Origin of the sequence: Deinococcus terrestris, from assembly GCF_009377345.1 — a bacterium.
GTDB lineage: Bacteria > Deinococcota > Deinococci > Deinococcales > Deinococcaceae > Deinococcus > Deinococcus terrestris.
Window position 1 is genome coordinate 397813 of the sequence record NZ_WBSL01000002.1, and the last position, 52389, is coordinate 450201.

General features: G+C 69.7%; 62 protein-coding genes (2 of these 62 cut by a window edge). 23 read left to right on the forward strand and 39 right to left on the reverse strand.

Annotated elements, in window-relative coordinates:
- Window positions 1–900, forward strand: partial view of an ABC transporter permease gene (locus F8S09_RS07870; RefSeq protein ID WP_152870833.1) — the 3' portion only. It extends 123 nt beyond the left edge of the window; 900 of the gene's 1023 nt are visible here — the last part of the coding sequence; the start codon falls outside the window, past its left edge; it ends in the stop codon at window positions 898–900.
- A complete protein-coding gene (locus tag F8S09_RS07875) occupies window positions 900–1922 on the forward strand; it encodes an ABC transporter permease (protein ID WP_152870836.1) in 1023 nt (340 codons plus the stop codon). The genes F8S09_RS07870 and F8S09_RS07875 overlap by 1 nt, the downstream gene beginning before the upstream one ends.
- 46 nt (window positions 1923–1968) lie before the next feature.
- Here the strand turns inward: F8S09_RS07875 and F8S09_RS17930 are convergent, their stop codons facing one another.
- From F8S09_RS17930 to F8S09_RS07915, 10 genes are all read right to left on the reverse strand, one after another.
- Window positions 1969–2205: a GNAT family N-acetyltransferase gene (locus tag F8S09_RS17930; RefSeq protein WP_322618641.1), complete on the reverse strand. Its 237-nt coding sequence runs from the start codon at window positions 2203–2205 to the stop codon at window positions 1969–1971.
- Window positions 2184–2369, reverse strand: a complete 186-nt coding sequence (locus F8S09_RS17935) for a hypothetical protein (protein WP_227978558.1) — start codon at window positions 2367–2369, stop codon at window positions 2184–2186. Before F8S09_RS17935 ends, F8S09_RS17930 begins: the two co-directional genes overlap by 22 nt.
- Window positions 2370–2487: 118 nt before the next feature.
- Window positions 2488–2931, reverse strand: a complete 444-nt coding sequence (locus F8S09_RS07885) for a hypothetical protein (protein WP_152870838.1) — start codon at window positions 2929–2931, stop codon at window positions 2488–2490.
- Window positions 2924–3814: a CAF17-like 4Fe-4S cluster assembly/insertion protein YgfZ gene (ygfZ, locus tag F8S09_RS07890; RefSeq protein WP_152870841.1), complete on the reverse strand. Its 891-nt coding sequence runs from the start codon at window positions 3812–3814 to the stop codon at window positions 2924–2926. Before ygfZ ends, F8S09_RS07885 begins: the two co-directional genes overlap by 8 nt.
- Window positions 3815–3878: 64 nt before the next feature.
- Complete coding sequence (gene hemA / locus F8S09_RS07895) at window positions 3879–4985, reverse strand: glutamyl-tRNA reductase (protein ID WP_152870843.1); 1107 nt, start codon at window positions 4983–4985, stop codon at window positions 3879–3881.
- Complete coding sequence (locus F8S09_RS07900) at window positions 4982–5554, reverse strand: precorrin-2 dehydrogenase/sirohydrochlorin ferrochelatase family protein (protein ID WP_322618642.1); 573 nt, start codon at window positions 5552–5554, stop codon at window positions 4982–4984. The genes hemA and F8S09_RS07900 overlap by 4 nt, the downstream gene beginning before the upstream one ends.
- A 97-nt stretch (window positions 5555–5651) precedes the next feature.
- Window positions 5652–6791 (reverse strand): HD domain-containing phosphohydrolase, encoded by a 1140-nt coding sequence (locus tag F8S09_RS07905; RefSeq protein ID WP_322618643.1) that lies wholly within the window; start codon window positions 6789–6791, stop codon window positions 5652–5654.
- A 90-nt stretch (window positions 6792–6881) separates the two neighbouring features.
- Window positions 6882–7637, reverse strand: coding sequence for a uroporphyrinogen-III synthase (locus F8S09_RS17940; protein WP_265468998.1), 756 nt, complete (start codon window positions 7635–7637; stop codon window positions 6882–6884).
- Entirely contained in the window at window positions 7634–8440 is an 807-nt protein-coding gene (gene cobA / locus F8S09_RS17945; RefSeq protein WP_227978559.1) for a uroporphyrinogen-III C-methyltransferase, read from the reverse strand. Before cobA ends, F8S09_RS17940 begins: the two co-directional genes overlap by 4 nt.
- A gap of 46 nt (window positions 8441–8486) precedes the next feature.
- Window positions 8487–9173, reverse strand: a complete 687-nt coding sequence (locus F8S09_RS07915; RefSeq protein ID WP_152870848.1) for a DUF1990 family protein — start codon at window positions 9171–9173, stop codon at window positions 8487–8489.
- A 121-nt stretch (window positions 9174–9294) separates the two neighbouring features.
- Between F8S09_RS07915 and F8S09_RS07920 the strand changes: the two genes are divergently transcribed.
- Entirely contained in the window at window positions 9295–10029 is a 735-nt protein-coding gene (locus F8S09_RS07920) for a GNAT family N-acetyltransferase (RefSeq protein ID WP_227978560.1), read from the forward strand.
- On the opposite strand, the gene F8S09_RS07925 is transcribed toward F8S09_RS07920, so the two are convergent.
- Window positions 10013–10924 carry a P1 family peptidase gene (locus tag F8S09_RS07925; protein ID WP_407643656.1) on the reverse strand — a complete coding sequence of 304 codons (912 nt, stop codon included), beginning with the start codon at window positions 10922–10924 and terminating at the stop codon, window positions 10013–10015. The two genes, F8S09_RS07920 and F8S09_RS07925, sit on opposite strands and share 17 nt — an antisense overlap.
- A gap of 49 nt (window positions 10925–10973) precedes the next feature.
- On the opposite strand from F8S09_RS07925, the gene F8S09_RS07930 reads away from it, so the two are divergent.
- Window positions 10974–11657 carry a dienelactone hydrolase family protein gene (locus F8S09_RS07930; protein WP_152870856.1) on the forward strand — a complete coding sequence of 228 codons (684 nt, stop codon included), beginning with the start codon at window positions 10974–10976 and terminating at the stop codon, window positions 11655–11657.
- Between the two features lie 48 nt (window positions 11658–11705).
- On the opposite strand, the gene F8S09_RS07935 is transcribed toward F8S09_RS07930, so the two are convergent.
- Both F8S09_RS07935 and F8S09_RS07940 read right to left on the reverse strand, forming a co-directional pair.
- Window positions 11706–12374, reverse strand: coding sequence for a response regulator transcription factor (locus F8S09_RS07935; protein WP_104991656.1), 669 nt, complete (start codon window positions 12372–12374; stop codon window positions 11706–11708).
- Between the two features lie 235 nt (window positions 12375–12609).
- Complete coding sequence (locus F8S09_RS07940; RefSeq protein WP_227978561.1) at window positions 12610–12936, reverse strand: hypothetical protein; 327 nt, start codon at window positions 12934–12936, stop codon at window positions 12610–12612.
- Window positions 12937–13027: 91 nt separating this feature from the next.
- Between F8S09_RS07940 and F8S09_RS07945 the strand changes: the two genes are divergently transcribed.
- The 3 genes from F8S09_RS07945 to F8S09_RS07955 all read left to right on the forward strand — a co-directional run bounded on the left by F8S09_RS07945 (window position 13028) and on the right by F8S09_RS07955 (window position 15425).
- On the forward strand, window positions 13028–13939 hold the full coding sequence (locus F8S09_RS07945) for an alpha/beta fold hydrolase (protein ID WP_152870859.1): 912 nt from the start codon (window positions 13028–13030) through the stop codon (window positions 13937–13939).
- Window positions 13936–14325, forward strand: coding sequence for a hypothetical protein (locus F8S09_RS07950; protein ID WP_152870861.1), 390 nt, complete (start codon window positions 13936–13938; stop codon window positions 14323–14325). Before F8S09_RS07945 ends, F8S09_RS07950 begins: the two co-directional genes overlap by 4 nt.
- Before the next feature lie 62 nt (window positions 14326–14387).
- On the forward strand, window positions 14388–15425 hold the full coding sequence (locus F8S09_RS07955; RefSeq protein WP_152870864.1) for a sugar phosphate nucleotidyltransferase: 1038 nt from the start codon (window positions 14388–14390) through the stop codon (window positions 15423–15425).
- Between the two features lie 3 nt (window positions 15426–15428).
- Here the strand turns inward: F8S09_RS07955 and F8S09_RS07960 are convergent, their stop codons facing one another.
- Complete coding sequence (locus F8S09_RS07960) at window positions 15429–16070, reverse strand: helix-turn-helix domain-containing protein (protein ID WP_152870867.1); 642 nt, start codon at window positions 16068–16070, stop codon at window positions 15429–15431.
- A gap of 74 nt (window positions 16071–16144) precedes the next feature.
- On the opposite strand from F8S09_RS07960, the gene F8S09_RS07965 reads away from it, so the two are divergent.
- The 3 genes from F8S09_RS07965 (at window position 16145) to F8S09_RS07975 (ending at window position 18465) form a co-directional block, all read left to right on the forward strand.
- On the forward strand, window positions 16145–17377 hold the full coding sequence (locus F8S09_RS07965) for an MFS transporter (RefSeq protein ID WP_152870870.1): 1233 nt from the start codon (window positions 16145–16147) through the stop codon (window positions 17375–17377).
- The gene (locus F8S09_RS07970) at window positions 17374–17553 is read left to right on the forward strand and encodes a hypothetical protein (protein ID WP_152870873.1); all 180 of its coding nucleotides are present in this window, start codon (window positions 17374–17376) and stop codon (window positions 17551–17553) included. Before F8S09_RS07965 ends, F8S09_RS07970 begins: the two co-directional genes overlap by 4 nt.
- A 207-nt stretch (window positions 17554–17760) precedes the next feature.
- On the forward strand, window positions 17761–18465 hold the full coding sequence (locus tag F8S09_RS07975) for an IclR family transcriptional regulator (RefSeq protein WP_322618644.1): 705 nt from the start codon (window positions 17761–17763) through the stop codon (window positions 18463–18465).
- Window positions 18466–18475: 10 nt separating this feature from the next.
- Here the strand turns inward: F8S09_RS07975 and F8S09_RS07980 are convergent, their stop codons facing one another.
- The 4 genes from F8S09_RS07980 to F8S09_RS07995 all read right to left on the reverse strand — a co-directional run bounded on the left by F8S09_RS07980 (window position 18476) and on the right by F8S09_RS07995 (window position 20678).
- A complete protein-coding gene (locus F8S09_RS07980; protein WP_152870875.1) occupies window positions 18476–18724 on the reverse strand; it encodes a hypothetical protein in 249 nt (82 codons plus the stop codon).
- Window positions 18721–19254 (reverse strand): GNAT family N-acetyltransferase, encoded by a 534-nt coding sequence (locus F8S09_RS07985; protein ID WP_322618663.1) that lies wholly within the window; start codon window positions 19252–19254, stop codon window positions 18721–18723. The genes F8S09_RS07980 and F8S09_RS07985 overlap by 4 nt, the downstream gene beginning before the upstream one ends.
- Complete coding sequence (locus F8S09_RS07990) at window positions 19230–19634, reverse strand: hypothetical protein (protein ID WP_152870879.1); 405 nt, start codon at window positions 19632–19634, stop codon at window positions 19230–19232. Before F8S09_RS07990 ends, F8S09_RS07985 begins: the two co-directional genes overlap by 25 nt.
- Window positions 19635–19817: 183 nt before the next feature.
- Window positions 19818–20678, reverse strand: coding sequence for a sulfurtransferase (locus F8S09_RS07995; RefSeq protein ID WP_152870882.1), 861 nt, complete (start codon window positions 20676–20678; stop codon window positions 19818–19820).
- 109 nt (window positions 20679–20787) lie between these two features.
- On the opposite strand from F8S09_RS07995, the gene F8S09_RS08000 reads away from it, so the two are divergent.
- The gene (locus F8S09_RS08000) at window positions 20788–21228 is read left to right on the forward strand and encodes a SufE family protein (protein WP_152870884.1); all 441 of its coding nucleotides are present in this window, start codon (window positions 20788–20790) and stop codon (window positions 21226–21228) included.
- A 63-nt stretch (window positions 21229–21291) separates the two neighbouring features.
- Here F8S09_RS08000 and rdgB read toward each other — a convergent pair whose 3' ends face one another.
- On the reverse strand, window positions 21292–21891 hold the full coding sequence (gene rdgB, locus F8S09_RS08005; RefSeq protein ID WP_152871043.1) for an RdgB/HAM1 family non-canonical purine NTP pyrophosphatase: 600 nt from the start codon (window positions 21889–21891) through the stop codon (window positions 21292–21294).
- A 70-nt stretch (window positions 21892–21961) separates the two neighbouring features.
- Window positions 21962–22648, reverse strand: a complete 687-nt coding sequence (locus tag F8S09_RS08010) for a hypothetical protein (protein ID WP_152870887.1) — start codon at window positions 22646–22648, stop codon at window positions 21962–21964.
- A 29-nt stretch (window positions 22649–22677) separates the two neighbouring features.
- Between F8S09_RS08010 and F8S09_RS08015 the strand changes: the two genes are divergently transcribed.
- Window positions 22678–22860, forward strand: a complete 183-nt coding sequence (locus tag F8S09_RS08015) for a hypothetical protein (RefSeq protein ID WP_152870890.1) — start codon at window positions 22678–22680, stop codon at window positions 22858–22860.
- A gap of 19 nt (window positions 22861–22879) precedes the next feature.
- Here F8S09_RS08015 and F8S09_RS08020 read toward each other — a convergent pair whose 3' ends face one another.
- The 6 genes from F8S09_RS08020 to F8S09_RS17950 form a co-directional block, all read right to left on the reverse strand.
- Window positions 22880–23812 carry a magnesium transporter CorA family protein gene (locus F8S09_RS08020; RefSeq protein ID WP_322618645.1) on the reverse strand — a complete coding sequence of 311 codons (933 nt, stop codon included), beginning with the start codon at window positions 23810–23812 and terminating at the stop codon, window positions 22880–22882.
- A gap of 291 nt (window positions 23813–24103) precedes the next feature.
- Window positions 24104–24340 (reverse strand): ferredoxin, encoded by a 237-nt coding sequence (locus F8S09_RS08025; RefSeq protein ID WP_152870895.1) that lies wholly within the window; start codon window positions 24338–24340, stop codon window positions 24104–24106.
- A gap of 103 nt (window positions 24341–24443) precedes the next feature.
- On the reverse strand, window positions 24444–25241 hold the full coding sequence (locus F8S09_RS08030) for an NTP transferase domain-containing protein (protein ID WP_152870898.1): 798 nt from the start codon (window positions 25239–25241) through the stop codon (window positions 24444–24446).
- Window positions 25238–26608, reverse strand: coding sequence for a sensor histidine kinase (locus F8S09_RS08035; protein WP_152870901.1), 1371 nt, complete (start codon window positions 26606–26608; stop codon window positions 25238–25240). The genes F8S09_RS08030 and F8S09_RS08035 overlap by 4 nt, the downstream gene beginning before the upstream one ends.
- Before the next feature lie 58 nt (window positions 26609–26666).
- Window positions 26667–27329 (reverse strand): response regulator transcription factor, encoded by a 663-nt coding sequence (locus F8S09_RS08040; RefSeq protein ID WP_152870904.1) that lies wholly within the window; start codon window positions 27327–27329, stop codon window positions 26667–26669.
- Window positions 27330–27362: 33 nt separating this feature from the next.
- Window positions 27363–27725, reverse strand: coding sequence for a YkvA family protein (locus tag F8S09_RS17950; protein ID WP_322618646.1), 363 nt, complete (start codon window positions 27723–27725; stop codon window positions 27363–27365).
- 401 nt (window positions 27726–28126) lie between these two features.
- On the opposite strand from F8S09_RS17950, the gene rplU reads away from it, so the two are divergent.
- The 3 genes from rplU to obgE all read left to right on the forward strand — a co-directional run bounded on the left by rplU (window position 28127) and on the right by obgE (window position 30245).
- Entirely contained in the window at window positions 28127–28429 is a 303-nt protein-coding gene (gene rplU, locus F8S09_RS08050; protein ID WP_152870908.1) for a 50S ribosomal protein L21, read from the forward strand.
- 139 nt (window positions 28430–28568) lie between these two features.
- A complete protein-coding gene (gene rpmA / locus F8S09_RS08055; RefSeq protein ID WP_152870911.1) occupies window positions 28569–28844 on the forward strand; it encodes a 50S ribosomal protein L27 in 276 nt (91 codons plus the stop codon).
- A gap of 99 nt (window positions 28845–28943) precedes the next feature.
- Window positions 28944–30245: a GTPase ObgE gene (gene obgE, locus F8S09_RS08060; RefSeq protein WP_152870914.1), complete on the forward strand. Its 1302-nt coding sequence runs from the start codon at window positions 28944–28946 to the stop codon at window positions 30243–30245.
- Between the two features lie 61 nt (window positions 30246–30306).
- Here obgE and F8S09_RS08065 read toward each other — a convergent pair whose 3' ends face one another.
- A complete protein-coding gene (locus F8S09_RS08065; RefSeq protein ID WP_322618647.1) occupies window positions 30307–31119 on the reverse strand; it encodes a peptidylprolyl isomerase in 813 nt (270 codons plus the stop codon).
- Window positions 31120–31193: 74 nt separating this feature from the next.
- On the opposite strand from F8S09_RS08065, the gene cmk reads away from it, so the two are divergent.
- Complete coding sequence (cmk, locus tag F8S09_RS08070) at window positions 31194–31829, forward strand: (d)CMP kinase (protein ID WP_322618648.1); 636 nt, start codon at window positions 31194–31196, stop codon at window positions 31827–31829.
- A gap of 65 nt (window positions 31830–31894) precedes the next feature.
- On the opposite strand, the gene F8S09_RS08075 is transcribed toward cmk, so the two are convergent.
- From F8S09_RS08075 to F8S09_RS08100, 6 genes are all read right to left on the reverse strand, one after another.
- Window positions 31895–34510: a S8 family serine peptidase gene (locus F8S09_RS08075; protein ID WP_227978562.1), complete on the reverse strand. Its 2616-nt coding sequence runs from the start codon at window positions 34508–34510 to the stop codon at window positions 31895–31897.
- Between the two features lie 244 nt (window positions 34511–34754).
- Entirely contained in the window at window positions 34755–37484 is a 2730-nt protein-coding gene (locus F8S09_RS08080) for a S8 family serine peptidase (RefSeq protein ID WP_152870919.1), read from the reverse strand.
- 30 nt (window positions 37485–37514) lie between these two features.
- A complete protein-coding gene (locus tag F8S09_RS08085) occupies window positions 37515–38519 on the reverse strand; it encodes an Ig-like domain-containing protein (protein WP_152870922.1) in 1005 nt (334 codons plus the stop codon).
- 149 nt (window positions 38520–38668) lie between these two features.
- Entirely contained in the window at window positions 38669–39892 is a 1224-nt protein-coding gene (locus tag F8S09_RS08090) for a M16 family metallopeptidase (RefSeq protein WP_152870925.1), read from the reverse strand.
- Window positions 39889–41169 carry a M16 family metallopeptidase gene (locus F8S09_RS08095; RefSeq protein WP_322618649.1) on the reverse strand — a complete coding sequence of 427 codons (1281 nt, stop codon included), beginning with the start codon at window positions 41167–41169 and terminating at the stop codon, window positions 39889–39891. Before F8S09_RS08095 ends, F8S09_RS08090 begins: the two co-directional genes overlap by 4 nt.
- Before the next feature lie 56 nt (window positions 41170–41225).
- Window positions 41226–42128 carry an RluA family pseudouridine synthase gene (locus tag F8S09_RS08100; protein ID WP_152870929.1) on the reverse strand — a complete coding sequence of 301 codons (903 nt, stop codon included), beginning with the start codon at window positions 42126–42128 and terminating at the stop codon, window positions 41226–41228.
- Window positions 42129–42200: 72 nt separating this feature from the next.
- Between F8S09_RS08100 and F8S09_RS08105 the strand changes: the two genes are divergently transcribed.
- Window positions 42201–42719: a M23 family metallopeptidase gene (locus F8S09_RS08105; RefSeq protein WP_322618650.1), complete on the forward strand. Its 519-nt coding sequence runs from the start codon at window positions 42201–42203 to the stop codon at window positions 42717–42719.
- A 24-nt stretch (window positions 42720–42743) separates the two neighbouring features.
- On the opposite strand, the gene F8S09_RS08110 is transcribed toward F8S09_RS08105, so the two are convergent.
- From F8S09_RS08110 to F8S09_RS08120, 3 genes are all read right to left on the reverse strand, one after another.
- Window positions 42744–43343, reverse strand: a complete 600-nt coding sequence (locus F8S09_RS08110) for a histidine phosphatase family protein (RefSeq protein WP_322618651.1) — start codon at window positions 43341–43343, stop codon at window positions 42744–42746.
- A complete protein-coding gene (locus F8S09_RS08115; protein WP_152870934.1) occupies window positions 43340–44296 on the reverse strand; it encodes an NUDIX domain-containing protein in 957 nt (318 codons plus the stop codon). The genes F8S09_RS08110 and F8S09_RS08115 overlap by 4 nt, the downstream gene beginning before the upstream one ends.
- A 73-nt stretch (window positions 44297–44369) precedes the next feature.
- On the reverse strand, window positions 44370–44975 hold the full coding sequence (locus tag F8S09_RS08120; RefSeq protein WP_322618652.1) for a diguanylate cyclase: 606 nt from the start codon (window positions 44973–44975) through the stop codon (window positions 44370–44372).
- Between the two features lie 252 nt (window positions 44976–45227).
- On the opposite strand from F8S09_RS08120, the gene groES reads away from it, so the two are divergent.
- The gene (groES, locus tag F8S09_RS08125; RefSeq protein ID WP_152870936.1) at window positions 45228–45515 is read left to right on the forward strand and encodes a co-chaperone GroES; all 288 of its coding nucleotides are present in this window, start codon (window positions 45228–45230) and stop codon (window positions 45513–45515) included.
- 83 nt (window positions 45516–45598) lie between these two features.
- Window positions 45599–47245, forward strand: coding sequence for a chaperonin GroEL (gene groL, locus F8S09_RS08130; RefSeq protein WP_152870939.1), 1647 nt, complete (start codon window positions 45599–45601; stop codon window positions 47243–47245).
- A gap of 1228 nt (window positions 47246–48473) precedes the next feature.
- Here the strand turns inward: groL and F8S09_RS08135 are convergent.
- Window positions 48474–49118: a hypothetical protein gene (locus F8S09_RS08135; protein WP_152870941.1), complete on the reverse strand. Its 645-nt coding sequence runs from the start codon at window positions 49116–49118 to the stop codon at window positions 48474–48476.
- On the opposite strand from F8S09_RS08135, the gene F8S09_RS17635 reads away from it, so the two are divergent.
- The 4 genes from F8S09_RS17635 to F8S09_RS17955 all read left to right on the forward strand — a co-directional run bounded on the left by F8S09_RS17635 (window position 49117) and on the right by F8S09_RS17955 (window position 50513).
- On the forward strand, window positions 49117–49269 hold the full coding sequence (locus F8S09_RS17635; RefSeq protein WP_194165266.1) for a hypothetical protein: 153 nt from the start codon (window positions 49117–49119) through the stop codon (window positions 49267–49269). The genes F8S09_RS08135 and F8S09_RS17635 overlap by 2 nt on opposite strands.
- Before the next feature lie 186 nt (window positions 49270–49455).
- On the forward strand, window positions 49456–49986 hold the full coding sequence (locus tag F8S09_RS08140) for an AAA family ATPase (RefSeq protein WP_152870944.1): 531 nt from the start codon (window positions 49456–49458) through the stop codon (window positions 49984–49986).
- A complete protein-coding gene (locus tag F8S09_RS08145) occupies window positions 49986–50339 on the forward strand; it encodes an AAA family ATPase (protein ID WP_227978563.1) in 354 nt (117 codons plus the stop codon). Before F8S09_RS08140 ends, F8S09_RS08145 begins: the two co-directional genes overlap by 1 nt.
- Before the next feature lie 6 nt (window positions 50340–50345).
- Window positions 50346–50513, forward strand: coding sequence for a hypothetical protein (locus tag F8S09_RS17955; RefSeq protein ID WP_227978564.1), 168 nt, complete (start codon window positions 50346–50348; stop codon window positions 50511–50513).
- A gap of 60 nt (window positions 50514–50573) precedes the next feature.
- Here the strand turns inward: F8S09_RS17955 and F8S09_RS08150 are convergent, their stop codons facing one another.
- Together F8S09_RS08150 and F8S09_RS08155 are read right to left on the reverse strand one after the other, a co-directional pair.
- Entirely contained in the window at window positions 50574–51818 is a 1245-nt protein-coding gene (locus F8S09_RS08150) for a 2,3-bisphosphoglycerate-independent phosphoglycerate mutase (protein ID WP_152870947.1), read from the reverse strand.
- Between the two features lie 104 nt (window positions 51819–51922).
- Window positions 51923–52389: the 3' portion of a TerC family protein gene (locus F8S09_RS08155; protein WP_152870949.1), read on the reverse strand. Its footprint extends 337 nt past the window's final position; only the last 467 of its 804 coding nucleotides appear in the window; its start codon lies beyond the right edge, outside the window; it ends in the stop codon at window positions 51923–51925.

Sequence of the window (52389 nt, forward strand, 5' to 3'; positions counted from 1 at the left end):
AGCGACCAGCAGGCCGCGCAGCTCGAGCGCATCATCCGCGACCGGGGGCTCGACCAGCCCTTCCCGGTGCAGTACGGCAAATGGCTGCAAAGCACGCTCTCGGGCGACCTGGGCTTTTCCAAGTCCAGTGGGCAGCCGGTGCTGGAGACCATCATCGAGCGGCTGCCCAACACCATCGAACTGACGCTGGTGACCGCCATTCCCATCATCCTGATCGGGGTGTGGCTGGGCACCCTCAGCGCCCTGAACAAGGACCGCTTTATCGATCAGGCGCTGCGGGTGTTCGCGGTGCTGGGCTACAGCCTGCCGACCTTCGTGCTGGGGATCGTGCTGCTGGCCGTCCTCTACGGTTACCTGGGCTGGCTGCCGGGGGCCGGGCAACTGGAGGTGATCAACCAGTTTGCCGTCGGAGACATCCGGCGCTACACCGGGATGCTGGGGGTCGACGCGCTGCTCAACGGGCGCTTCGACATCGCCCTCGACGTGTTCCGGCACCTGATCATGCCCGCGCTGACGCTGATCATCGTCTCGGGGGCGACCATCCTCAAGGTGATGCGCAACAACATGCTCGAGGCCCTGACCAGCGATTACGTGCGCACCGCCCGCGCCAAGGGCCTGCCCGAACGCACGGTCAACCTCAAGCACGCCCGGCGCAACGCGCTGCTCTCGATCATCACGCTGGGGGGCTTCCTGATTATCGGGCTGCTGAGCGGCTCGATCATCACGGAAACGATCTTCGCCTACCCCGGCATCGGGCAATGGGTGGTGCAGTCGGCGCTGCAACTCGACGTGCCCTCGGTGCTGGGCTTCGCCCTGCTCTCGGCGATTATCGTGGTGGTGGTCAGCACCCTGACCGACATCCTGTACGGGGTCGTCGATCCCCGCGTGAGGTTTGACTGATGACGACCGTTCCCGCTGCTCCCCCCGTGCCCGAAAAGCGCAGCACCGTGCGCGACTTTCTGTCCTCGCGGCCCATCCAGAAGCTGCGGCGCAACAAGCTCGCCATGCTGGGCCTGCTGGTCGCCACCCTCTTCTTGCTGGTGGGCTTTTTCGCACCCCTCATCGCCCGGCCCTCGGCAGGGTCCAACTGCGTGCGTGACCTGGGGGCCAGCAGCCCGCAGGAGATCGCCAATCCGCTGAGCGGCGTCTTCTGGAAGGCGCATTTTGCCGCGCCCGACAGTTGCTACTCCATCGAGCGCGAGAGCTTCTCCCCCACCCCCACCCCGCCCAGCGAGGAAGCCCGCTTCGGCACCAGCCAGGGCTACGACATCTTCTACGGCCTGATCTGGGGCACCCGCACGATGTTCAAGCTGTCCTTTATCATCGTGGGCATCACCTTGGTCGTGGGCGTCATCGTGGGGGCGATCAGCGGCTACTACGGGGGTTGGATCGACAACCTGATTCAGCGCTTTATCGACGTGCTGTTCGCGCTGCCGGGACTGGTGCTCACGATCATTTTGATCACCTTCCTCAAGGCCAGCAATCCCGGCATTGATCCGTCTCTGCCCATCATCCTGGCCTACACCGTGACCGGCTGGGCCAGCTACGCCCGGATCGTGCGCGGCGACGTGCTGCGGACCCGGCAACTGGAATACGTGGACGCCGCCCGCAGCCTCGGCGCCCGCGACTGGCGCCTGATCCGGCGGCACATCATCCCCAACAGCCTCGCCAGCGTGCTGACCCTGGCTGTGCTGGACCTGGGCACCATTCCCCTGTCTATCGCCGCGCTGTCCTTCCTGGGACTGGGCTTCCCGACCGGCTACGCCGAGTGGGGCCAGCTTGTGGACTTCGCCCGTGCGTGGCTGCAACCGCAGTACTGGTACGTGATGGTCTACCCGGCGGCCTTTATCATCCTGTTCAGCCTCGCGTTCAACCTCTTCGGCGACGCCCTGCGCGACGCCTACGACCCCAAGACGCGCTGAACCGCTGCGCCCCTGCCCGCCCCTGGCCCTCCCGCCGGGGGCGGCTTCACTTGGCCCGCGCCCGGAGGGTCAGGTCGCCGTCGGCCTCGTCCCGGGCGGCGCCGACGGGCACGAAGCCCAGCTTCTCCAGCACGCGGGCACTCGCGGGGTTGGTCCGGGCCGTCCGGGCGGTCACTCGCCGGACCTCGGGGCGGGCGAGCAGGGCCGTCATCAGGGCGCCGACGGCCTCAGTCGCGTAGCCCTGGCCCCAGGCGTCGGGATTCAGGCCATAGCCGATCTCCACGTCGCCCCATCGACCAGGGTGGCGCTCCAGCGTTCACGCTCGGGGTCGAAGGCCGCCAGCCGGGCGGGGAGCAGGGGCAGCAGGTCGCCGGGCCACGCCGGGGGGTAGGTCACGGTGAGGGGGCCGTCCGGGGTGGGCAGGGTCGCCGTGAAGGGAGCCTGCACGAGCCGTCCCGCGATGACCTCGCGGGGGAGGGGGGACGAGGCGGAGGCGGGGCGTGGTGGCGTACACGGCCGCAGGCTGGAGCGGGCCTGCCGCAGGCTGCGTCGGCCAGATGGCGGGTCAGGTCCGGCGGGTGCCTGCCGCCTGCACCCAGCCCGGCACCCGGCTCCACGCGGCGGCGTATCCCAGCCCGGCCAGCGCCCACAGCGCGGGCACCGCGAGGGGCTGCGCGAGCAGGGTGCACCCCAGCAGGAAGGGGACAGCGGGGGCTCCGCCCGATTGCAGGGCGGCGGTCAGCACGGCGCGGGCAGGCGGCTGGCCGGGATCGCGGGCCGCCGAGTGGGCCAGCCGCAGCACCAGCACGGCGAGTAGCGCCCCCAGCCCGGCCAGCACGGCGACCCACAGGGGGGGCAAGGGGGCGGGGTCACTCAGGGCGTACACCGCGCCCAGCGGCAGCCCCGGCAGCGCCAACACCCCGAACCCCGCCGCCTGCGCCCGACGCGCCGCCCGCACGAGGTCGGCGGGCTGGCCGCTGCCGACCTCGCGAACAAAAGCTTCAAACATCGGCAGGGGCAGCAGAAAGGGGCGTCAGGGTTTCGACGGTCGCGGGCACGCCCCCCACCTCCACCCGGTCCCCCGGCACGAGCTCGCGCCGCAGCCGCGCGAGGCTCAGGCCCCCCGCGTGGGCGCCAGCTTGCCCGACCACTTTCCCGTCGCGGGTGACCTCGGCCCGTTCGGGAAGGCCCTCGCCGCGCAGCCGTGCCAGGGCGTAGCGGGCCTGTCCCCGCGCCTCCAGCCGGGCCATGATCTCCTGCCCCACGTAGCAGCCCTTGCGGTAGCTGATGGCCGGGAGGGGACCGCCCACGTCCAGCCCGACTTCCGGAATCAGGGTGCCCGCGAAGCCGTCGGAATCCACGTCGGGAATCCCGGCGCGGAGGCGGGCGGCGTGCAGCTCGGGGAGGGCAACCTCAGCACCTGCCAAGGCTCCCAGCACCGCCTCCTCCTGCCGGGCGAGAAAGTGCAGGTCCACCCCTGCCGCCCCGGTGCGGTTCACGCGCCCGCCCAGGACGGTCGCCCCTGCCAGCCCAAACTCCTGCGCGTCGCCGCCCGCCGGGTCCCAGCCGGGAAGGTCGGCCTCGCGCCAGACATGGACGGTGCGGAGGTCGCCGGAGAGGTCCGTCAGGTCCACCTGATCGAAGATGATGTAGCGCCGCAGCCGCTCCGCCAGCGCCGGGGCCTGCCCCGCCCCGAGGTGCAGGTACACGTCGCCGGGACGCTTGTACACGCGGGCGAAGAACTCGATCTGCCCACGCACGTTCAGGAAGCAGGCGGCGACCAGGCCGGGGGTGGGCGCCCCCCGCAGGTCGTTCGTCATCTGCCCCTGCGCGAAGTCCACCCGGTCTGACCCGGTCAGGCGCAGGGCGCTGGAGGGAAGGCGGGTCCACATGGGGTCAGGTTACGGGAAAAGGGCGCGGCGATGTGGGGCGGGAGGCAGGGTTCAGGTGGCGCGGTCAGTCGCTCGCCACGGCCAGCTCGCGCCCGGCCCGCAGCGCCCGCTGGGCCTCGCGGGTGAGGTTCCAGCGGGTCAGGTCGGACACGCCCTCGCGGACGATCGCCTCGGCGTGGGGCAGGGCGGCGCGGCGCGACTGCAGGTTGCGGCTCACGATGGCGGTGAGGTCGTCGAGGTTGTAGAGGTGCGCTCCCGCCACGCCCCCGATCTCGGGGTCGAGGATGCGCGGCACGCTGATGTCGATCAGGAACATGGGCCGCTCCGGGCGCCCCTCCAGCGCCGCCGCCACCCCTTCCGGGTGCAGGACGTAGTGGGGCGCGGCGCTCGACGCGATCACCACGTCGGCCAGGGGCAGGGCCTCGTGCAGCAGCTCGGCGGCGCAGGCGCGGCCCCCCACCCGCTCGGCGAGCGCCCGCGCCCGCTCGGCGGTGCGGTTGACCACGATCACGTCCTCCACGCCCGCCGCCCGCAGGTGGGTCAGGGTCAGCTCGGCGGTTTCGCCCGCCCCCAGGATGAGAGCGGTCCGGCCCGCGAGGCCCCCCAGCGCGGCCTGCGCGAGTTCGACGGCCGCGCTCGACACGCTGACCACCCGGTCGGCGAGGCCCGTCTCGGTGCGGACCCGCTTGCCCGCCGCGAGTGCCCCCTGCGCGACCTTGTTCAGGACCGTGCCCGCCAGCCCGAGGTCGCGCGAGGCCTGCCACGCCCGCTTGACCTGCCCCTGAATCTGCGTTTCCCCGATCACGAGGCTGTCGAGGCCCGCCGCCACCCGGTAGAGGTGCGTGGCGGCCGCCTCGCCCCGGTAGACGTACAGGTGCTCGCCCAGGTCGCCGCCCCAGGCGTCCCCGAAGACGGTGCGGGGGTCGCCCATCAGCCCCGCGAGGTAGACCTCAGTGCGGTTGCAGGTCGCGAGCAGCATGACCTCGCGGGCAAAGTGCGAGAGGTGCGAGAGCACGGCGGCCTCGTCCCCGGCGCGGACGGCCGCCCGCTCGCGAACCTCGACCGGGGCGGTCTGGTGGTTCAGGCCCACGACCACGAAGTCGAGCGCAGCGGGGGCGGGCACGTGCGCCCGGGCGAGCAGGGCGCGGCCAGTCGGGCAGGCCAGCGTCATGCGCCCACCCCGGCGGGCAAGAGGCCCACGGCCGCGCGGATGTCGGCCCGCAGCGCGGCGAGGGCCGCCTCGCGCTCGGTTCCCGGCAGGGTCAGCGCGGCCTCGCGGCGCTCGGCCCAGGCGTCCACCTGCTCGGGCGCCGGGAGCAGTCCGGCAATGCGCTCGGCGAGGGCCTGCGCGAGCAGCGGCAGTTCGCGCCCGGTCGTGAGGGCCACCTCCACCCCCCCCCGGCGCGTCACGGCGGGAAAACGCAGGGTGCCCTGCGCGGCGTCCCCGGCGTGGTTGACCAGGGCGCCCACCGCGCGGGCTTCGGCAGCCACGGCGGCGTTGACCTCAGGGCTGTCCGTCGCGGCCACGGCCACCCGCGCCCCCGCCACGTCACCGGGGCGGTAGGGGCGGGGGTCATGCCCCACGGGAAGCACGGCGAGGTCGGGATGCAGCTCGGGCGCCACCACCCGCACCCGCAGTCCGGCACCCAGCAGGGTGCGGGCACGGCGCAGTGCCACCGGACCACCCCCCACCACCACCGCAGCCTCGCCGCTCAGATTCAGGAAGGCGGCCAGCGTCACGCGGAGCAGCATAGCGCGGCGCGGCCGGGGCGGGCGTCCCCGACCGAACGGTCAGAAACCTCGCCGGGGACGAAGTTTTTGGGCGGCGGGTTCCCGTCTACAGGCCTGCTTTGCCCCGCATGGCCTGTGGTCCGACGGGGTCCGCAAAGAGGGTCAGAAAGGCCGCGACGACCCCTGGGTCAAACTGCTGCCCGGCCTCGGCCCGGAGGAGCGCCAGGGCACCGGGCACGCTCAGGGGCGCCCGGTAGGGCCGCTGGTGTGTCAGGGCGTCGAACACGTCGATCACCGAGAAGAGTCGGGCCAGGCGGGGAATGGCCTCGCCCGCCAGTCCGTCCGGGTAACCGGTGCCGTCCCAGCGTTCGTGGTGCGAGCGCACGACCTCCAGCACCTCGCGCGGCATGGTGGGGATGCGCCGCACCAGGGCCTCGCCGGTCAGGACGTGGTGCTGCATCTGGGTGCGCTCCTCCGGGGTCAGCGGCCCCGGCTTGAGCAGGATGTCGTCGGAGACGCTGAGCTTGCCGATGTCGTGCAGGTAGGCTCCCTGCCGCAGGTGGTCCTGCGCCGCCTCATCCAGCCCCAGCGCCCGGCCCAGCCGCCCGGCCAGCGCGACGGTGCGCCCGGTGTGGCCCTGGGTCTCGTAGTCGCGGGCTTCGAGCGCCAGCCCCAGCGCGAGCAGCGCTCCCTCGCGGGTGGCGGCGGCGCGGGCCGTCTCGTAGGTGCGCTGGAGGGTCACCGTGCCCGCGTTGGCGAAGGTGACGAGCAGTTCCTCGTCGCGGGGGCTGAAGGGCGGGTCCTCGCGGCCCACCGTGAGCACGCCCAGCAGCCGACCCGAGGGAGAACGCAGCGGCGCGAACAGCGAATGCACTGGCGGCACGCCCGGCGCCCGCACCACCCAGGGCGGGGCCTCTCCCCGCCGCAGGTGCAGCAGCGGCGCCTCCGAGAGCGCCGCCCGCCACGAGGCCCCCTGCCCCCGCGCCAGCGTGAGGCCCAGGTCCCCCGCGTGGGCGCCCGCCTCGGCGGTCACGCGCAGCACGTCGGGGTCAGGCAGGTAGCGCAAGAAGGCCGACGACCGGGTATCCAGCAGCGCCACGCTCTGACGGGTCAGGGTGGCTTCCACCTCGGCGCCCGACGCCGCCGCCAGCAGCGAACGGCTGAGGTCCAGCATCACCCTCAGCGCCGCCCGGTCGTCCACACTCACGCTCCCCCCCAGGGAGGCCGGGTCAGCGCGGCGCGGCACATGGGCGTAGGGTGACACATGCCCGGGCCCGCTGCCGCCCCCTGTTCGGGGAGTCTGGACCGGGTCCAAGGGGTCCGGACAGCGGGGAAGCTACCGTGCCCCCAGGACCGCGCCCTCCGCCGCGTCCGCCAGCGCCTCCAGCGACGCCTCCCGCGCCACCGTCACGCGGGTGAATCCGGCCTCCCGCGCCGCGTCCGCCGTCTGCGGCCCCATCGCCACCACCCGGAACGCGGTCCCCGCCAGCGCCGCGAGGTGCCGCGCCGCGCTGCCCGAGGCCAGGGTGACCACATCGGCCCCGCGCAGCCGCGCCAGCGCTTCCGCCCCCGGCTGGGCGGGTTCGGTGCGGTACAGCTCGGCGCGGTCGTAGCGCACGCCCCGCGCCTCCAACGCCCGCTGCAGTTCGGCCTCCGCGAGCTGGGAGGTCAGGTGCAGGGCGAGCTCGCTGGGTTGGGTGGGCAACTCGGCCCCCAGGTGCCGCGCTCCCGGCTTGCCCGGCACGAAGTCGGCGGGTCGGCCCCGTTCCGCCAGCGAGCGGGCCGTGCTGGGGCCGACCGCCGCCAGCCGTACTCCGGCGAGATGATCGGCCCCCAACTCCAGCCGTTCCAGGTGCTCGAACAGGGCCGACACGGCCTGGTTGCTGGTCAGGAGCAGCCAGCCCACCCCCGACAGGTCGCGCAGCCGGGCGTGCAGGGCGGCCTCGTCCCCGGTGGGCGCGAAATGGATCAGGGGCACCTCCAGCACGTCGGCCCCTCGCGCCCGCAATACGTCCGAGAGGCTGCTGGCCCCCTCCCGCGTGCGGGTAACGGCCACCGTGCGCCCGGCGAGGGGACGGCCCGGGGTGGTCATTGCGCCTCTTCCAACGCCTGCAAGGTCCGGAACAGCTCGGAATCCTCGAACCAGCGCAGCGACTCGCGCAGCCGCACGACCTCGCCCACCACGGTGACGGCGGGAGCCTCCAGCCCGGCCTCGCGCACGGCCCCGGCGATGGTGGCCAGCGTACCCGTCGCCACCCGCTGCCGCCCGGTCGTGCCCCACTGCACGGTGGCGGCGGGGGTGCCGGGGTCGCGCCCGGCGGCGATCAGGTCGGCGCTGATCTGATCCAGATTCCGCACGCCCATCAGCAGCACCAGCGTGTCCACCCCGGAGAGGCGCTCGTAGTGGGCGCCGCCCTCCTTCGTGTTGCCGGTCAGGACGGCAAAGCTGCGGGCCAGCTCGCGGTGGGTCACCGGAATCCCGGCGTAGGCGGGGGCGGCGATGGCGCTGGTCACGCCGGGAATCACCTCAAAGGGCACCCCGGCGGCTGCGCACGCCTCGGCCTCCTCGCCGCCGCGCCCGAAGACGAATACGTCGCCGCCCTTGAGCCGGGCGACCCGTTTTCCCCCACCTTCCTGCGCCTTTTGCACGATCAAGGCGTTGATCTGCTCCTGCGAGATGTACTCGGAAAAGCCCTTCTTGCCCACGTAGATCGTCTCGGCGTCCGGGCAGTGGCGCAGCAGCTCAGGATTGGCGAGGTAGTCGAACAGCACCACGTCGGCCCACCGCAGGGCTTCTGCCCCCCGCAGCGTGAGCAGCCCCGGATCGCCCGGCCCGGCCCCGATCAGCGAGACGAAGGCGCGGGAGGAAGTCGGGGCGGCAGAAGCGTCGGTCATGGCGCACAGGCTAGCGGGCCGGGGGCGGGACAGATGGGGTGAGGGGTCAGGCGTGGTCGGCTGTCCCCTTGTCCAGCCCCACGGGCGCGTCAGGCAGCGCCTCGGACGCCGGGACCGTGTACGAGTGGGCGAGGTGGGTCATCTCCAGCGACTCGTGGCCCCGGTTCACGATGCGGCCCCCTGCGTAGGCCGCCACGCTCAGCAGCGTGAGTTCCCAGTTGCGCCGCTGCCCGGCGTGTGCCCCGAAGATGTAGGCGAGGCGGTCAAACTGCGAATTGGTCCGCAGCAGCGATTCGATCTGGAGGATGACGTGCCCGCGCTCCTCCTGGGGGTAGACGCGGAAATCGGAGGTGCCCGCGTCGGGGTGCAGGCGCAGGGTGCGGACGCGGAAGCCCAAGGGGTCCACATGTTCCACGACCACCCGGCCCCGCCGGACCAGCATCATCTGAATTTGGAGGCGGGTCCCCACCTCGACGGGCGGGATGGGGCCGTCCATCCCCCGGAAGTAAGCCAGCCACTTGGGGGCGTGGTCGGGCAGATGCTCTCGCCAGTGCCGGGCGATGTCCTCCGGGTCACGGGTCGCGCCCTCCAGTTCCACCCAGTAGCGGCGGCGGGTCAGCGGTCCCACGCCGTCCTCGGGTCCCGAGGGGCGCAGGGGATCGGGCGGCCCCTTGAGGGCGTAGGCGGCAGCGGCGAGGGCAGGCAGGGCGAGCAGGCGGGTCAGTCGGGACATGGGGATAACCTCCGGGGGCAGCCTCCGGCCAGGGCCGGGGAACGCGGGCAGGGTAGCCGCTGCGCCGCCGCCGGGGGCACGGCCGGGGTTCATGCAGCCGAAAGGGAGGCAGGATGGGGGGATGAAGTCAGACCCCCTCCCCCGCCTGGCCCGTGCGGAAGCCGCCGCGCACGCCCGCTCCGGCGAGTTCGGCGCGGTCGCCCATTTCGGTCCGCTGGTGGCCGTCCACGCTGGACTGAATCTTCCGGTGAATGCGGCGTGGCACGACGGTACAGATGGGCTGACAGAGGCTGAGCTGGACGGCTTCGAGGCCTTCAGCGCTGAGCATGGGCAACCCACTACCCTGCATGTCCTCTCGCACGCCGCGCCCGCGCTGCTCCCGGCCATGCGTGAGCGGGGGTATGAGCTGGCCTACGTGCTGCACGCTTACACGCACGACCTGAACGCCCTGCCACCCGCTCCCACCCTGACCGTCCGCGAGGAACCGGACGCCAACCTGTGGGCCGACCTCTCCGCACGCGGTTTCGGGCCGGGCGCGGAGGCGATCATGCGCCTCGTGGCCCACGCGCCCGGCACCGTCCGGCTGGTGGCCGAGGTGGACGAGCAGCCCGCCGGAAGCGCCGCGCTGAGCGTGACACAGGGGGTGGCCGCATTTTACGGCACGTCCACCCGGCCGGAGTTCCGGGGCCGGGGCGTGCAGGCCACCCTCCTCGCCGCTCGCCTACACCGCGCCGCCGCAGCGGGGGCCGACCTCGCCAGCGTGTTCGTGACGCCGGGGTCGGGCAGCGAGCGCAATGTGCGGCGGGTGGGGTTCCAGGTGGCGGGCGTGCGGCTGACGTTTACGCGGGCGGGGTAAGCCCGTTCGCCACCCGCACCGCGTCGCGCACCGCCGCGCACACGGCCTTCTGCACCAGCGCAACGAGCAGCAGGGGGTCGGCGGGGGGCCGGGTCCCCGCGCTCAGCACGAAGGCGCTGTCCCCGTCCCAGGGGGTATGGCTGGGGTGAATGACCCGCCCCAGCGCCGTTTGCGCGGCGTCCGCGAGGCGGCGGGCTTCGGGCTTGGTGAGCAGGTGCTCGGTGGCGACCGCGACCAGGGTGGTGCTCTCCACGTCGCCGGGCGTGAAGGCCGCCGCGCCCGGCCCCACCCCCGGCCCGGCCAGCACCCCGCCCCGCTCGTCCAGCACGTCCCCGATGGGATTGACAACCGCGAGCGCCCCGACCGCGACCCCGTGCCGCTCCAGATACACGCTGCCCAGCCCGCCCGGCACCGCCCCGATCCCGAGGTACTTGCCCGCCGTCGTGCCCGTCCCCGCGCCGACGCGCCCACGCTCGACCGGGGCTGCCGACGCCGCCCGCGCCGCGAGTTCGCCCTCGCGGTCGCCGGGCCTGGCTCTCGGGTCCCCCACCCCGAGGTCGTACACCACCGCCGCTGGAACGAGGGGCACCCGCGCCCACGGGGTCTCGTGGCCCAGCCCGCGTTCCTCCAGCACCCGCACCACCCCGGACGCCGCCGTGAGGCCGAAGGCGCTGCCGCCCGTCAGCAGCAGGGCGTGGACGCGCTCCACCTTCTTCTCCGGCGAGAGCAGCACCCCCTCCCGCGTGCCGGGGCTGGGACCCAGAAAGGACGCCGAGGCCACCGCGCCCGCGTCCGGGCAGAGGATCACCGTGCAGCCGGTCAGGCCCACGGGGTCGGTCCAGTGGCCCACGCGGAAGCCGGGGATGGCGGTCAGGGTCGTGTTGGGGGCAGTCACGTCCGCATTGCACCACGCGGGACGGGCAGGCAGCGGAGTACGGTGGAGCATGGCTGAAGAACTGACCTTCCGCTCGGGGGGCCGCGCCCTCTCTGCCGCCCTCGCCCGGCCCGCCGCGCCGCGTGGGGACGCACCGGGGGTTCTCGTGCTGCACGAGGTCTTCGGGCTCAACGACGACATCCGGCGCGTGGCGGACCGGTTCGCGCGGGCGGGGTACGTGGCGCTGGCGGTGGACCTCTTCTCGGCGGGGAACCGGGCGGTGTGCATGACGCGCCTGCTGGGGGGCCTCTTCCTGAACCCGCTGGAGCATCAGGGCGTGCGTGACCTCCGGCAGGCGCTGACGGTGCTGGGCGAACTGCCGGGTGTGGACGCCTCGCGGCTGGGGGCCATCGGGTTTTGTATGGGCGACAGCCTCGCCGTGGCGCTGGCCTGCACCGACAGCCGCCTGAAGGCCATCGCCCCCTACTACGGCTTCAACCCCCGCCCGCTGGAGGCGGTGCGCCGGAGTTGTCCGGTCGTGGGCAGCTACCCGGAGCGCGACGCCACCGCCGGGCCGGGCCGGGCGCTGCGGGCGGAACTGGACGCGGCGGGCATCCCCAACGACATCAAGGTCTACCCCGGCACCCAGCACTCCTTTGCCAACCGTGGCCCGGCCTTCGACGCGGTGGCGAGCGAGGACGCCTGGAACCGGGTGATGGCCTTTTTCGACGAGCACGTGGTCGGACCTGCCTGAATGGGCAAGACCCCGCACCGGGCGGGGTCTCTCCGGGTGCGCCGGGGCTCAGGGCGTCTTCAGCGCATATCCGATGCCGCGCACGGTGCGGATAATCCCGTACCCGTCGAGGTCGCGCAGCTTGGCCCGCATGTTCGCCATGTGGACGTCCACCACGTTGGAGTTGCTGGGCAGTTCGCCGTTCCAGACCTCGCGCTCGATTTCCTGGCGCGAGTAAACACGCCCCGGCTGCCGGGCCAGGAAGGTCAGCAGGTCGAACTCCTTGGGCGAGAGGCGGACCTCGTGGCCGTTGTAGTGGCACAGCCGCTTCTGGGGGTGGATTTCCAGCGCCCCGATGGAGATCACCTCGCCGTGCTGCTGGTGCCGGAGCTGCACCTTGACGCGGGCGACGAGTTCCTCCGGGTGAAAGGGCTTGGTCATGTAGTCGTCCGCGCCCGCTTCGAGCAGGTTCACCTTGCGGTCGACCGCGTCCATCGCCGTCAGGATGATGATGGGCACGCTGCTGGTCTTGCGCAGGCGCCGGGCGATTTCCGCCCCGTCGAAGTCGGGCAGGCCGAGGTCGAGGATGACGAGTTCGGGGCTGTTTTCGCGGGCGCTCGTCAGGCCGGTCACCCCATCGGGGGCGGTCAGCACCTTGTACCCGGCCTGTTCGAGTTCGTACTGCACGACGCGGGTGATGTCGGGATTGTCTTCGATGAGCAGGATGCGTTGTTCCATGGTGGGTGCCCCTTGTCTCCGGCCCCAGGGGCCACGGCTTTCGGTCGGGAAGGAAAGGGAGTGGCGAGGCGAGCCCACCGGACGCCCCGGTGGGGCCGCCTGCCGATTAACGGTCATCGTAGGGGCGGGCGCCGGGGGGAGGGGACCGGGGCGGTTTACGGTCCCTTAACGCCGGGTCAGGTTCCGGGAAACCGCCTGTGAGCGGCGCCGCCGCTCGTGCCCTCTCCGCCGCTCTCTATCCCTCGCCCGGCACCCGCACCGAGTCCACCTGCACCCCGTGGCGCAACAGCACGGTCTTGAGGCGCTGCATCGCCGCAACCGCCCTCGTGCGCTCGCCCGGTGCGAAGATCAGGGTCAGGCGGGCCTCCTGGCCGGGCCGGGGCTCCTGCGCCTGCACCGCGAGCGGCCGGGCGAAGGCGGCGTCGCGCGTCACGTCGCGCAGGATGCGGGCGAAGGTCAGCTCGTCCACCCCGCCCAGCGTGAAGGCGATGCCCTGCACCCGGCCGTCTTGCGCTGAGCCGTCCTGCCCTGAGTCGGGAGCGGGGATCGGGGACTCGGTCATGCCCGCCAGGGTAGCCCTCCCCCCGCCCAGCGACGGGGCAGGCGGCACAATGCCTGGGCCAGCCGGGAAGCGCCCCACCTACAATGCCCGCATGACCTGGCAAGGCGACCCCTCTTCCGTACGGCTCAACGGCGCCGACCTGTATTTCGAGGTGACGGGACCGGAGGACAGCGACCTCCCGCCCCTCGTCTTTCTCCATGGCGGTCCCGGCTACAACAGCTATTCCTTTCAGGACCTCTTCGGGGAGCGGCTGGAGGAGCGGCGGGTGGTGTACCTCGACCAGCGCGGCTCCGGGCGCAGCGGGGCGCTGGAGGACACCGAGCAGGGCGCCGACACCCTCGACCTCGATACCCTGGTGGCCGACGTGGAGGCGCTGCGCGAGCACCTCGGCTTCGAGCAGATCGTGCCGCTGGGACACGGGTTCGGGGCGCTGCCCGCGCTGGAATATGCCCGGCGCTTTCCGGTGCGGACCGCCCGCGTGGTGGTCGTCAATCCCTGGGTGCATTTCCCCGAACTCGCCCTGACCCTGCTCGCGGAGGCCTCGGCCCGCCGGGGCCAGCCTCTCGACGACCCTGCCCCTGCCCTGCGTGCCCGCACCCCGGAAGGCGAGTATCCGCCCGTGGGCGCGGCCCGCATCGAGGCGGCCTTCTCGCTCGTCAACGCCCGTGACCTGCTCAACGCGCTGCACTTCCGCGACGCCCCCAGCCGGATGCGGCTGGAATTCATCGACGCGGAGGGCCAGCTGGCCGGGGGCGGCGAGGTGCAGCAGGCGCTCGTCAACCAGGGCCTGTGGGAGTTCGAGTATCCCCCCTTCCTCCAGGAACTCCGCCGCCCGGTCTTCGTGATTGCGGGAGTCCACGACCGCACGAGTTACCCCGAGCAGGTCGAGTGGCTGGCCGACCTCGCCGGGGCCGACGTGACCGTCCTCGACGCCGGGCACTACCCCTGGCTCGACGACGAGGACGCCTTCGCGGAGGCGCTGGAGGAGGCGCTGTCCCGGTGAAGACCGCCCCATCCGGGCGCGAGGCACCAGGCGTGTCGTCCCACCCGGAGAAACAGCAGAGGGCGGGGATAAAGCCTCTTCTCCTGGCTGCCCTTCTCGGACTCGCGTCGGGAGTCATCTCCTCACCGAATCACATCGCCTTTGCCGGAAACCTGTGCGAACCGTCCTTCCAGATCGGGGGCCAGATCGAAGGGAAGTGCCTCAACCTCGTGACCGGCTGGGGATGGCCCACCGCGTTCATCACGGACAGCGCTGCCGTTTCAGTGGTTGGACGTGTCGGCCCCGACGATTCCTTCAGTCTGGGAAACTTGCTGGTCAACATCCTCTTTTATTACGGCGTGCTCAGCCTGACGCTTGGCAGAGGCAAGCAGATCGGCAGCCGGTAGACCTGGCCTTACGCCTCCTCCCCGCCCGCTCACAGCAAACCCGCTAGACTGGCGGCACCCTTATGAAAGCCGTGATTCTGGCCGCCGGGCGCGGTCGCCGTCTGCTGCCCCTGAGTGCGGGGCGGCCCAAGCCTGCGCTGCCCATCGCGGGGGTGTCCCTGCTGGCCCGTGGGGTGCGGGCGCTGCGGGCAGCGGGGGTCGGCGAGATCGCGGTGGTGACCAGCCCCGCCCACGAGGCCGAGCTGCGCGAGGCGGCCTGCCAGGAAGGCCCCCTGACCTATCTGCACCAGCACGAGCCGCGCGGCACCGGGCACGCGGCGCTGACCGCCCGCGACTTTTTCGGGGGCGAGGCGGGCGTGGTGTATCTGGGCGACAACCTGTTCACGGACCCGCTTGGCCCACTGCTCGCCGCGCTCGCCGGGGCCGACGCGGTGCTGGCCGTCAAGCAGGTGCCCGACCCCCGCGCCTACGGGGTGGCGACGGTGCGGGAAGGCTGGCTGACCGGCCTGCACGAGAAACCCGCCGAGCCCCTGAGCGACCTCGCCGCCTGCGGGGTCTTCGCCTTTCAGCCCCACGTGCTGGACGAGGTCGCCCGGCTGGAGGCCAGCGAGCGCGGCGAAATCGAATTCCCGCAGGCCCTCGCGCGGGTAGTGGCGGGGGGCGGGCGGGTGCGGGCCGTGCCGCTGGGCGGCTACTGGGCCGACGCGGGCACGCCCCATGACCTGCTGACGGCGGGAGCGCATGTCCTCGCGGGCCTCTCGCCGCGTGTGGACGGCGAGGTCGAGGGCAGCACCCTGTCGGGCACGGTGGTGGTGGAGGCAGGCGCCGGGGTCCACGGCTCGCACGTCACCGGGCCGGTGTGGATCGGCTCCGGCGCGAGCGTGCGCGGCTGCGTGCTGGGGCCAAACGTCAGCGTGGGATCGGGGGCGGTGCTGGAGGGCGCGACCCTGCGCGACTCCCTGATCGACGAGGGGGCGCGGGTGCTGCACCCCTCACGGCCCCTCTCGCACGCGGTGATCGGCCGCCGGGCCACCGTGACCGCGCCGACTGGCGACGGGGTGCAACTCACGCTGGGGGACCACAGCGTGCTGCGGGTGTAGGCCTCACCCCCCGTCCCCGATCTCCGGGGTCAGCAACATCGTCACGCTCCAGGTGGGGACTTCACCGGAGTCCTGGGCGTGGGAATACTCCTCCAGCAACTCCCACAGCCGCCGCTGCAACTCTCCGGCGCGGGCGGTGGTCAGCCGGAGGTCTGCCCCACTGGCGAGCAAGGGTTCGGGCGGCAGCGGGTGACCCCCACCCCCATCGTGCCCGAAGATATGCAGCAGTTCGCCCGACTCCGAGCAGTCCAGGGTCATGCTCCAGCGCTCGCCCAGCACGTCCATCCGCCCCGCGAGTTGGTCGAGGTGTCCCCGCAAGCGGCGCTCGAAGCCGCCGCCCAGCAGCTCGCGCAGGCCAGCGGCGGGCGTGACCTCGAAGGGGATCTGCCAGGGCAGCGGCAAGCAGTAGAGCCGCACCGGACGGCCAGATCGCGTCCGCTGTCCCACCTCCACGACCACCCCGGCGGCCCGCAGGCGCTCCAGCCGGGCATGGGTGGTCGAGAGCGGCGTGCCTGCCCTCCGGGCGAGGTCGGCGGCCCCCACGCCCCCCTCCCCCGCCCTGGCGAGCGCCGAAAGCAGAGGGTCGAGCGCCGGGTCGAGCAGTAGGGCCGCCTGCCGGGCGGTGGCGGTTCGGGCCGGGAACATGGGCCTCAGCGTAACCGTCCCCAACTCCCACCCGGCCCTGTCGCCGGGAGTTGGGCCGGGGCCAGGCTGGAGGCATGACGCACCGACCCGACCGACTCTGGACCCGTGACTTTATCCTGTGGTGGCTGGGCGCGGCGGGATCGGCGCTGGGGCAGGCGCTCGCGGGCATCGCCCTGAGCTTCCTGGTGTTGAAAGTGAGCGGGTCGAGCGGGCAGATGGGCGTGAACCTCGCGCTGACGCTGGCGCCGATGCTGCTCTCGCCACTGGCGGGGGCGCTGGCCGACCGCCTGCCGCTGCGCCTCCCGCTGATGCTGGGCAACGTGGGGCGCGGGTTGATTCAGCTCGCGGTGGGCTGGGCGGCCCTTCAGGGCACCGTGACCGTGGAGGCGCTGCACCTCGCCGCGCTGCTGACGGGGCTGATCACCGCCTTTTACCAACCGGCCAGCCTGGGCGTGCTGCCCCGACTGGTGCCCGCCGCGCACCTGCCCCGCGCCACCGGGCTGATGCAGGGCACGAATCAGACGCTGGCACTGATCGGGCTGATCGGCGGTGGGGCGCTGGTCTCGCACTTCGGCAGTGCCCCGGCGCTGCTGCTGGACGGGGCGGCCTTCTTGCTGTTCGCGGCGCTGCTCGCCTTCGTGCGCTTTCCCGCGCGTCCAGAGCGGGCAGAGCGCACATCGGTCGGGGCCGACCTGCGGGCGGGACTGCGCTACGTGCGGAGCCAGCCCCTGCTGACGCTGCTGCCGCTGATCGTGCTCGTCGTGAACGCCTCGCTCGCCCCGCTGGAGATGCTGCTGCCCGCGCGAATGCTCGCGCTGGGGGCGGGGGCACAGGGCTTCGGGCTCTTTTTCGGGGCGCTGACGGGCGGGATGGCTGCCGGGAGCCTGTTTCTCGCCGCGCTGGGGCCACGGGTGAACCCCGCGCTCCTGAGCGTCCTGGGCTTCGCGGGACTCGGGGCGGGGTTCCTGGCGCTCTCGCTGACGGGAACGGCGGGGCAGATGTACACCGTGGCGGTGCTGACGGGCCTGGCCCTCGCCGCCACGAATGTCGGGATCAGCCTGACTTTTCAGACGCGGGTGCAGCCCGAGTTCTACGGACGGGTCGGCAGCCTGCTGAGCATGGCGGGCGTGGCCGGGATGCCACTGACATTGCTGGCCCTGGCGCCCGTGGCCGACCGGGTGCCCGTCGCGGCTCTGTTCGCGGGGGTCGGGGCCGTCTGCGCCCTGGGGGCACTGGTCTGGGCCGGGGCGCTGCGGCGCTCGCCCGCTCTCCCCGCACCGTCCGCGCCGTCGTACCCTGGGGCATGACCCGCCCTCCTGCCCAGCCGACCGGTCCCGTTTCGCCTGAGCCCCAGGGCGAGGTCGTCATCAGCGGGGTGGACACCGGCCCCGCCGACGCCGAGCGCGGCAACCTCACTCCCACCGAGGACCACGCCCGCTTCCAGCCCCCCGAGGAGCGCGAGCCCGAAGACGAGGACGGCTGACCCTCACCCTCAAGGCCCAACCTGCGCCCGCCGTGCGAGCCACTAAGCTCAGGGCCGGCAACGCCAGGGCCGGGGTGGGGGCAGGATGGACGGCGACCCTCCCCTGAGCCCCGGCGACCGCGAGGAACTGCTGGGGCCGCCGGGCTGAACCGGGTCCAAGCGTGACTGGGCGTGACCAAAAGCCCCACGTCCCTGTAAGCTGGACACGTGCTCTCCCTTCAGAAAGCGGCCAGCATCCTGGGGGCCTTCAGCGCCGAGCAGCCCGAGTGGGGGGTGCGGGCACTCGCGGCGCACCTCGGCGTGCCTCGGGCCACGGCCCACGCCTACCTCGCCGGGCTGACCGGGGCGGGCTTTCTGCGCCGCACCCCGGCGGGGCGATACCGGCTGTCGTGGCACATCGCGGAGATGGGCGCCCACCTCACCTCGGCGCTGCCCTGGTTTCCGGATGCCCGCGCCCTGATCACCCGGCTGGCGCTGGAGGTGCGGGCGGTGGCCTTCCTGTGCATCCTGGAGGGCGAGGAGGTCGTGTGCGCGATCCGCGAGCGTCACCCCGACGCCGACATCGACCTGCCGCTCGACATCTACCTCCCGGCGACCGCCACCGCGAGCGGCAAGATCCTGTACGCCTACGGCGACGTGCAGCCGCGCGAGTTCGCCGCCTGTACCGTGAACAGCATCACCACCCCCGACGAGTGGCGCACCGAACTCGGCCGGGTGCGGCGCCGGGGCTACGCCTATTCCATCGAGGAATGGATTCCGGGGCAATGCACCCTGGGCGTGCCCTACCAACACGGCGGGCAGGTGGTCGCCGCCATCGGCGTGCAGATGAGCGCCCAGCGTTACCTGCGCGAGGAGCGGGCCATCCGCGAGCGCGTGCTGGGCATCGTGCGCGAGGCCGAGGGGCTGCACTAGAGGGGTTGGGTCAACCGTCTCCCCCGCGCAGGGCCATCAGGTCGAGTTCCCAGGCGAGTTGCTCCAGCGCGGCCGGACTGACGCCGGGCAGCATCCCCGCGAGGGCGGCGGCTTCCTCCAGCGTCCCGGCCCACAGGTCGGGACCGGCGGGAAGGACGCGCACCCGCACCCGCCCGTCGGTCAGAAGGTCCACCCGCAGGCCGCGCCCGGCTTCGTCGCCGGGAATATTCAGCAGGGGCCGCCGCACCTCGCCCGTCATGGGGAGAGCTTAGCCCAGTCCTCCCGTCCCAGCGCGTACCACACGGTCGGCACCCGCTCGCCCCGGTACTCGTCCGGTCCGCCCTCACCCACCTCGCGGAAGCCCAGCCGCCGCATCAGGGCGTGCGAGGGCAGGTTGGGGCGGTGGACCTCGGCGGTCACGGTGTGCAGGCCGAGGTCATCAAAAGCGTGCGCGAGCAGGAGCCGTCCGGCCCGCGTGCCCACGCCCCGGCCCCACAGCGCCCGCTCTCCGAGGGCGATGCCGAACTCTCCCGACACGACGCTCAGGCCTGCGAGGTCCACGTAGCCGACGAGCCGTCCACCGTACTCCACCCCCAGCCGCCGGAAGTCTGGGGCCGTTCCCGCGATGATGCCCTGCCAGTGCCGCCGCACCACCCTCCCAGCCAGCCCGACGGTCCAGCCCGCCGCCCGGCAGAACTCGGGGTCAGCGGCCCAGCGCACGGCGGCTTCCTCGTCGCCGGGACGCAGGGAGCGCAGGGTGACGGTCAGTTCTTGTCCCCGAAGCTCCAGATTTCGAGGTCGTCCACCGACTCGCTGACCTTTTTCAGGCTGGCGAGGTCCTCACGGCTGGCCTGCTGGACCGTCCCGGCTCCGGTCGGTCGGCCCACCGCGCCCGCCATCACCTCGGCGGGGACGGCCGCCAGCATGGAGGCGAGCTGTTTGGGCGTGGCGTCCAGCAGCGCGTCGGAGAGCACCTCGTCAGGCACGTCGGCGGAGATGCGGGCGCGGGCGGCGGCGACGGCGGCGGGGTCCACCTCGGGGCGCTCGGCCACGTCCTCGTCGAGGCCCGCCGTGCCGGGAGGCCGGGGCGCCGCCGAGGAGCGGGAGCGCCGGGCCAGCAGCAGGGCGGCCACGGCGACGGCCACGAGCAGGAGCAGCAGAAACGTCATGTCCCCACCCTAGCGGGCAGACCCCGGTCCGCGCTTCCCCTGACCGGAGGGGAACGGCGCGGCGCCGGGGCCACCAAGGCTTCATGCTGCGGGGGCAAAACGCAGATCAACCATGCAGATCAGGCGAGCCGTGGAGAACTTCCACGGCTCACCTGACGGGGAGCGGCGCCCCGGGAGGCGCGGTTACGCCTCCGAGTACGTCTTCTCGATGGGCAGGCCCACCGCGTTGCCCCACTCGGTCCACGAGCCGTCGTAGTTGCGCACCTTGGGGTAGCCCAGCAGCTCGCGCAGCACGAACCACGAGTGGCTGGAACGCTCCGCGATGCGGCAGTAGGCGATCACGTCCTTGTCGGGGGTCACGCCCTCGCCCTCGTACAGGGCCTTCAGCTCGTCGGCGCTCTTGAAGGTGCCGTCCTCGTTCGTGGCCCGCGCCCAGGGGATGTTCGCCGCGCCGGGAATGTGACCGCCGCGCAGCACGCCTTCTTGCGGGTAGTTGGGCATGTGGGTGACCTTGCCCGAGAACTCGTCGGGGCTGCGGACATCCACCATCGCGCCCTGCCCGGCGCGGACGGCCTCGATATGGGCCTTGACCTCGTCGCGGTAGGCCCGCAGGCTCTCGTCGCGGCGCAGGGCAGGGTACTCGGTGGGCTCGTAGCTCGGCACGTCGGTCGTCAGCTCGCGGCCTTCCGCGACCCACTTCTGGCGCCCGCCGTTCATCAGCTTGAGGTTCTGGACGCCGTTGTAGCTCAGGAACCAGTAGGCGTAGGCCGCCCACCAGTTACTCTTGTCGCCGTACAGGACGATCTGGTCGCCGGGCTTGAGGCCGAGCCGACCCAGCAGGGCCGACAATTCCTCGGCGCTGATGAACTCGCGCTCCTGGGGATGCCAGAAGTCGCCCTGCCAGTCGATCTTCACGGCGCCGGGAATGTGCCCGGTCTCGTACAGCAGGATGTCCTCGTCCACTTCCACGAGGCGGATGCCTTCGCGGTTCAGGTTCTCGGCGACCCATTCGGTGCTCACCAGCACGTCTTTCGCGTAATCCATAGCTGATCCTCCAGGGGTGAGTGTAAGCGACTCGGGCAATGGTTGACCAAAAGGGTCAACTGAGTGACCCTCACCATACCGCGCCCGGCCGGGGGGGTACAGTGACCGCATGACCGACGCGGCCCCCCCCCTTCCCGAGAAGCTCCAAGAGATCGTGAGCCTGTTCAAGTCCGCGCCCAAGCCGCTGCGCCTTCAGGCCCTGCTGGAATACAGCAAGAAACTGCCGCCCCTGCCCGAGAAGTACGTCGAGCACCCCGAGTTCCTCCAGCCGGTGCCCGAGTGCGCCAGCCCCTTTTTCCTGGTTACGGAGAAGACCGAAGGCGGCGGCGTGAACATGTACTTCAAGGTGCCGGAGGAAGCGCCCACCGTGCGCGGCTACGCGGGCATCCTGCATGAAGCCTTGCAGGGCGAGTCGCCCGAGACGATCCTGAATATCCCGGACCAGTTCTACATGGATATGGGCCTGACCGAACTCATCACGCCGATGCGCCTGCGCGGCATGGGCGCGATCCTGATGCGGCTGAAGAACGAGGTGCGGGAAGGGGCTTAACCCAGAAAGGCAAGGGGGAGACGTGCGGAACGTCTCCCCCCTTTGTTGTTCCCCCAACGACCTTTACTCTGCCCTCTTCACCTCGCGCGGCGGCGGTCCGTTGCGGTGCGCTTCCCGCAGCGCCGCGAGTGCCCGGCCCCGGTGGCTGATGGCCTGCTTTTCCTCTAGGGTCATCTCGGCCAGGGTGCGCGTTTCGCCGTCGGGCACGAAGAGGGGGTCGTAGCCGAAGCCATGTTCCCCGCGCGGGCCTTCCAGCAGCGTGCCGGGCAGCTCGCCCCGGTAGCTTTCCACGTGGCCGTCGGGGTAGGCGAGGACGATCACCGAGACGAATTTGGCGCGGCGGGTGGGGGCGCGGCGCAGTTGCTCTAGGAGATAGAGGCTGCGCTCCAGATCGCTGCTGCGTCCCCCAAAGCGGGCGCTGTAGACGCCGGGCTGCCCCCCCAGGGCTTCCACCTCCAGCCCCGAGTCGTCGGCCAGGGCAGGGAGGCGGGTGGTCAGGGAGGCGGCGCAGGCTTTCAGGGCCGCGTTTTCCTCGTAGGTGGCGCCCGTCTCCTCGGGGAGGGGCAGCCCGCCGAGGCCCTCCAAAGCCCACCCCAGGCCAGAGAGGGCCGCGCCGATCTCGCGCACCTTGCCTGCGTTGCCAGTCGCCACGACCACCCGCATTCCGTTCCCGTTCCCGCCCGCGTCACTCGTCACCCGCCGAGTGTAGACGACGGGAGGGGCGGGCAGAGCTTCAGTCGCCGCCCAGCGGCACCTCGGCCCGCACCCGCCAGCGCTCCTCGCCCTCCCGCTTTTCAAACAGGGCCACCGAGCGGAAGGTCTGGGTCTGGTGGGGAGCCGTCAGCGCCCCCAGCCGTGCCCGCAGGCCCGCCGGGTCTCCGCCTCCGTATGGCTGCACCAGCGTGAAGTGCGGCTGCCAGGAGTCCAGCCCGCGCGGGGTGTGCAGCAGGGCCATCCGCGCCCGCTCAAAGGCGGGGGATTCGGGAGTGACCTTGCCCTCAAAGGGCGAAGCCGTCACGAAGCGGGAAAGCCGCGCCAGCAGGAGCGTATGCAGCACCAGCAGGGGCGCGTTGGCGTCCAGCCGATGCACCCACGTCTCCCCGCCGTCCCAGACCTCCACCCGCCCGCCTGTCAGGGTCAGCACGGCCCCCGGCGAGAGGCAGGCCACGCACGCCCGCACCTCGGCCTCTATGTCCGGCCACAGGGCGGGGTCGGTGAAAAATCCCTCCACGACGGTGAGGTGAAGGCCGTAGGGTCCAGCGTCGGCCTGATCCTCCGCCCGCAGGAAGTCCGGCAGGGGCCGCGCCCGGCCCGCCCGCACGTCGTAGCCCAGCAGGTCGCTGCCCGCCTCGTAATAGGGGTGGCCTGACGGGGGGCAGAGGTAGACGGCGAACCGGGTGCCGGAGCGGAGGTCAGTCATATGTGGGCCTGTGTTGGCGTGGGTGACTCATGGGGATCGCCATTCCAGTGGTCACTCTGCTGGTGCTCTTGATCGTGGGGGCAGTCCTGTGGATGTCTTCCGGGCAAAAGGGTCAACGTGAGCGGAGGATCGGTCAGCTTATGGTCACGGTCGGTGTCCTGGGGCTGCTGATGGTCATGGGCCTGATCTCTCTGCTGGGCCGAATCCTGTGACTCTGCCGGACTCCCCGCCTCAGAACACCCGCCAGCGATAGAACAGGAAGGCCAGGATTCCTGCCAGCGCCGTGGCGATGCCCAGCACGATCCACAGCGCCTCGGGGTTTTCCTGAAAGGGGAGCGGCACGTTCATCCCGAAGATGCTGGTGACCAGCGTGGGAATCGCCACCAGGATGGTCGTCACGGTGAGCACCTTCACGACCTCCTGCACGTTGTTGCTGATGACGGAAGCGAAGGCCCCCGCCATGCTGGTCAGGATGTTGCTGGCGATGCTCGCCATCTCGATGGCCTGAAGGTTCTCGATCAGCACGTCGTCGAGCAGCTCGGAGTCTTCCTCGTACATCTCGAAGATGCGGTCGCGCTTGACGCGCTCCATCATCGCCTCGTTCGCCTTGAGGCCGGTGATGAAGTACACGAGGCTCTTTTCGAGCTTGAGGAGGTCCATCAGTTCCTTGTTGCGGGTGGCCGTCTCCATGCGGTCCTCGATGGCGTCCACCCGCTTGTTGATCTGGCGCACGTCGATCAGGAAGCGCTGGGCGTTGCGGAGGAAGAGTTGCAGGGTCAGGCGGTTTTTCTTGGCTGTGGAGACCCGCCGCACCAGGCCATTCACCACGTCGTTGACCACCGGATTCTCGGTCGCGCACACGGTCACGAGGCAGTGGTCGGTGTGCAGGATGCCCAGTGGCACGGTGTCGTAGGGGATGTCACTGTCCTCGCCCAGGCGGTAGCTCGTCTGCATGATGATCAGGAGCTGGCCGTCTTCCCGCTCGAAGCGCGAGCGCTCGTCGGGGTCGAGGGGGTAATTCAGGTAATCGAGTTCCAGGCCCGTCTCGCGGCTCACGCGGGCGAGTTCCTCGGCGGTGGGCGCGACGACGTGAATCCAGCCGCCGTCGACGTAGCCGTCCGCGAGCTGGAGCTTGCCGCCGATGCTGCGGTAGTAGGTCAGCACGGCAGCCCGCCGCAGGGGTCAGGGTAGGGATGGGGCATGGCGCGTCCTCCGGGGGTGGGATGCGTGAGGCCGGGGCAGGAGACCGCCGGGACCGGCCCGCCTGGAATCTGCCAACTCAGAACCTGCCAGCTCGGAACTGGGCGGCTCGTGGTCGGTCGGGGAGTCGGGAGTCACGTCATCACCTCCTTTCGGGAGCGCCGGCGCGCGGGCACCAATCGCCATGCTAGCAGCGCGGCGCGGCCAGCCAAAAGCCCCGGCACAGCGACCGGGGCAGGGCGGGGACGGGAAGGCTCAGAGGCCGAAGAAAGCGCGGTTTTTGACGATGAACTCGGTTTCCCCGGCGGGCACGTCTTCTTCGGGGAAGATGGCGCTGACGGGGCAGGCGGGCACGCAGGCGCCGCAGTCGATGCACTCGTCGGGGTGGATCAGGAACATCTCGCCCGCGTCATATATGCACTCCACGGGGCAAACTTCGGTGCAGGCGTTGTCCTTGACGCCGATGCAGGGGCTGACAATCACGTGAGGCATGCGGGACAGTATGCCTGCGCCTCCGGGGGGCCGCAAGGCGGGAACACCCACAGTTCCGCCTTAGAATTTTCCGAGCTGTACGCCAAAAACCCGACTTATCCTGTCAGGATTGCCCCACTGCCCCCAGGTGCCGCTCGGCCAGCGCGAGGTCGGCGTCCTTGTCCACGTCGGTGCCGATGGCGGCGTGCCCGGTGATCAGGGCACGGGCCTTCACCCCCAGGATGGCGCTGACCTTGCCTTCCAGTTCGGGCACCGTCAGGCGGCGGGTCAGCAGCCGCAGCAGCACGCCGGGGCCGATCAGGGCGGCGAGGCGCAGGGGGGCCTTGCGGGCGTCGAGCACCTCGCGCAGCCGGGGCAGGAACTCGCCCACCAGCCGGGGGTCCAGCAGGAAGACGTTGCCCCCGGTAAAACTCCCCTCGCGCAGCCGGGCGTAGGTGCGCTGCACGCCGGGAAAGGCGGCCTCGCACTCCTCGCGGGGGACCACCGGGTAGACGAGGGCCGCGTCGCCGGGCGCGGCGTCCAGCACGTCCGAGAGTTGCGCGGCCGTCACCAGCGGAATATCCGCCGTCGCCACGATCACGCGCTCGCCGGGGGCGAGGCCACGGGCGCTCAGGGCCTCCACCCCGGCCTCCAGGTTGCTCAGCAGGGTGCCGTGGTCGGTGACGCGCTCGTCGATGAGAAGGTCCATCTCGGGCGTCGTTGGGCCGACGTAGGCCACCCGGCCCACTCGCCCACTGCCGCGTAGCGCCCGCAGCACATGCAGCGCCATCGGCTCGCCCGCCACCGGAATCAGCCCCTTGACGCTGACCCCATGCGCCGCCGCGAAGGGGTCGCCGGGGTCGCCGCCGCCCAGCACGACGGCGCTCCACTGCGGGGCGGGGGCAGCCTGCTCATGACTCATGCGCGAGAGCGTACCACCCCGCCCCCCCCACGGGCCGGAAGGTGCAGCGTGGCCGTGAACCCCCCGCCGGGGGCACCCCAGAGCCGCAGCTCGCCCCCATGCACCTCCGCCGCGCGGCGGGCCAGCGCCAGCCCCAGCCCGTGCCCCCCGGCGGTGCGGCTGGCGTCGGGGCGGTAAAAGGCCTCGCCCAGCCGGGCCAGGGTCGCCGCGTCCACGCCGGGGCCGTCGTCGCGGACCTCCACCTCTGCCCCACCTGCCCCGTCGGGGCGCACGGTCACGGTCACAGCCGCGCCCGGCGCGTGCAGCAGGGCGTTCGCGGTGAGGTTCCACACCGCCTGCCCCAGCAGCACCCGGTCGCCGTACGTGGTCAGGGCCTGCGGCGCGATCAGGTCCACGTCGGCTTCGGGGGACAGCTCGCGGGCGCGGTCCACCGCCTCCGCCGCGAGGTCGCGCAGGGGCACGGCCTCCCGCGAGAGGGCCGCCGGGTCGCGGGCCAGCAGCAGCAGGTGGTTGGTGAGGGTGGAAAGCCGGGTGAGGTCGGTGCCCAGCTCGCGCAGTTCGGCCCGGTAGCGTTCGGGCTCGCGGTCGTGGGTGAGGGTGGCGTCCACCCGCGCGGTCAGGGCGGCCAGCGGCGAGCGCAGGTCATGGGCGGCGGCCCGCACGAAGTCCTGCTCGCGGTCGCGGGCGTCGGCCACCCGCCCGAAGGCCCCCTCCAGCGTGCGGGCCAGCCGCGCGAGTTCGTCGCCCTCGCCCGCGCCGGGCAGCGGCGAGCGCAGGTCGCCCCCCGCCCCGATGCGCCGCGCCGCGCCCTCCAGCCGCCGCACCGGGGCCAGCAGCCGCCCGGCCACCGCGTACCCCAGCCCTGCCGCGAGCGCCAGCACCAGCGGCAGCAGCCACGCCAGCGCCCGTGTGAAGGCCCGCCGCGCCTCGGTCAGCACGGGCGCGTCCGAGAGCACCGCCAGCCGCCCCCCACCCCGCAGGGACCGCACGGCGAGGAGTCGGCCGTCCAGCGTGTACACGTCTGGCGGGAGGGCGGTGTCCACCTCGGCGGGAAAGCGCGGCGTCTGCACCTGCCCGCCGGGACCGCTCAGCCGCAGTTCGAGGCCGCGGGTCTGCGCGTCCGCGTCCGCGAGCCGCTCCAACCCGCCCGACGACAGCACGCCCACCCCGAACGACCGCGCCGACTCGTCCAGCGCCCGCTCCACCCGCACTTGGACCGCGCTCGCCGCATTCTGAAGCCCCTCGACCTGCGACACCCACAGCAACCGGTTGACTGCGACAAAGAGGCCCACCGCCACCAGCACGGCGGCCAGCGCCGTCGCCAGCCCCGCCGTCAGCGCGAGCCGGGCGCGGAGGGTCAGCCGCATGGGAGCGCAGGCAGAGGCCGGAGGGATGGCGACTGCCGACGGGTTCCTGGCGACCCCCTCACCGCTCCACCCGGTAGCCCCGACCCCGCTCGCTGCTCACGGCCTCCGGCGCGAGCTTGCGGCGCAGGTAGCGCACGTACACGTCCACGATGCGGGCCTCGCCGCCGAACTCCGGCCCCCAGACCCGGTCGAGCAACTCCTCGCGGGTAAACCAGCGGTCGGGGGCCAGCGCGAGGGCTTCGAGTAGCGCGTACTCGCGGCCCGTCACCGCGACCTCCGCCCCGTCCCAGGTCACCACGCGGGCCACCGTGTCCAGCACCCCACGCCCGCCCGCGAAGGTCACGCGCGGACTGGGCGCTCCGCGCTCGCGCCGCGACAAGGCCCGCAGGGTGGCAAGCAGCTCGGGCACCGCGAACGGCTTGACGAGGTAGGCGTCCCCACCGAGGTCAAGGCCCTGCACCCGGTCTTCCAGCTCGCCCCGCGCGGTCAGGAAGAGGATGGCCGCCTCCGACCCCGCCGAGCGCAGCTCCCGCGCGATCTCGAAGCCGTCCATGCCCGGCAACATCACGTCTAGCACGACGAGGGGATACTCGCCGACGAGCGCCTCCTCCAGGCCCTCTGGCCCGGTCTGCCGCCACGTCGCCGCGTAGCCCGCCTCGCGCAGGGCGCCCAGCGTCGGCTCCGCGATGCGGGGGTCGTCCTCGACAAACAGCAGGCGCATGGGGTCAGTCTAGAGGGGTGAATGAAACGGGCGTTAACCGCCCAGCGTTCGGAGCAAGGCCCACCCCAGCCCCACCACCCCGGCCAGGAACAGCAATCCCAGTGAGGGCAGCAGCCACGGCAAGCGCCGCGCAAGCCGCCCGCTCCGTGCCCGCGCGTCCGCCAGCACGGCTGGGGGAAGCCCCCGCGCCGCGAGCGCGAGCACCGTGGGCACCACCACGAGGTCGTCGCCCACGCCCAGTAGCGGCAGGGCCTCGGGCAGCAGGTCCACCGGGCTCAGCGCATACGCGAGTGCGGCCAGGGCCGCCAGCCGTGCCCGTGCGGGCGTGCGGCGGTCGCGCAGGGCGAGCAGCAGCGTCAGGGCGTCCCGCCAGATGCGGCGCAGTCGGAGGATCACGGGGATAGATACGGGGAAAGGGGGTTGCGGGTTGCCGCCTCTGCTATCCTGACCCGCAGGCAAAGCGGCCCGTGCGCCGCCCACCCCGGAGGTTCCCCCAGGCAACTGACTCGGCCCCGCCGCCGAGCCAGCGTGTACCGCGAGGACACGCGAGAGACACCGCAGCGACCCATCACCACGAAAGCGCTCCCACTGCGGGGGCAGGTGATGATTGGCTCGTTCCGGCGCTCTCCCCGAGGAGACTCCGTCCGGTTCGGGCACGTTCGGCATGTGGCTCCGGCGCGGGCGGTGTGCTAGGATTTTCCACTGGTGACTCGCCCCCCGTTCTTGGGCGGGCCGGGCGAGCGAAGAAGGCCGGACACCGGGGCAGCGTTCCCGGCGCGGCAGGAGGAAGGGAAGAGATGTTTGCAATCATTCAAAGCGGCGGCAAGCAGTACCGCGTGCAGGAAGGCGACGTCGTGCGTGTGGAGTCCCTCACGGGCGAAGCCGGACAGACCCTGAGCCTGACCCCCCTCTTCGTGGGCGGCGAGCAGGCCATCTTCGGTGAAGGCGCCGGGCGCTACAGCGTGGAAGCCGAGGTCGTCGAGCACGGCCGCGGCCCCAAGATCTACATCCGCAAGTACAAGAGCGGCATCCAGTACCGCCGCCGCACCGGGCACCGCCAGAACTACACGGCGATCCGGATCACGGGCATCAAGGGCTAATCCCCGTTCTCGCTCCCTGGCGAGAACCGAGCGGAGCGAGAAGGGGCAGACCAGGAACTCGCGGCGTGGAGCGGCCCGAGGTGCAGTGTCCGAGGGACACGGAACAGAGCGAGTTTCGCAGCAGGAGAGGTGAACTGAAATGGCACACAAGAAAGGCGTGGGTTCGTCCAAGAACGGACGTGACAGCAACCCCAAGTACCTGGGCGTGAAGAAGTTCGGCGGCGAAGCCGTCGTCGCCGGGAACATCCTCGTTCGGCAGCGCGGCACCAAGTTCAAGGCGGGCCAGGGCGTCGGCATGGGCCGCGACCACACCCTCTTCGCGCTGGTGGATGGCAAGGTCATCTTCACCAACCGGGGCGAGAAGGGCCGTTTTATCAGCGTCGAGACGGTGCAGGCGCCCGTCGCCGCCGACTGACACACGGCTGTACGGCACGCCCTGCCCGGCGACGTGGCGGGGCGCGCTTTTTTTGAGACTCCATAACAGGCTGAGACGAGACAACAGAGGAGGTGCCTCATGGCATTTCGTGACGTGCTGGACATCGAGCTGGCGGCCGGAAATGGCGGCGACGGCAGCATGAGCTTCCACCGGGCCAAATACATGGAAAAGGGCGGCCCGGATGGCGGCCACGGCGGGCGCGGGGGCAGCATCATCCTGCGGGCCATCGAGGGCGTTGAGAGCCTGGAGCGCCTGGTCGGGCGGCGCAAGTTCAAGGCCGAGAACGGGGCCTACGGCGAGGGCCGGTTGCGCCAGGGGTCGGACGGCTCGGACCTCTATATCGACGTGCCGGTGGGCACCACCGCCTTTGACCGCGACACGGGCAAGGTGATCGCGGACCTCGTGCGGGTGGGCCAGGAGCAGGTCATCGCGCGGGGGGGGCTGGGGGGCCGGGGCAACTCGACCTTCGTGAGCAGCACCCGGCAAGCGCCGCGCTTCGCGGAACTCGGCACGCCGGGGCAGAAGCGCCGGGTGCGGCTGGAGCTGCGCCTGATCGCGGACGTGGGGCTGGTCGGCTACCCCAACGCGGGCAAGAGCAGCCTGCTGGCGGCGCTCTCGCGGGCGAACCCGGCCATCGCGGATTACCCCTTCACGACCCTCTCCCCCATTCTGGGCGTGGTGGACCGCGCCGAGGGCGACGAGCGCTTCACAATGGCCGACATCCCCGGCATCATCGAGGGCGCGTCCGAGGGCAAGGGACTGGGGCTGGAGTTCCTGCGGCACATCAGCCGCACCCGGCTGCTGGTGTATGTGCTGGACGTGACCCGCGACCCGGTGGAGGAGCTGCGGGCCTTGCAGGCCGAGCTGCGGGCCTACGACCCCACCTTGCTGGACAATGCCGCCGCCATCGCGCTGAACAAGACCGAACTCGTCGACGAGGATCTCGTGGCGATGGTGGAGGGCGAGCTGGCCGAGTCCGGCCTGCCGGTGCTGCCCGTCAGTGCGAAGACGGGCGCGGGGCTGCCCGAGCTGCGCGAGGCCCTCTTCCAGCTTCTGCCCGACCGCGAGCTGTGGGCGCAGACCCAGGCACTGGAGGTCGAACCCGACGAGGTCCGCGAGGAACCCCTGACGCTGACCTTCCGCGAGGACGCCCCCGAGCGCGGCGCAACCGAACCCGAGCGGGTCTGGGAAGTGCATGGCGGCGGCTTCGAGGCGCGGCTGGACCGTTTCTCGCGCCATATGGAAGACGCCGCCGAGTACCTCTCGAACCTCTTCAAGCGCCAGGGCCTCTACCGCGAACTCAAGCGGGCCGGGGCGCGGGAGGGCGATACCGTGGAGATCGGCCCCTTCCGCTTCGAATACTTCGAGGACGAGGAGTAGCCCAACATAAGGAGGGCCTCGCTTGCACGACTCGCAGGCGAGGCCCTTCCTCTGTTCCCGATCAGCCCTTGGTGACGATCCGCACGGTGATCATCTCGTCGGGGGTCGCGCCCTCAATGGGCTGCTCCTGCCCAGAACTGGCGTCGGCGGTACGGGTCAGCTTGGCGAGCACGTCCTCGCCCTGCACGACCTTGCCGAAGATGGTGTGGCGGCCGTTCAGAAAGTCGGTGGGCGCGAAGGTGATGAAAAACTGCGAGCCGTTGGTCGCCGGGCCGCTGTTCGCCATCGCCAGGATGCCCGCCGAGTCGAAGGTGAGATCGGTGCGGAACTCGTCGGCGAACTGGTAGCCGGGACCGCCGCTGCCGGTGCCGGTGGGGTCGCCCGTCTGCGCCATAAAGTCCTCGATGACGCGGTGGAACTTGATTCCATCGTAGTAATGGTTGCGGGCCAGCGTCACGAAGTTGTTCACCGTGACGGGCGTTTCCTGCTCGTACAGGTCGGCGAGAATCTGACCCTTCGTCGTGTCGATCAGGGCGTAGTAGTCCTGGCCTTCTTCCAGCGCGAACTCCGGCTCCGACTCGTACTCGCGCACCGGCTCCTCGGAGAGCGCGGGGACGAGCGTGTACCCAGCCGGGACCGGGCCGGGTTCAGTGACCGTCTCGGCGCTGGCCTCTGTGTCGCCGCCTTCGGTGGCCGCCTCGCCCTCCGCGTTCGCCTCTTCCGTATCAGTTTCGGTCGAGGTCTCGTCGGTGGCCGGGGTGTCGGTCTGGGCTTCCTCGGTCTGGCTGGTCTGGGTGTCGGTGGTGCTGGCTTCCTGGTCCTGACAGGCGGTCAGGGTCAGCAGGGCCGTGAGGATCAGCAGGGCGCGTTTCACACGGGCAGTCTAGCGGGAAGGGGGCTGAGAAGAAGGGGCGAGCGACCACTCCACGTGCCGTCTACACTGGGCGGGTGATCGTGACGATAGACGGCGTGGCGGCCAGCGGCAAATCGAGCGTGGCGTCGGGGGTGGCGCGGGCGCTGGGCATTCCTTACGTCAGCAGCGGCCTGCTGTACCGCACCGCGACCCTGCTGGGGCTGGAGGCGGGGCTGGAGCTGAATGATGCGACGGCCTTGCTCGCGCACCTGCGGGCGAATCCTCTGCGCCTCGAACCCCGCGCCAAGGGCAACCGGGTGTGGGTGGGGGAACGCGAACTGACCGCCGAGCTGCACTCCTCGCGGGTAGACGCGGGGGTGAGCCGGGTCGCTGCCCTGCCGGAGGTGCGGGCCTGGGTGGACGCACAGCTCCGTGCCTTGCCCGAACCCTTCGTGGCCGAGGGGCGGGACATGGGCACGAACGTCTTTCCCCACGCGGGGGCCAAGTTTTACCTGACCGCCAGCCCCCGCGTCCGCGCCGAGCGCCGCGCGAAGGAGCGCCCCGAGGACGTGCCCGCCATCGAAGCGGCCCTGACCGAACGCGACCGCCTCGACACGGTGCAGAGTGCCCCCGCCCCCGACGCGCGGGTGATCGATACCGGGCCGCTGACGCTGGATGAGGTGATCGGGGCGGTGCTGTCGGAGCTGCCGGAACATGTTTCGCGGGGCTGAAAGTCTTGCAAAGTCAAAAAGAAGTGGCCCGCGTATCCGGCGGGCCACTCTCTTTTGGTTGATGCTTACTTCTTGCTGGCGTTCACCGTGATGACCGGGGAGGTCCAGGTCTCCTGGTGCTCGGGGTTGCTGGCGTCACCCAGCGCCTTGAGCACCGTGACCTTCACGATGTACTGCCCGTTGGGCACGGCCTTGCGCTTGTTCTGCGCGTTGTCACTGGCACCGCGGCTCCAGCTCACCATGCCGTCCCAGCCGAAGGCGAAGAAGCCGGTGGCCGTGCTGTTGCGCGGCAGGTACTCGTCGGTGCTCGCGTTGAAGAACTGCGAATGGGCCGGCTTCCCGGTGGCTGCTTCCAGGATATCGAGCCTGAAGGACCGGGCGAAGTGGTCGAGGTGGAACAGGAAGTAGGGGTAGTCGCCGTCCTTCATGGTGAAGGTGGTCGGCGCGGCGATGGGCTGGTAGCTGCCACCGCCCAGCGAGCGGGCCATCGTCTTGGTGCCGTTCAGGACGGGAAGCTTCTGGTAATCACCCTGGAAGCCCGCGTAAGGCACGCGCAGGGTGGTGCCGCCGCCCTGGGGCGTGAAGACGAGGTAGCCGCCGTACACGCTGAGGTCCGGGCCATTCGGGGTGATCGTCGCGGTGACCTGGGCGCTGCCGCCCGCCGGAACGGTGACGCTGCTGGTGCTGAAGCTCACGGCCGCGCTGGGAGCCAAGGCGCTCACCATGTAGTTGCCTCTCGAGGTCAGGGCACCCTGGTGGCTCACCGTGTAGGTCACGGGCGCCGGGCCGCTGTTGGTGATCGTCAGGGTCTGGGGCGCGACGCCACGCTCGCTCTCCCCCAGCGACAGCTTGCTGGGGGTCACGGTGGTGGTGGTGGTCACCGCGTTGACCACATTGACCATGCCCGCGCCCTGACGGTGGACGAAGTCGAGGAACCCCAGCGCCGGGTTGCCGTTCCAGGGCTTGGGCACGGCGGTGTTTTGCAGCAGGCCGCGCATGTCTTCGGCGCGGATAGGCTGTCCTGCCCCACGCTTGGCCTCGATGACCAGCGCCGCCACGCCCGCCACATGCGGCGAGGCCATGCTGGTGCCGCTAAGGGTGGCGTACCCTCCGGAAGCGAGGTCAAGGGGATAGGTTGCGCGAATCAGGCCGCCGGGCGCCCCGAGGTCGGGCTTGAGGCTGAGGTCGGCCGCCAGCCCGTAGGAACTGGAAGTGTCGAGCGTGTTGCCGGTGGGGTTGCTGTAGCTGCCCGCGCCCGCCGTCCAGGTCATGCTGGCGCCGGGGGTGCTGGCGACGTAGTCGTTGATGGCCTTACCCAGCGCGTCGGACACACCCACAACCGGGATGGTGATGGCCGGGTCAGCGGGGGTGGTCGGCGCGACGCTGGCGGCCAGTGGCCCCACGGCGTTGTTGTAGAGGATCACGGCGGCGGCCCCGGCCTGCTGGGCATTGAAGGCCTTGATGTAGAAAGAGCAGGTCCCGCGCCGGATCAGGACAGCCTGCCCTGCGAGCGAGTTGGCGGGGAGAGCCGCGCAGCCGTCGGCGGCAGAGGCCGTCGTGCCCGTCTTGGCGAGGGGCAGGGTGCCGCCCGTGGGCGCAGCAGGCGAGGGCGAGGCAGCCTGGTACCCGACCTTGCTGCCGTTGCCCAGCACGAACTCGTTGAGGTAAACGTGGCTGTTCATGAAGTTCGCCACGCCGATGACCTTGTCGCCCACGCCGGGAGCACCCGCTGCCCACACGCCGCCCGACCCACTGTTGCCGATAGAAGCCGCGACGACCACACCCGCGTCCACCAGATTGCTGGCTGCGACTGCGCTGGGGTACTCGGGCCAGGAGTTAAAGGACGAACCGATGCTCATGTTCAGCACGTCCATACCGTCGGCCAGCACGCGCTCCATGGCCTGCACCATGATGTCAGCCGAGGTGCTGCCCGCGCAGCCGAAGACGCGGTAGATACCCAGCGAGGCACCCGGTGCCACGCCCTTGACGGTTGCGCCATTGCCCGCCGCAATTCCCGCCACGTGTGTGCCGTGGCCACCGCAGTCGTCTACATTGTCCTGTCCGGGAACCGGTGTATTTGACCCATTAAAGGCGTCGCCCACAAGGTCATAACTCGCCACGACACGACCCTTAAAATCCGGGTGGTCGAGATCGAGGCCAGTGTCCATGATGGCGATCTTAACGCCTTTGCCAGTCAGCCCCATCTCGTTTTGCGCCGTGTCCACGCCCGTCTGCCCGATGGCCGTGGTCATGTCGGGCTCCTTGGCGGGGGTCAGTTCGGGCATCGTAACGTTCAGCACCGGGTAGATGGCCTTGACACCGTCAAGGTCCTTCAACTTGCCCAGGTCGGCGGGGTCCACACGCACCGAGACGCCGTTGAAAAGCCGCTCGAACTCCAAGCGGTCCTGAAACTTGACGCCTGCCGCCTTCGCCTGCTGGCGGAAAAGTTGGCGCTCCTGCGCGATGGTGGCGCGGCTGCCCCCCTTACTGGTGGGCTTGCCACGAAACTCCACGAACCAGAGCTGAGGCGTCTCGTTGTCCGCCTGTGTGGTGGGCACCGAGAGGGTAGTCAGCAGTCGAGCAGGTGTTGTTCCCGACTGCTGCGCCACCGATGCAGGTTGAGTCCCGCAAGCAGCGAGGGTCAGGGACAGGAGGGTCAGGGCGGCACCACGCTGGAACATCCGGTTCTCCATGCATCTCCTTTAAGGGGGACCCATACGCCTACACGCCGACCTTTGGCCGACGCACATCGTCTCTAACAGGTTCCTTACAAAAAATTAATCTGTGAGGAAACTATAAATATTTAGTTTCGGGGCAAATGTGATGAGGTCTAGTATTTAGCTGGCGCAAAACAGACTCCGACCACTGGATGATGTGAAAGGTGAGGGCCGGACCCATTCAGGTCCGGCCTTCCCTTGCCTCAGGTTAGGGGCGCTGAATGCCGAACACCGGGCTGGTGTACGTTTCGATGTGATCGGGGTTGTTCTCGTCGCCGAGGGCCTTCAGAACCCGCAGGCGCAGCCGGTAGTCGCCGTTGGGTGCCGCGTTGCCATTGGCCAACGTGCCGTCCCAGCTCCAAGTGTAGTAGGCGTTACTGGTCGGGCCGGTGTAGCTGTTGCTGGCATTGCGGCCCACATACTCGTCACGGCTCACGGTGTCCAAGAGATTGCCGTTGGCATCCAAGACGTCCATTTCTATCCAGCGCGACTGGTGCGCGAGGTGGACCCACAGGCGCGGGATATCGAGGACGAACGCCGCCTCTTCACCCTCTTCGGCCACATTGACCTGACCCAGAGTGAAGACAGGCTTCTCGGTTGGGGTAGCCCCCTCGAAGTAGATCTGACCTTCAACTCCATCAAACAGAGCTGGGAAATTCCGCGGCGTGGTGCCTAGGCCATAGCCCGGCAGCGAGATATTGCCCAGCACCTGAATGCTCTGGTAGTCCCCGATCAGGCCACCGTAGGGCACGCTCAGGTCCACGCCCGTCACGCCCTGCATCACGATGTGGCCGCCGTATTGACCGCGAACCGGAGCCGTCGGCGCGGTGATCGTCACCTCCAGTTCCACGCTGGAGTATGGAGCCACGCTGACATTGATACCACCTTCCGCGATCTCGGCAGACTCGCCGTTGACGCTTACCGTAGCCGCAACAGTCAACGGCTGCGGAGCGAAGGTGCTCGCGCTGATAGCCAGTGCAGGCACGTGGTACACCTGGTAAATCTGACGCACGGCGCCGTTGTTGCGCAGGGTCAGGACCTTGGTGCGGGTGGGGAACGCCTCGCTCTCGCCCAGCGCGATCTTGCTGGGCGTCACGCTGACGCCACTTTCCAGAGCCGCGAGCGCTGCAGGCGCATTCATCAGTCCAGCGCCCTGCCGCTGCACGAAGTCCACGAAGGGGCTGATCGAGCCGTTCAGGAAGTAGTTTCCAGGGACGGCCGTGTTCTGGAACAGGCGACGGGCGTTGCCGTCAATACTGGCCAGCTGGGGGTGCTTTTCCAGCAGCAAGGCCGCGATACCCGCCGCGTGCGGGGCCGCCATGCTGGTGCCGCTGAGCACGGCGTATCCGGTGGCCTCCTGGGTCAGCGGGTAGGTGCTCTTGATCAGTCCACCGGGGGCGCTGACGTCGGGCTTGAGGTCGAGATCAGGCGAAGGGCCGTAGCTCGAGAAGCTGCTCAGGGTGTTGCCCGTGATGTTGGGGAACAGCTGGGTATCACCCGTGAAGGTCACGGTCGAGCCGATGGCCGCGTCGAGGCGAGCGCCGTCTTCCGGGGTAAGGCCGACCACCGGAATCTCGATCACCACGTTGTCGCTGGCGAGGCTGGGAGCCACCGTCGCCGACACGACGCCCGGCGCGTTGTTGTAGATCAGCACCGCCTTGGCGCCCGCTGCTTGCGCGTTCAAGGCTTTTTCACGGAACGAGCAGGTGCCGCGGCGAATCAAGACGGCCTTACCCTCCAAGCTGTTCGGAGCGTAGGGACTCACTCCATTGACGCTGCATCCATCGTTGGCGGTCGTGGGGGTGCTGCCCGGTGCCTTGGCCAGAGGAAGGCTCAGGCCGGTTTCAGGGTCGGGCGCACCCGTCGCAACGGCGTAGCCCAAGCGGCTGCCATCGGCGGCGAGTACCAGAACCCCGAGTTCCAGCTTGGTGTTGTCAATCGAGGCCACCGAGATCACGTTCTCGCCGAGGCTGGGTGCTCCCGTGGCGTACTGGCCACTGGTACCGCTGTTGCCCGCCGACACGGTCACGATCATGCCGCGCTTGGCCAGGCGGCTGGCCGCTTTGGCGGTCGGGTAAGAGGGCCACTGGAAGGCCGCGCCAATGCTCATGTTCAGCACGTCCATATCGTCGGCGTCGGCCCGCTCCATGGCTTGCAGCATGATGTCGGCGTTCGTCGAACCCTCGCAGCCGAAGACCTTATAGGCGCCGAACTGCACGTCGGGCGCAACCCCCAAAAAGCCGTTGGTGGGGTCGTTGGCGCCGACGATGCCCGCCACGTGCGTGCCGTGGCCACCGCAGTCGTCGGGGTTGTTGTCCGGAACAGGCGTGGTATTGCCATTCGAGCCGAAGGCGTCACCGACAAAGTCGTACCCGGCCACGACGCGGTTGCGGAACGCAGGGTGCTCAAGGTCGATCCCGGTGTCCATCACGGCCACCTTGACGCCCTTGCCGGTCAGTCCGAGTTCCTCGCGGACATAGGTCGCTCCGGTCAGCCCTGCGGCAGTCTGCACCTGAGTTTCGGAGGCGCCCTGTTCCAGCATCGCCTGGGGCCGTTCAATCTCCAAGACAGGAAAGACGCTCAGAACTCCGGGCATCCGGGAGATTCGCGCGGCTTCTGCAGGCGTCACGCTGACGCTAAACCCGTTGAAGAGCCGCTGGTAACTGCTGTGCTCCTGCCAGCGAATGCCGGCTCGGGCCACCTGGGCACGGAAGCTGGCCTGCTGACCCTGCAGGCTCTGAGCGCCCAACACGGTGGGATCGCCCTCCAGCTCAACGAAGTAGCGTCCCGTCGTGCTGGAAATTTCACTGACGGGGACCCGGATGGCAGTGCCGCTCTGGCTGGGGGCGGGGGTGCTGGGTTGACGGGCGTTTTGACTGCCGCATCCGGCCAGCAGGATGGCTGCGGTAAGCAGCAGGGTCGTACGGGGAGTATTCAAAGTCAGTCTCCTTAATGGTGGGCAGCGACCTTAACGGCGCTCCAGTTCAATGCGGTACTGGTTGTTGAGATCGTCGTCGGTGGCCGTCTCATCGTCGTAGATGTCGAAGCTGGTCACCATCACGTAGTAGGTGCCTGCCTGCGGCGCGTTGAAGCGGATATCGGCGTCGTATTCCTCGCCGCTGTCGTCGTCCCGCTCCAGCACCGTGCGGCCGTCCGGCATCAGAATCTCGACGTACGGGTCGAGGGTGCTCTGCGGGAACAGGCCACTGCGTGTCCGCACGGTCAGACGCAGGCGGTCACCTGCTTGAGCGTTGAAGCGGTAATAGTCACGGTCGCGGGCCACGCCAGCGATGCGGGCATTGACCCCTTCCCCGATGTTGATCAGAGTGGCCCGCTCCAGCACGTCATTGTCCTCGCCGGGATCAAGCGCCACGGTCACGAGTTGGGTCGCCTCGGCGGTCTGCCCTGCCGTGTCATAGGCCACCACCCGAATCGTTCGCACGCCGTTTTGCCGGAAGGTGAACGGCAACGTGGTTTCGTAGGGTGCCTGCGTATCGGTAAAGACCAGTTGGCCGTCAAGATAGAACTCGACCTTGGCGATGCCGCGGTCGTCCTGGGTATTGGCCCGCACGGTCACGGACGTGTCCCGCGTCAGGGCGGTGCTGCTCGTGCTGACGCTCACGGTGGGTGCCGCGTCAATGTCCACGTTCACCGTGGCGGTGTCTTCACCGAGGTTCCCGGCGGCGTCCCGTGCGACCGCGCGGTAGGCCAGGGCGCCGTTCTGGGCCGAGGTCACCGTGTCGGTAGCGGTATAGGGTGCCTCGCGGTCCTCACCGATCTTCTCGGTGCCGCGGTAGAACTCCACTAGGGTCACACCGACGTTGTCGGACACGGTGGCCCTCAGGTTCACAGCCGTCCCGGTCAGGGTCGCTTGCAGATCGACGTTGGGGGCCTGCCGGTCGGGGCTGGCACCACAGGCGGCCAGCAACAGGCCGGTCAGAAGGGCGAGGGGCAGGGTACGCGATGGCTTCATCTGAACTCCTTGAGGAACCGGTGGGGAACGCGGGCAGTCAACGGGCCTGGTCTCCAGCCCGAAGCTGCAGACAAACGGCCGCCTGTGAGGCAGCCATGATTTCCGGTGACAGCACTATAAGGCCCGAATGAAGAGGAGGCAAACGTGATTCATTGCACCGGTTGCCCTATTCCCACCCCCGTCGCCCCCTCCAGCGGACACAGGTGCAGCACCGCCCGCACTTCTTCCATCGTCACGTGCTCATAACGGGCCACCTGTTCGTCGGTCGTCAGGGCCTTGCCCAGCGCGAGCGCGTCCATGCCCAGCGCGAAGAGGCGGCCCCCCGGCGTTTCGGCCCGCAGCAAGGTGGAGACGGCCAGCTTGCGGGCGGCGCGGCGCACCCGCTCGGGCGTGAGGTTCTCTCCAGCGCGGCGCAGCACGTTCAGATAGGTGGCGTGAACTTCCGGGAAGCGTTCCGGGTCGCAGGAAAAACCACCCTCGAAGGTGCCCGCGTCCGTGTAGTCCAGATGCGCCAGGTCCGCGCCGTCGGCCAGCCCGGTATCCAGCAGCGCCCAATAAAGATCGCCGTTCTCGCCGCCGATCAGCTCGGCGAGGACCGCCGCCGCCTCGCGCAGCGGGTGCCGGGCGGACACGCCGGGCAGCGCGAAGGCGGCCTGCACCCGGCTGAGGCTCTCGTCGGGCAGGAAGCGGAAGGTGCCGGGGTGACGCGGCACCGCCGGAGCGAACACCGGGGCTGGGAGCCCGCTCGGCCAGCCTGCCAGTTCCCGCGCGGCCCAGGCTTCCACCGCGTCCGGGTCGAAGGCGCCTACCACGGTCAGGGTGACGCGCCCGGCCCCGTACCGCTCGCGCCAGTTGCGGGCCAGCGCCTCGCGGGTCAGCCCGCCCACCGTTTCCGGCGTGCCCAGGATGGGGTGGCCCAGCCCGTGTTCGCCCCAGTAGGCGGCCCGCAATTCATCAGCCACGCGCACGGCGGGCTGCTCGGCGTACATGGCGATCTCCTCCAGAATCACGCCGCGTTCGGCCTCGATGTCGGCGGGGCGCAGGGCGGGACGCAGCAGTTCGGTCAGGGTGCCGAGCAGTTCGCCCGTCTGCTCGGGCAGGGTCGCCGCGTGGTAGACGGTGGCTTCCTCGCCAGTAAAGGCGTTGGCGTGCCCGCCGAGGTCGTCCAGACGGGCGTTCAGCTCAGCCGCCGGAACCGACTCGGACCCCTTGAACATCAGGTGTTCGAGGAAGTGGGAGGCGCCGAGTTCCTCCGGGCGTTCCTCCCGCGCCCCGGTCGCCACGAAGTAGCCTGCCGCGACGGTCTGGGCGGCCTTGTCCGGCTCCAGCAGCAGGGTCAGGCCATTCGGGAGCCGCCGCTCGCGCAGGGTCATGCAGCCTCCCCGGTGTCCTGGCCCGCCGCGTCCGGCCCCAGGGTGACCACTGTCGCTCCGGAGAGGGGGTCGTATCCGGCCAGGAAGGTGTTCACGTCCTCCAGGGTCAGGGCCGACACCGCCGCCCGCAGCTCCGCGAGGGGGCGCACCCGGCCGAAGAGCGCGAGGTCGCGGGTCAGGCTCCCGGTCCGCGAGCGCAGGCTCTCGGCGCCGAAGACCACCCCGGCGAGCAGGCCCCGGCGTGCCCGCTCGAACTCGGCCGCCTCCAGCCCGGCGCCCAGGCGGCCGAGTTCCGCGAGCAGCACCTCCAGCGTCTCCGGGGCGCGGCCCGGCGTGCTGCCCGCGTACACGCTGACGAATCCCTGTCCCCCCAGCACCACGGGCGAGGCCCCCACGCTGTAGGCCAGCCCCCGCTCCTCGCGCACGGCGTGGAAGAGGCGGCTGGCACTCCCACCCGAGAGGGCCGTCAGCGCGACCTGCCAGCGCAGCCAGTCGGGGCTGAGCGGGGGGACGCCGGGCGCCGTCACGCTGAGGTGGGTCTGTTCGGCTTCCGGGTGGGGGACGTGGGCACGGGCACCGGGCACGAAGCGGGCGGGGACGACCTGCGGCTCCCCGCCGTTCCAGCCCGCGAAGGCTCGCTCCACGAGGCCGCGCACCTCGGCAGGATCGGCATCCGCCACAATGCCCAGCACGCTGCCCCGCGCCGGGTACTGAGCATGGAAGGCCCGCAACCCCTCTAGCGTCAGGCGTGAGAGGCCCTCCCGCGTGCCGCTCGCGGGGTGGACATAGCCCGCGTGGGGCGAGGCGGAATCGGGCGGAAAGGCCACCCGACGCGCCTCCACCGCGAGGCGGTCGGGGGGGCTTTCCTCCAGCGCTTCGAGGTCCTGCCGGGCAAGGTCGGTCAGGATGGGCAGTTCCTCCGGCGGCAGATGGGGCCGCCGCACGAGGTCGGCGGCGAGGCCCAGCGCGGCGGGCAGGTCGGCCACCAGCCCGCTGAGGCTCACGCGCGTCGCTTCCGGCCCCACGCCCCCGCCCCGGCGCACGCCGAGGTCGTCGAAGGCGTCGCCCAGGGCGCGGGCATCCCGGCCTCCGGCTCCCTTGGACCACCATTCCTCCAGCACACCCGCCGCCCCCTCTTCCCCGCGCGGGTCGTGGGCGCTCCCCACGGGGACGCGCAGGTCGAAGGCGAAGCCCGGCCCCCGGCGGCGCTCGAAGGCGACCGTCAGGCCGGAGTCCAGGGTCCAGACATGGGTGGGTGGGGCGGGGGGCAACGTCACCGGGGGAGTGTAGCGGCTGGGTGGGGAGAGGCTGGGAGCCAGGTTGCAGTCCTCCCCTACTCGCCGGCCCGCCGCAGCGCCGCCGGAGCCTCGGCTCGCAAGGTCAGCCGCTCGCCCGTCACCGGATGGGTCAGGGTCAGCCGCTCGGCGTGCAGGAGGTAGCCCAGGTCACCGGGGAGGCCGGGGTCGTCCGCGCGGGGCAGGCCGCCGGGGGCGTAGAGGGGGTCGCCCACCAGGGGATGCCCCGCCGCCGCGAGGTGGATGCGAATCTGGTGGGGCCGCCCGGTGTGCAGGTCCACCTCGAACAGGGTCGCCCCCGGACGCCGCTCCAGCACCCTCGCCACGCTGAGGGATGCCTTGCCGGACGCGCTCGCCGCGTACACCGTGCCCAGCCGGGGATGGGGCACCGGGCCGATGGCGGTCGTGAGCGCCCGCTCCTCCCATTCGGGGTGGCCGGTGCCCAGCGCCCGGTAGACCTTCTTTACCTCGTCCGCCCGCCAGGCCCGCGCGAGGGTCGCCGCCGCCTCCCCCGTGAGGGCGAACAGCACCAGCCCCGACGTGCCGCGCCCCAGCCGGTGCAGGGGCCGCGCCCCCGGCCAGCGCCGCCGCACCTGGGTCAGCAGGGTGCCCTCCAGAAAGCCGCCGCCCGGCAGCGTGGGCAGGCCGGAAGGCTTGGCGACCGCGAGCAGGGCCACGTCCTCGTAGACGACCCCGAACTCCAGCGGCACAGCTTCCTCCTCCCAGGGGGGACGGTGCCAGTCGAGGCGCTGACCGGGACGCAGCGTCTCACCATCGTGGGCCGTCTCGCCGTCCAGCCGCACCTCGCCCGCTTCCAGCCGGGAGCGCCACGCCGCATCGTCCGAGTGCCCGTGCGCCCGCGTGAGGTAGGCCAGCACGGTCAGGTCCCGCGCCCAGGCGGGGACGCGCTCGCGGTAGACGTAGCCGGAATTGAGCGGCATGAGAACAAGGGTAAGGCCGGGACCGTGCCCTGGGGCGCTCTCCGGGCGAGTGCCCGCCGCCATGCTGGGGGGGTGCGCCGTCTCCTCCGCTTTCTGCTGATTCTCGCCGTGCTCGCCGGGATTGCCTACCTGCTGTGGCCCTCCCTGGAAAACGCCCGGCGCTACTCGGCCCTGCTCGCCGCGCCCACGCCCGCCGAGGGCAGCCTGCCCAATCCCCTGCCAGGGCAGTCCTTCGTGGACACCTGGGGCGCGGCCCGTTCCGAGGGGCGGCGGCACGAGGGGGTGGACATCTTCGCGCCGCGCGACACGCCGATTCTCGCCACGACGCCGGGCGTCGTGGTCAACGTAGGCGAGAACCGCCTGGGGGGGCGCACGGTGATGATTCTGGGTCCCGGCGGGCAGCGGCACTACTACGCCCACCTGGAGCGCTACCGCGAGGACCTGAAGGAAGGCGACTGGGTCGAGGCCGGGGACGTGGTGGGCTATGTGGGCGACAGCGGCAACGCGCAGGGCACGCCGCCGCACCTGCACTATGGGATTTACGCGATGGGTGGGGCGATCAATCCGTATCCGCTGCTGGGGCAGGAGTAGCGGCCAGCTTCCAGCCGCCAGCGTTCATAGATGCGGCGTGAGGTTCACCCCCGTCACCAGCGCCGTGTGGCTCGTCCGCGACAGCTCCACCGTGACGAAGGCCGTGTCCCCGAAGCGGAACCAGGCCCGGTGTGCCCCGGTCAGCTCGCGCAGCATGGAGTTCAGAAAGCCCCCGTGCGACACGACGAGGGCATGTTCTCCCCCACCCTGCCAGATCAGCTCCAGCGCGAGCAGGGCGCGGGCGCGAATGGCGGCCTGTGATTCGCCGCCGTCGTGGGTGAGGGACGAGAGGTCGTGGCGGAAGGCGGGCACCGGGTAGCGTTCTTGCGCCTCTTCACGGGGCAGACCCGCCAGCGGTCCGTTGTCCCACTCCATCAATAGCGGAGTCGGGGTGACGGGCGACTCCGGCGCCCCCGCCCCGAGGGTGGCCGTCTCGAGTGCCCGGCTCAGGGTGGAGGTGTACACCCGGTCGAAGCCCGGCGGATGGGCCTGCCAGTAAGCCGCGAGCGCCCTCGCCTGGGCGTGGCCCACCGCCGTGAGGGGTGAGTCGTAGCGGCCTTCATGTACGTTCTCGTCGTCGGCGCGGCTGCGGCCGTGACGCAGCAGGGAGAGGCGGAAGGTCACGCCGTCCTCGTCGCCAGCACCACGTTCTCGCGGCGGCTCACGCTGATCTCGGTGCAAAGGAGGCGCGGGTGGGTGAAGAGGGCCTCACGCAAGGGGTCGCCGCCCTGCATCCGCTCTGAGAGGAAGGCGGGCGGGCTGAAGTCGTCCAGCACCAGCATCCCGCCAGGGCGCAGCGCGTCCGCGAGGGCGTCCAGGCTCTCCTCCCCCTTCGCCGGGGTGCAGTCCACGAAGATCAGGTCGAAGGGGCCGCCCTTTAGCGCCGTCCGCCAGTCGGCACAGCGGACCTCGGCGCGGGGGTCGCTCGCCAGCCGGGAGGCGACGGCTGAGGCACACGCCGGGTCCACGTCCACCGTCAGGAGGCGGGCCGCAGCGTCCAGCCCGGAGAGCAGCCAGGCCGTCCCCACCCCCCAGCCGCTGCCCAGTTCCAGCACCCGCCCGCCGGGACGCGAGGCCGCCAGCGTTCGCAGGAGCCGCCCGGTTTCGAGCGAGCAGGAGCGGGAGAAACCGTATGCCCCCGCCTCCTCCACTGCCCGCACGACGAGCGGCGGCAGGGCCAGCGCCGGAGGCGTCTCCCCCCGCGCCGCGAGCACCTGCCGCAGTTGCACGTCGTCGGCCCAGGGCAGCGAGCGAGGGTCCACCCAGGCGATGGGGCGGCCCTCCGGACTCGGCTCCAGCGCGAGCAGCCGCAGGGGATAGCACTCGGCGTCCACGCCCGACGCGCCGCGTAGGGTCACGGGGTCCCCAGCCACCTCACAGTGGGCGCCCACTTCCTCCCAGGCCTCACGCACCGCCGCCTGCGCCGCCGTCTCGCCGGGGTGAATGCCGCCGCCGGGAAGCGTCCAGCCGCCCCATTCCAGCCCGGTCATCAGCACGCGCCCGTCCTCCCGCTCGATCCACGCGCAGGCCCGGCCCACCCGCACGGGCGAGGGCGAGAGGTTAAGAAAGGACTTCATGCGGGCACCGTGTGAGCCTGGAGAAGACAGGCCGAAGCAGGGGCCACCGCTGACGCTCGTCCATACGTCCCACTCACAGCTCCCCCCGGTACTTCTCTACCAGGTCATCCAGCGCTTCCCGCAAGAGGCTAGCCTCGGTGCGCCCCAATGCACCCGACAGCTTGGAAAGGCGCTCAAGCTGGCTCTTGGGGTAGTAGTTGGACTTCAGGACCATCTTGCTCTCCACGTAGATGCAGGCCCGGCCCCGCCCCTCCCGCTTGGCCCGCAGCAGCGCCTCGTCAGCGGCGCGTTGCAGGTCGGCGAAGGTGTGGGCATGGGCGGGCCGCGCCGCCAGCCCCACGCTCAGGCCCAGGGTGCGCGGCCAGTGGGGGTCGCGGTGAATCTGGAAGTGCCGAATCACCTCGTCGAAGAGGATCAGCGCCGTTTCTGCTGCCGTCTCGGGAAGGAGCGCTGCGTATTCGTCGCCGCCCAGCCGTCCGATCACGCTGCCCGTCGGCAGGCTGCCCGACAGCAGCCGCTCCACCCCGCGCAGCACCCGGTCGCCCTCGGTGTGCCCCAGCGCGTCGTTCAGCGTCTTGAAATGGTCGAGGTCGAGCAGGGCCAGGGTGACGGGAGCGCCGCGCAACTCCTCGAAGGCGGTCTCGAACGCGGGGCGGGTCAGGATGTCGGGTCTGGGCACAGAAAGCCTCCTGGTTGGAATGCCCCACCATACATCATGCGGTCAAACATATATATGTTTGATCTCTTATGTTGTCGCAACGAGTAGGAATCCATCGTCTCAGTCGCACTTGAGCGCGACAGACTCAGATTGTTGGACTTATGGAGTTGACATTCTTGAGTCCAAGCGACTAGGATTCCGTCTGGAACGGCGAAAACCGCTCAGTCCGGGCGGAGGGAGCCCCAACGCATCTCATCCACAGGAGGTTCATCCATGCTCAAACCGTTAGGTGACCGTGTGCTGGTCGAAATCGTCGAGGAAGCCGAGCAGAAGACCGCTGGGGGCCTGTACGTGCCTGATACTGCCAAGGAAAAGAGCCAGCGCGGCAGGGTCATCGCCGTGGGCAACGGCAAGATGCTCGACAACGGCACGCGCGTCGCGCTCGATGTCAAGGAAGGCGACACCGTGTACTTCGCCAAGTACGGCGGCACCGAAGTGACGCTGGAAGGCAAGAACTACAGCATCCTCAGCGAGCGCGACATCCTCGCCATCGTCGAGTAAGACCCGCGCGAGAGGCCCCTGGGCCTCTTCTGCCGGGTCGGCACTTCCCCCTCTTTTTCCTGCACGCTTAAGGAGCAATCCACATGGCTAAACAGCTTGTATTTGACGAATCCGCCCGCCGCAGCCTCGAGCGCGGCGTCAACGCCGTCGCCAACGCCGTCAAGGTCACCCTGGGGCCGCGTGGCCGCAACGTGGTCATCGAGAAGAAGTTCGGCTCCCCCACGATCACCAAGGACGGCGTGACCGTCGCCAAGGAGATCGAACTCGAGGACAAGCTCGAGAACATCGGCGCCCAGCTGCTTAAGGAAGTCGCCTCCAAGACCAACGACATCACGGGTGACGGCACCACCACCGCCACCGTGTTGGGTCAGGCCGTCGTGAAGGAAGGTCTGCGGAACGTGGCGGCGGGCGCCAACCCGCTGGCCCTCAAGCGCGGCATCGACAAGGCTGTGGCCGTCGCCATCGAGGAGATCAAGAAGCTCGCCGTGCCTGTCGAGGACAGCGACGCGATCAAGAAGGTCGCCGGGATCTCTGCCAACGACGAGGCCGTCGGCCAGGAAATCGCCAACGCGATGGACAAGGTCGGCAAGGAAGGCGTCATCACCATCGAGGAGTCGCGCGGCTTCGACACCGAAGTGGACGTGGTGGAAGGGATGCAGTTCGACAAGGGCTACATCAGCCCCTACTTCATCACCTCCCCCGACACGATGGAGGCCGTCCTCGAAGACGCCTACATCCTGATCAACGAGAAGAAGGTTTCCTCTCTCAAGGACCTGCTCCCCGTGCTGGAAAAGGTCGCGCAGACGGGCCGCCCGCTGCTGATCATCGCCGAGGACGTGGAGGGTGAGGCGCTCGCCACGCTGGTCGTGAACAAGCTGCGCGGCACGCTGAACATCGCCGCCGTCAAGGCCCCCGGCTTCGGGGACCGCCGCAAGGAGATGCTGCGCGACATCGCCGCCGTGACCGGGGGGCAGGTCGTCTCCGAGGACCTCGGCCACAAGCTGGAGAATGTCGGCATGGACATGCTGGGCCGCGCCGCCCGTATCCGCATCACCAAGGACGAGACCACCATCGTGGACGGCCAGGGCAACCAGGCCGAGATTGACGCCCGCGTGAACGCGATCAAGGCGGAACTCGACTCCACCGACTCTGACTACGCCCGCGAGAAGCTGCAGGAGCGCCTCGCCAAGCTGGCGGGCGGTGTGGCCGTGATCCGCGTCGGTGCGGCGACCGAAACCGAGCTCAAGGAGAAGAAGCACCGCTACGAGGACGCCCTCTCCACCGCCCGCTCGGCGGTCGAGGAAGGCATCGTCGCGGGCGGCGGCACCACGCTGCTGCGCGTGATCCCCGCGGTTCGTGCGGCCGCCGAGGGCCTGACGGGTGACGAGGCGACCGGTGCCCGTATCCTGATCCGTGCCCTGGAAGAGCCCGCCCGCCAGATCGCCGTGAACGCTGGAGAGGAAGGCAGCGTCATCGTGAACGCGGTCATCAACTCCGACAAGGCCCGCTACGGCTTCAACGCCGCGACCGGCGAGTACGTCGAGGATATGGTTGCCGCTGGCATCGTGGACCCCGCCAAGGTGACCCGCACGGCCCTCCAGAATGCCGCCTCCATCGGTGCGCTGATCCTGACCACCGAGGCCATCGTCTCCGACAAGCCCGAGAAGGACAAGGCGCCTGCGGGCGCTGGCGCGGGCATGGGCGGCGACATGGGCGGGATGGACTTCTAACCAAGCTGTCGGACGGTAGCAAGCGACCGTCAACGAAAGAAGAAACCGGGACCTGTGCCCCGGTTTCTTCTTTTAGTTGTTGTGGATTGTGTGGTGCTTCCCCAGGCTACTTGAGCCGCTGATAACACAAAGTTGCAGTAGAAGCGGAGGATCAGGGCTCTGGCGGTAATCTGGTGGTAAACGACTCACAGGTGCAACGGACGATGCGGGTCGCGTTGAATTTTCTCCCGTCTATCTCGATTTCCGTCTGCCACGTAACCTCGATGTCCCCGCCAGGACTTGTGAAAGTCACCGTACCGTCAGGATTAGGCTGGACGGCGACGCCGCGGCCGCCGCCGCTCCTCACCCTAACGCCGCTGCCAGTACCTGACCCAACCGATACCCATGACCCACCTGATCCCCCTTCTGGTGAGGCTTTTTGAAGACGTTTGCCTGTGACAATGACCGTATCCCCGTTATCATCGGCGGGGGCATCTTCATTCGCGCTGGCAAAGCTGAGAATTCCGAGTGACAGGACAGAGAGCAGTAAGACTGATCGGCGCACGTTGAGCTCCTTGAGGGAACGGGCATCAGGCGAAGGGCGTGGGCGGCAGCAGGTGGGGCGAATTGTGCGCGGTGGAGCGCCATACATGCTGGTTGGTCGCCGATCTCCATACACCTCTTGATTTCGGCTCGCCTGTGTGCTAATGGCGCCGGCCAAGCGGTGCCGAGTTCCTTACACCAAACGGCAGCCAAATGCAAGGCTTGTGGCGACAGGTGCACTCCGCCTACGCTCTGGGAAGCCAGTACGTTCCCGTCCAGACGGGCTTGGGGAGATTGGAATGACAGACCTGCGTATCCTGATTCGGTGGTCCGCTTTGACCCTGGGTGCTTCGTTGGCTCTTCTCACCTCAGTGTCTGCCGTTCGCTCTACGGCGGCTCGGGCGTCTCTCGCCTTTGAGCGGCCAGCGGAATGGCTCATTGAGCAACCCAGCCCACATCCACAGCCGGGGACTGTAATCACCGTGATCAAAGGCGGCTGAGGCCGGGGCGACCAGCATGAACGCAGAGGCGAGGCAACGGTTCGGACCCGGTAGGATAGTGGGCGTTTGCGGCAGAAGACTCGACTTGCTGCGAAAGTAAGATTCAAAGGTGCAGAAGGCCGAATGCTAAGAGTGCAGATCTTTCGCCTTCGCCTTTAGCTTTCTGTTTTTTACGGTTCTTGCAGAATGTCTATTGTGCAGGACGATCACTCGGGTCCTTCGCTGGGAATCATGCCGAGATGTAGTAAAATGACCGAAACCTCATCGTTATGAGGCTCCTGCGCCAAACGAATGTATCTTTCGACCAGATTGTCAAGCTCCTGCCGTAGACTCCTGATCTCCTGACGCCGCAGGGGAAGATGAACCCAGGTGTTCACCTCCTTGACGTTGGTCGTTATGGGGTGATTTATTCGCATATCAGACGGCACGAACCGGCGGACGACCGTGGCGTTTTCGTCAAGTGAGATGTGAAAATCCCAAGTGACGGATTCCTGCTTGGCGACGCGTTTGAGGCCAGCCTTGAAATCGTCCCAGAGGGGGTCGAACTGCTGCTCGATGTGCTGCTCTATGAAATAGACGTCAAGATCCTTGACGATAAACGACGTGCTGACTGCACTGTAGAGCGCGGCGTTGGTTGAAGAATCATGACCTACTTGCACCACCAGGCCATGTTCTAGAAATTTATTAACCCAGTACAGCATCCGTTTGGCGGAGACGCCACAGCGCTTGCCTGCTTGCGACACGCTGCACGTGTTTGTCATAAACGGCACCAGCAGCCTGACCTTCTCTGTCTCCAACAGGGCAAGCGAACGGTCGGATACGCCGTGCAGGATGACAGGAGGGGCCGACATGATCCAGACTACATCGTTAGCCCCACACCTGACAGGTCGGGAAAACGCTGTCCAGAAGGCAAAAAAGGTTGTCATCCGCCCCAGTGCCTCGCCTTCTGATGCTGAGACTCTTGCCGAGTTGCTGGAAAAACAGCCCGGCTACTTCCACTGAGACGCACTCTTCCCAACTGACGCTCGGTAAGACCTTTAGGGGGCCGAGGAAGAACCTACTGGGGTTGTCAACATTTGAGAGGTAAAGGGCCGCCCCCGAACCTGAACCCACCAAAACGCAGAGCAGGAAAGGAGGCCGGGGCGTGCTGCTCCAGCTTTCTTCTTGCCGTGGGCTAGCATCGGAAAAATGTCTTCTCCCGATCTCTATGTTTTCTCCGGACTGCCTGGAACTGGCAAAAGCAGTCTGGCCCGGCGGCTCGCTCAACATCGGCGGGCCGCCTACCTGCGACTGGACACGGTTGAGGCGGCACTGTTGAATGCCGGGCACCGTGAAATCACGGTAGAGGGCTACGCGGTGGAATACGCGCTGGCAGAAGACAATCTGCTGTTGGGACTGAACGTGGTTGCCGACTGCGTGAATCCGCTGGCAGTTACGCGAGAGGCATGGGCCGAGGTAGCGCAGCGGGCTGGGAGCAGGCTCGTCAATATTGAAGTCGTCTGTTCGGACGCAGAGGAGCATCGGCGGCGGGTGGACGCCCGGTGGGAGGACGACTCTCAACATCTACCAAAGTGGTCGCCTCCCGACTGGGACGGGGTTCAGGAGTCTGTGTGGAAGTACGAATTTTGGAAGACGCCTAGACTGGTGCTCGATACAGCACACGGGACACCCCAGGAAAACTTTGCAGCGTTGCTGGACCTGCTCGGTGGGCAGGGCTGATGCCCCCCACCCTCCTCGTCGTCTCCGGCCTTCCCGCTTCCGGCAAAACCCATATCGGTTCGCGGCTGGCGCGGGAGCTGGGGTGGCCCTTCGTGACCAAGGACGAGTACAAGGCGATCCTGCACGACCATCTGCCGGGGCCGACCCGTGCCCAGGCCGGGCCGCTGAGTTTCGAGATCATGTACTACGTCGCCGGGGTGGTGCTGGCGGCGGGCGGGAACGTGGTGCTAGAAACCCACTTCTACCGGGGCGTCAGCGAGCCGAAGATTGAAGCCCTTGCTCGAACGCACGGCGCGGAGATCGTTCAACCCTTCTGCGAGGCGCCGCTGGACGAATTGCGGCAGCGACATTAGGCGCGGGTGGCCTCGGGTGCCCGGCCCCACATCGACCTGCCCATCGACCACGCCGAGTTGCCGGAGAGTACCTGCTGGACACCGCTGGCCCTGAACGCCCCCCTTCGCCGGGTGGACACCACCCAGCCTCAAGACAGCGCCGAACTCGCCCGCTGGGTGCGCGAGCAGGGCTGAGGGGAAGGCCCACCCGGAGCCTTCCCCTCTTTTGCTGACGGCTGAAAGCTGACTGCTCCCCTACGCCCCGTACTTCTGCAACTTCAGCGCGTTCGCCATCAGCAGCGGCATCACGTCGGTGCCCCGGCGCAGGCCCAGGCTGCCCTTCCCCGCCTCCTCCTCGGTGTAGCGGGCGGCCATATCCTTGCGGCCATAGCGGCTGTTGATCAGCAGCGGCACCGGGTGCCAGGAGTGGCTGGCGAGCTTGCTGGGGGTGGAGTGGTCGCCCACGATGCACAGCACGTCGGGCTGGAGTTCGCGCAGGCGGGACAGCAGGGCGTCGAACAGTTCCACCTTCTTCACCTTGGCGTGGAAGTCGCCGTCCTCGCCGGTCGAGTCGGTCTTCTTGATGTGGAAGTAGAAGAAGTCGTAGTCGGTCCAGTGCGCGGCGAGCGCGGCGACCTTGCCGTCTAGCGCGTCTTCTTCGCCCTCGACTTCCAGCACATCCATCCCCACCAGGCTGGCGAGGCCCTTGTACATCGGATAGGAGGCGATGCAAGCGGCCCGCAGCCCGTAGGTGTCCGCGAAGGACGGGAAGTGCGGCACGTCGCTGTAGCCCCGGAACAGCACCCCGTTGACCTGCGGCTCGTCCGCGAGCACGGCCTCGGCGCGGGCGACGAACTCGTTGACGAGGAAAGCGGTGCGCTCGCTGGCGGGGTCGCCTCCCACCGCCGTCTGGGGCGGCACGCCGGTTACCTGTGGGTCCACGTCGCTGAGGTTGGCGCCCAGGCCCTGCCCGGCCTCGTCCACGCCCTGCGAGCGGAAGACCACCACGAAGCGGTGCTCGGACTCGGTGTAGATCTCGACCGGGGTGCCGTCGATCTCGGGAATGGCGGCCCTGAGCCGCGCCACGATCTCGGCGTTCTTCTCGTCGCTGGGGCGCCCGGCGCGGCGGTCGGCGATCACGCGGCCTACCCCCAGCGAGGCGAAGTTGCCGCGCACCGCCACGTCCCCGGCCTTCAGGTGCACGCCGATGCCCACCGCCGAGAGCGCCCCGCGCCCCACCACGTAGCGCAGCGGGTCGTAGCCGAAGAGGCTCAGGTGCCCCGGCCCACTCCCCGGCGTGATCCCGGCGCCCACGAGTTCGACCTGCCCGAGCTGCGACTCCAGCGCCAGCGCGTCGAGGTTGGGCGTCTGCGCGGTCGCCAGTTCGGTGTCGCCGTTCACCGTGAGAGGCAGGCCGCCCACGCCGTCGAGCACGACCATCAGAATCTTGCTGTCGGTCTTCTTGGCGATGGTGCGAATGGTGTCCATCAGGTCGCTCATGGGGTTCAGTCTACGCGCAGGCCGGGGGCGCTCCAGCCCGCCCCACCGCAAGAAAGACATCCGGCGCGGGGGCCGGATGTCGGGGATGGCTGGCGGGTCAGCAGCTAGTGTTGCTTGATCTGCTCGTCAGTTTCCAGCAGGTCCACGCCCTCGCGGTGGGCCTCGGCCTCGGCCTCGGCTTCGGACATGGCGGGCTTGCGGGTGGCAAGAAAGGTCCCGATGATGGCGATGGCGGCCATCACGGTCCAGAACAGCGCCTGCGGCATATGAAAGGTGGGCACCCAGGGGTAGACCTCGTGGGCGGCTTCCAGCGTCTCCACGCCCAGCTTGACGGCGATCCAGCCCACCAGGGCGTAGGCCACGTTGTCCATCGCCGGGTAGCGGTTGAGCACCTTGAGAAAGACCGTCGCCGCGAAGCGCATCAGGATCAGGCCGATGATGCCGCCGATCACCACGATGGTCAGGCCCTGCTCGGGCGGCATGTCGCGCGGGATCAGCGCCACGCCCGCCAGGATGGAGTCCACGGAAAAGGCGAGGTCGGTGAGGTTGAGCAGCACCACCGTGGCCCAGA

What these genes read in the sequence shown, in the direction of transcription:
- F8S09_RS07875 (WP_152870836.1), top strand. Translation starts at nt 900, where the DNA reads ATGACGACCGTTCCCGCTGCTCCCCCCGTGCCCGAAAAGCGCAGCACC.
- F8S09_RS07885 (WP_152870838.1), bottom strand. Translation starts at nt 2,931, where the DNA reads ATGTTTGAAGCTTTTGTTCGCGAGGTCGGCAGCGGCCAGCCCGCCGAC.
- ygfZ (WP_152870841.1), bottom strand. Translation starts at nt 3,814, where the DNA reads ATGTGGACCCGCCTTCCCTCCAGCGCCCTGCGCCTGACCGGGTCAGAC.
- hemA (WP_152870843.1), bottom strand. Translation starts at nt 4,985, where the DNA reads ATGACGCTGGCCTGCCCGACTGGCCGCGCCCTGCTCGCCCGGGCGCAC.
- F8S09_RS17940 (WP_265468998.1), bottom strand. Translation starts at nt 7,637, where the DNA reads ATGACCACCCCGGGCCGTCCCCTCGCCGGGCGCACGGTGGCCGTTACC.
- cobA (WP_227978559.1), bottom strand. Translation starts at nt 8,440, where the DNA reads ATGACCGACGCTTCTGCCGCCCCGACTTCCTCCCGCGCCTTCGTCTCG.
- F8S09_RS07915 (WP_152870848.1), bottom strand. Translation starts at nt 9,173, where the DNA reads ATGTCCCGACTGACCCGCCTGCTCGCCCTGCCTGCCCTCGCCGCTGCC.
- F8S09_RS07920 (WP_227978560.1), top strand. Translation starts at nt 9,295, where the DNA reads ATGAAGTCAGACCCCCTCCCCCGCCTGGCCCGTGCGGAAGCCGCCGCG.
- F8S09_RS07930 (WP_152870856.1), top strand. Translation starts at nt 10,974, where the DNA reads ATGGCTGAAGAACTGACCTTCCGCTCGGGGGGCCGCGCCCTCTCTGCC.
- F8S09_RS07935 (WP_104991656.1), bottom strand. Translation starts at nt 12,374, where the DNA reads ATGGAACAACGCATCCTGCTCATCGAAGACAATCCCGACATCACCCGC.
- F8S09_RS07940 (WP_227978561.1), bottom strand. Translation starts at nt 12,936, where the DNA reads ATGACCGAGTCCCCGATCCCCGCTCCCGACTCAGGGCAGGACGGCTCA.
- F8S09_RS07945 (WP_152870859.1), top strand. Translation starts at nt 13,028, where the DNA reads ATGACCTGGCAAGGCGACCCCTCTTCCGTACGGCTCAACGGCGCCGAC.
- F8S09_RS07955 (WP_152870864.1), top strand. Translation starts at nt 14,388, where the DNA reads ATGAAAGCCGTGATTCTGGCCGCCGGGCGCGGTCGCCGTCTGCTGCCC.
- F8S09_RS07960 (WP_152870867.1), bottom strand. Translation starts at nt 16,070, where the DNA reads ATGTTCCCGGCCCGAACCGCCACCGCCCGGCAGGCGGCCCTACTGCTC.
- F8S09_RS07965 (WP_152870870.1), top strand. Translation starts at nt 16,145, where the DNA reads ATGACGCACCGACCCGACCGACTCTGGACCCGTGACTTTATCCTGTGG.
- F8S09_RS07970 (WP_152870873.1), top strand. Translation starts at nt 17,374, where the DNA reads ATGACCCGCCCTCCTGCCCAGCCGACCGGTCCCGTTTCGCCTGAGCCC.
- F8S09_RS07980 (WP_152870875.1), bottom strand. Translation starts at nt 18,724, where the DNA reads ATGACGGGCGAGGTGCGGCGGCCCCTGCTGAATATTCCCGGCGACGAA.
- F8S09_RS07990 (WP_152870879.1), bottom strand. Translation starts at nt 19,634, where the DNA reads ATGACGTTTCTGCTGCTCCTGCTCGTGGCCGTCGCCGTGGCCGCCCTG.
- F8S09_RS07995 (WP_152870882.1), bottom strand. Translation starts at nt 20,678, where the DNA reads ATGGATTACGCGAAAGACGTGCTGGTGAGCACCGAATGGGTCGCCGAG.
- F8S09_RS08000 (WP_152870884.1), top strand. Translation starts at nt 20,788, where the DNA reads ATGACCGACGCGGCCCCCCCCCTTCCCGAGAAGCTCCAAGAGATCGTG.
- rdgB (WP_152871043.1), bottom strand. Translation starts at nt 21,891, where the DNA reads ATGCGGGTGGTCGTGGCGACTGGCAACGCAGGCAAGGTGCGCGAGATC.
- F8S09_RS08010 (WP_152870887.1), bottom strand. Translation starts at nt 22,648, where the DNA reads ATGACTGACCTCCGCTCCGGCACCCGGTTCGCCGTCTACCTCTGCCCC.
- F8S09_RS08015 (WP_152870890.1), top strand. Translation starts at nt 22,678, where the DNA reads ATGGGGATCGCCATTCCAGTGGTCACTCTGCTGGTGCTCTTGATCGTG.
- F8S09_RS08025 (WP_152870895.1), bottom strand. Translation starts at nt 24,340, where the DNA reads ATGCCTCACGTGATTGTCAGCCCCTGCATCGGCGTCAAGGACAACGCC.
- F8S09_RS08030 (WP_152870898.1), bottom strand. Translation starts at nt 25,241, where the DNA reads ATGAGTCATGAGCAGGCTGCCCCCGCCCCGCAGTGGAGCGCCGTCGTG.
- F8S09_RS08035 (WP_152870901.1), bottom strand. Translation starts at nt 26,608, where the DNA reads ATGCGGCTGACCCTCCGCGCCCGGCTCGCGCTGACGGCGGGGCTGGCG.
- F8S09_RS08040 (WP_152870904.1), bottom strand. Translation starts at nt 27,329, where the DNA reads ATGCGCCTGCTGTTTGTCGAGGACGACCCCCGCATCGCGGAGCCGACG.
- rplU (WP_152870908.1), top strand. Translation starts at nt 28,127, where the DNA reads ATGTTTGCAATCATTCAAAGCGGCGGCAAGCAGTACCGCGTGCAGGAA.
- rpmA (WP_152870911.1), top strand. Translation starts at nt 28,569, where the DNA reads ATGGCACACAAGAAAGGCGTGGGTTCGTCCAAGAACGGACGTGACAGC.
- obgE (WP_152870914.1), top strand. Translation starts at nt 28,944, where the DNA reads ATGGCATTTCGTGACGTGCTGGACATCGAGCTGGCGGCCGGAAATGGC.
- F8S09_RS08075 (WP_227978562.1), bottom strand. Translation starts at nt 34,510, where the DNA reads ATGTTCCAGCGTGGTGCCGCCCTGACCCTCCTGTCCCTGACCCTCGCT.
- F8S09_RS08085 (WP_152870922.1), bottom strand. Translation starts at nt 38,519, where the DNA reads ATGAAGCCATCGCGTACCCTGCCCCTCGCCCTTCTGACCGGCCTGTTG.
- F8S09_RS08090 (WP_152870925.1), bottom strand. Translation starts at nt 39,892, where the DNA reads ATGACCCTGCGCGAGCGGCGGCTCCCGAATGGCCTGACCCTGCTGCTG.
- F8S09_RS08100 (WP_152870929.1), bottom strand. Translation starts at nt 42,128, where the DNA reads ATGCCGCTCAATTCCGGCTACGTCTACCGCGAGCGCGTCCCCGCCTGG.
- F8S09_RS08115 (WP_152870934.1), bottom strand. Translation starts at nt 44,296, where the DNA reads ATGAAGTCCTTTCTTAACCTCTCGCCCTCGCCCGTGCGGGTGGGCCGG.
- groES (WP_152870936.1), top strand. Translation starts at nt 45,228, where the DNA reads ATGCTCAAACCGTTAGGTGACCGTGTGCTGGTCGAAATCGTCGAGGAA.
- groL (WP_152870939.1), top strand. Translation starts at nt 45,599, where the DNA reads ATGGCTAAACAGCTTGTATTTGACGAATCCGCCCGCCGCAGCCTCGAG.
- F8S09_RS17635 (WP_194165266.1), top strand. Translation starts at nt 49,117, where the DNA reads ATGATCCAGACTACATCGTTAGCCCCACACCTGACAGGTCGGGAAAAC.
- F8S09_RS08135 (WP_152870941.1), bottom strand. Translation starts at nt 49,118, where the DNA reads ATGTCGGCCCCTCCTGTCATCCTGCACGGCGTATCCGACCGTTCGCTT.
- F8S09_RS08140 (WP_152870944.1), top strand. Translation starts at nt 49,456, where the DNA reads ATGTCTTCTCCCGATCTCTATGTTTTCTCCGGACTGCCTGGAACTGGC.
- F8S09_RS08145 (WP_227978563.1), top strand. Translation starts at nt 49,986, where the DNA reads ATGCCCCCCACCCTCCTCGTCGTCTCCGGCCTTCCCGCTTCCGGCAAA.
- F8S09_RS08150 (WP_152870947.1), bottom strand. Translation starts at nt 51,818, where the DNA reads ATGAGCGACCTGATGGACACCATTCGCACCATCGCCAAGAAGACCGAC.